We start from the raw sequence: 54,111 nt of genomic DNA, 5'->3' as shown, positions 1-54,111 counted from the left end.
GGCGCCGGAGCGGGGCATCGACGTCGAGGGCGACTACGTGCTGCCCGGCCTGATCGAACTGCACACCGACCACATCGAAAGCCATTTCATTCCACGGCCGCATGTGCGCTGGCACGCGACGAGCGCCGTCATGGCCTACGATGCGCAGATCGCCGCCGCCGGCATCACCACGGTCTACGATTCGCTGCGTGTCGGTTCGGATTTCGACCTCGCGGCATTGAACAACGACGATCTCTGGCAATTGTCGGAAGCGCTCGCGAACGCGAAGGCGTCGGGCTACCTGCGCGCCGAGCACCGCACGCACCTGCGCTGCGAGATTTCCTCCTCGGACGTGCTGGAGCAGGCGGAAGGCTTCGCCGCGCGCTATCCGGTGCATCTCATGTCGCTGATGGACCATACGCCGGGCCAGCGCCAGTTCCGCGATATCGCCATCTGGAAAACCTATTACATGGGCAAGTCGGACGCTTCCGACGAGGAAGCCAACAAGCTCATCTCCTGGCGTCTCGATCTCCATGAGCGCTATGCGGCGCCGCACCGCGCCGCGCTGGTCGACTTCGCGCGCAAACACGGCGCGGTGCTCGCGAGCCACGACGACGGCACGGCGGAGCATGTGGCGCAGGCCGTCGCGGACGGCGTGGCCGTCGCCGAGTTCCCCACCACGCTGGAAGCCGCGCAGGCGTCCCACGCGGCGGGCATCCAGGTGATGATGGGCGGCCCCAACGTGGTGCGCGGCGGCTCGCACTCCGGCAACATCGCGGCGGAGGCGCTGGCGCGCGAGGGCATTCTCGATCTTCTGTCGTCAGACTACGTGCCGGCAAGCCTGCTGATGGCCGCTTTCGACCTGCCCCGGCGCGTGCCGGACATCGGCCTGCCGCAGGCGGTGGCGACTGTGACGGCCAATCCCGCCCGCGCCGCCGGGCTGGACGACCGGGGCGCGCTGGCGGCGGGGCTGCGCGCGGACATGGTGCGGGTGCGCCTTTCCGGCGACGTGCCGGTGGTGCGGGAAGTCTGGCGTGAGGGGCGCAGAGTGGCATGACGCATCCTCCCGGCGCATTCGTCTGTATCGTCGGGCCAAGCGGCGCCGGCAAGGACAGCCTGCTCGCGAAAGCGCGCGAGGGGCTTGTCGGCGACGACAGCATCGTGTTTCCGCGCCGGCTGGTGACACGGCCGCGAAACGACTCGGAAGATCACGAGACGATTTCGCAGGAGGCCTTCGACGAAGGCGTGCGCAACGGGGATTTCTCGCTGCACTGGCAGGCCAACGGCCTGAGCTATGCGCTGCCGAAAGAAGTCAGCGAGGCGATCGCCGGAGGCAAGGTTGCCGTCTGCAACGTCTCGCGCGCCATCGTTTCCACCGTTTTCGAGCGTTTTCCGCATGTCTATGTGGTGCTGATCACCGCGCCGCCCACCGTCATCACCGAGCGGCTGCGCAAACGCGGTCGCGAATCGAGCGCCAGCATCGCCGCCCGTCTGGAGCGAAACCGCAACCTGAGCGCCGTGCTCACGCCGGATCTCACCATCATGAACACGGGGCCGGTGGAAATCGGCGGCGAGCGGCTCGTCAGTTTCCTGCGGCGGGTCGTCGAGAAAACCGGAAACGCGAACGCGCCCGCCTGAGCCTCAATCCGCCGGTTCGGGGCCTTGTCGGCTGATCCGGACCGGAGCGGTTTGCGTTCATGCTGATAAATCGACTTGAGCGCACGCCGCCCTAAGAAGCGGAATCGAGACCGTCGATGTAGCGGTTCAGTTCGCCGATGGCGCAGATGATGTGATAAAGGGAGCTTGCCGGCGCGTCGCCGGAGGCGAACCCGCCGTCTTCCAGCATCACGTCGCGCCACAGCCCGCCGGCCGGCTTTTCCATGTAGCTCATCAGCGTGCGGGCGGCATCGAGGGCATGCACTTCGGCGTGCGCCCTGTCGGTTCCCTGCGCGCGCCGCGCCACGGCGATCCACGCCTTGAGGCGCTCGGTCTGCGGCCACAGCCGCGCCCTGGGATCGCAGGCGGAACCGTCGGACCACACTTCGTTGACCGCGACGCGGCGAACGGGATCATATCCCTTCGTCTCCGCAAAGGCGATCATGCGCAGCGGAAAGCCCGCCGCGTCGCCGCCCGTCAGCGTCTGCCAGCGCAGCAGCAGCCAGGCCCATTCGTAATTGTGCCCCGGCTCGACGCGGCAAAGGCCCGCCTCGCGGATGGGCGTCCAGTCGGGCTCGAAGGTCTCCCGCAGCACTCCCTGTTCGCGGTCCACGAAATGCGCCAGGAAGAGCCCCGCCACCATATCGGCAAATTCGCGCCAGCGCGCGTCGGCGGGATCGGCCTCGATCCACGCCAGCGCGGCTTCGAGAAGATGCATGTGCGGGTTGGATCGCAGCGGGAACGGCCTGTCGACGCGGTTGACGAAGCCGCCCTGCGCGTGAGCGAAATGCGCGCGGATCGCCGCGTGCAGCGCCTTCGCGCGCGCGGCGATGTCCGCGTCGCCCAGCAGGCGCCATGCATGCGCGTAGGAGAAGAGCAAGAACGCCTGATCGTAGAGGTCGAAACCGATGTCCGATACCGTATCGTCGGCGGCCAAGGTGTGAAAAAGGAAACCGTCGGCATTCGCGTGGGTGAGGAGAAAACGATAGCCGTGGCGGACGCAGGCAGCCGCGGCGAGCTTGTTCCAGCCGAGTTCCGCCGCCTCGCAAACCGAATATACCTGCCGGGCGGTGACGCGCACGCGCCGCGGCCCCGGCGCGCCCCGGCCGGCGGCGGACAGCGTTTCGGCATATCCGCCGCGCGCCTGCTCCATCCCGACCGTCGACCACAGCGGGAGCACCTGCTCGAACAGAACGCCGCGATAACGCCGCAGGATCTCGCGCAGCCCGTCATTCGCTGCGCGAAGAGCGCTCTCGTCGCGTGCTTCCGCAAGTGGCGTGTGGCCCAATATCGTGCCCATGGTTCTCCGGGTGCCCGTGCGGGCGGCTGCTCGCGGTTGCCAAAACTTGCGGCCGCACTAGACGCGAAATCCAGAACAAGCCGTTAACGCAATTCGACACCCGCGCGCCCGGTCTTCGACCGGTCCGTGAGGGCGCAGATCACCATTCAATGCTTCGATCTCGTCAAACGGCGACCTGATAACACAACCGGGACATGCTGTCACTCGCGCCGTCGCAACGGATCATCTATTTTCTTGTCAAGACATACTGTTGCGCGCCTGTCCTTCAATCGCAACGATGTTTGACGATCGGACTGCTCATCCGATCGTCGGGGACAGGCCGCGCGCCGGGACAGGCTTCACGCCGACGTTTCGGGCCTGCCGCGTTCGACAAGCGCTTTCAGCGCGCCGTAGTCGGGCTTGCCGGAGCCGAGCAGCGGAATGGCGCCGGTCATCACCTCCGCCGGCACGGCGAGTTCGTTCACGCCCTTGCGGCGGGCGAAAGCGAGCAGATCGCCGCGGCTCGCGCCCGCGCTCTCCACGACCAGCACCAGCCTTTCGCCCTTGCGCGCATCGCTCAACGCCGTCACCGCCAGCGGCACGCCCGGCCACAGTTCCGCCGCCAGCGCTTCCACGGCCGCGAGCGAGACCATCTCGCCGCCGATCTTGGCGAAGCGCTTCGCCCGGCCGAGGATGGTGACGAAGCCGTCCTCGTCGATGCTGACGATATCGCCCGTATCGTGCCAGCCGTCCGCCGGAGGCTCCAGAACGCCGGGGTTTTCGGCCCGCAGATAACCGGCCATGATGTTCGGGCCGCGGATGAACAGCCGTCCGCCCTCGGCCACGCCCTCCACCGGCTCGAGCCGCGCCTCGATGCCCGGCATCAGCTTGCCCACGCTGCCGGGCTTGCTGTACATGGGCGTGTTCAGCGCGATCACCGGCGCGGCTTCGGTCACGCCATAGCCTTCCAGAATGCGCAGGCCGAACTTGTCCATGTAGGTCGTGCGCGTCGATGCCTTCACCGGCTCCGCACCGGCGAAGCAATACCGCACCGAGCGGAAGTCGTAAGGGTGCGCCGTGCGCGCGTAACCAGCGAGGAAGGTATCCGTGCCGAAGATGATGGTGGCGTTCGATCCGTAGATCACTTCCGGGATGATCCGGTAATGCAGCGGCGAAGGATAGAAATACACCGGCACCCCATAGACGAGCGGCAGCACCGTGCCCGCCGTCAACCCGAAGGAGTGGAATGCCGGCAGGACGTTGAACACCTTGTCGCCCTTATGAAAATCGACCCGCGCCGCCGCCTGCGCCGCGTTCGCCAGTATGTTGGCGTGAGTCAGCACGACGCCTTTGGGCGTGCCTTCCGAGCCCGAGGTGAAGAGGATCGTGGCCCGGTCGCCGGCGCGCCTGCGGATGAGCGGACGGCTCCGGTTCAGCCGGGCAAGGACTTTTCGCCACGGGCCGATTTGCGGACGAATATCCTCCAGCCAGAGGAACCCGACGCCCTCCGCCTCCAGCGCCTCGACCGCCGCGCCGAGCCGCGCGCGCTCCACGAAAGCGCGGGAGGTGACGATGCCGCGTACTTCGGCCGCAGCGCAGGCGGCGCGGATGTTCAGAACCCCGGCGGAAAAATTCAGCATCGCCGGCACCTTGCCCGCCGACAGCAGCGCCAGCCACGTCACCGCCACGGCGTTGGAATTGGGCAGCAGCACGCCGACCGCCTCGTGACCGGGCAAACGGGACAGCAATTCCCGCCCCAACGCCCGCGCGCCGGTGAGCAGGCCGCCATAGGTCAGCGGGCCGGACAGCGGATCCTCGACCGCGACGCGCCCTGTGCCGAAATCGGCGGCCGCGCGCACGATCTCCTCGAAGACGGTGCCCGTCTTGCCGGAGGTCGAGAACACGAGATTCGACATGATGCCGTAGAGCTGCGCGCCGGCGGCCATGCGGCGCTTGCGCCCGACGATCGCAGGCGGCACCGCGAGGCGTTCCGGCGGGTTGATCGTCACCCTGACCTTGGGAAACAGTTGGCGGCGCGTCTGCATGGACGACAGATGCGACACCGGCGTGCGTTCCAGGCCGTCGATCTTGATCGGCACCACCATCGCGCCGGTTTTGTCCGCCACCATGGCCGCTCCGTCATAGACCTTCATCAGACTGCCCGTCACCGTGATGCGGCCCTCGGGAAAGATGACGAGAGGGTTGCCGGCCTCGACGAGGCGGATGAGCGTGCGCGTGCCCATCGGCTTCGTCGGATCGAGCGGCACGGCATTCACCAGCGGCAGGAAGGGCCTCACCCACCATTTTTTCGCCACGCCGGCGTGGATGGCGAACACCGGCTTGCGCAAGGTTCCGTTTTCGGTCAGCGCCAGCGCCAGAACGGCATCCAGATAGGAAACGTGGTTCAGCGCGAGGATCGGCGCGGGGCCTGCTTTTTCAAGGTTTTCAAGGCCCTTCACTTCGAGCCGGAAAAACGCCCGGAACAGGATGGAGAGAAAATCGCGCAGCGGCTTCGTCGGAAGGAAGCGGAACATGAGGATGCCGGCGACGAGCGACGACAGCCCGAGCCCCAGCGTCACCGTCGCCAGCGAGGCGCCCGCGCCCTGCACGCCGGCAACGATGAGCCCGCCCGCCGTGGTGAACAGCGCGTTCATGATGTTGTTGGCGGCGACGGCCCGCGCCCGCGCGTCCGGCCTCGCCCACGCCTGAAACGCCGCAAAGGCCGGCACGATCAGGAACGCGCCGGAAATCGCCGCAAGCGCCAGCGTGACGACGAGGTTGATCGCAAAAGGCTGGAGGAAGAACGCGAGGCCCCCCGCCGGCATGTCGGCGGGGGGCAGGGAGGCGATGAGCCGCGAGAGATCGAGACAGGCCAGCCCGAAGCCGACGGTGCCGACGACCGCCTGCAACAGCACGATCCGCCCCGCCGAAAGCCACGCGGCGATGGCCGAACCCGCGCCGATGGACACGGCGAAGACCGAAAAGCACACCGCGATGGCAAGCTCGTCACCGCCGATGGATTTTACGAAAGGCGGTACGATCGACATCACGATGGCGCCGCACAGCCAGAACCACGAAACCATCAGCGACGTGATCAGCAGCCGCCGCTCCGTCACCACATCCCGCAGGATATGCCACGACGAGGCGGCGATGTTCGGATTGATCGCAAGGCCGGGCGCCGCCGATCCCGTGCGCGGCATGAGGCAACTCGCCAGAAACGCGATCGACGCGAACACCCCCAGCAGCGCGCCGAAGACATAGGGGTTGTCGCCGCCGCCGGCGAACGAGATGCCGGCGAGGATCGTGCCCGTGAGAATGGCGATGAACGTGCCGCCCTCGATCCACGCATTCGCCTTCGGCAACTCGCTGCGGTCGAGATAATCGGGCAGGACGCCGTACTTGATCGGCCCGAACAACGCCGCGCCTGTGCCGAACAGGAACAGCGCCGCCATCATGACCGGCACGGAGCCGATGCCGATGCCGAACGCGGCGAGGAAAACCACGCCCACCTCGGCGCCCTTCAGGTAGCGGGCGACGACGGCCTTGTCGAAACGGTCCGCGATCTCGCCGCCGGTCGCCGAAAACAGCAGGAAGGGCAGCATGAACACCGCGCCCGCCAGCGTCACCATCGATGCGGCCGCATCCGCCGCCATGGTCGCCAGAATGACGAAAACCAGCGTGTTCTTCAGGAAATTGTCGGAAAACGCGGCGAAATACTGCGTCCAGAACAACGGCGCAAACCGCCGGGACAACATCAGCGGTCGTGAATCTTTCAGTGCCGGCATCTTGCGCTCCAGAGCCATCCGCGGGCAGATGCTCCGCAGAAACAGATTGAACATCGTTCGGAAATCAGGATATCTATTTCCGAACGATGTTCAAGCACATTTATGAACATTGTTCACTTTTTTGGACAGGAGTGCGATTCATGGGTGTCCGGGAAGAGGCGAACGAGCGCAGGCGAAACGACATTCTCGACGCCGCCGAACGTATCGTCGCCGAGAAGGGCATAGGGCACCTGAACATCCGTGACGTCGCCAGGGCATCAGGATGTTCGGTCGGCACGATCTACACCCATTTCGCCGATCTGGATGGCCTCGCGCTGCATGTCAACGCCCGCACCCTGGCAAGGCTCGCCGCCGCTCTGGACGATGTCGAGCGGCACGATCAGGGCGGAGACATCGCGGGCCAACTCTGCGCCATGGCCGGTGCCTACATGGATTTCGCGGCCGGCAACTATCATGTCTGGTCCGCGCTGTTCGAGCACCGGATGCCGCAGCCGCTGCCGGAATGGCATCGGGAAGATCATTTCCGGCTGTTTCGCCGTATCGCGGGCAAGTTGCGAACGCTGCACCCGAATCTGCCGGATGACGAGGCATTCCTGCGCGCGCGCACGCTTTACGCGGCAATACACGGTATCGTCTCGCTGGGGATGGCGGACCGTCTCGGCCGCCTTCCGGCGGAAACGCTGAAAGCCGAAATCCGCCGGATCATGCCGAATCTTCTGTCATGACAAGCCACGACACGCCCGCAGCAGGACCAAGGGCCCGGCTCCCTGTAAGGGGCGGGCATCTATCACGCGAAAAATCCGGGAGGAAGATCAGATGGTGCCCAGAGCCGGAATCGAACCAGCGACACTGCGATTTTCAGTCGCATGCTCTACCAACTGAGCTATCTGGGCTCACGGCGTTTGCAGGTCGTGTCTGCCGCCGCGATCTGGTTCTTATAGAGACATAGGATTGCGATGTCCAGCGCGATGGAAGCGGAATTTGCCGCTTTGTCCACAGGCAGAAAATCCGTCCGGTCCGTCGGCCGGGAATTTGCCGGCCTCCGGCGTTTCGTCGATCGGGACCCGACGCTTGTTCCAGAGCGCCACACCGTCCGCGCAAGACAGGTTCTTCTCGAAGCGGAACGCCGTCAGGCGAATGCGCGGCACATCGTTCAGAAGCCGCTTCTCAGATAAGCGCTCCATGCCGCGTCCGAAGGAAACTGCCACGGAGGCGAAACATCGTCGCGCAACCTGCGCATCGCGCGCAGATCCTGCGCAGGCACGGTGCCGTCCACCAGCCCCAGTTGCTGGAACAGGCTCAGCGAATAGCCGGGCACCCATCGCCTGATGTCATACCACGGAACCGGCATGAAGTTCCCCGGAGCGAGGTTCATCAGCGTGGTCATGCAGCTTTCGCGCAGGGTCGAGTAAAAACGCGGACGCTCGTGCACCTCGTTGACGAAGGCGAGAATCCGCTCGAAATACGCCCGCACGGCGTCACGCCCCCGGAGGATGGGATAAATTTGCAGCTCATCCGGCGGAGTTCTGGCAAGCCGTTGCCAGAAAAGATCCCGCTCGGCGCCGATTTCCGGGTAGATCTGGTCGTGACGGAAAAGGCCGGCGAGCGCATCGAAGCGACCGCCCTTGACCCGCCGCGCCTCGATCGACACCGCCACGTGGCGGCCATCCGAGAAACCGAACGACAGCATGACGTGGGCAAGGGCCTTCACGCCGCCGAAGGGCTGGATGATCAGGTCCGCGCCTTCGAGTTGCGAGAGATCGAAGCTTTCCGTTGTCCAGCGCACCTCGGAAGGCTCTCCCGGACGATGAATCGCATCCCTGAAATTGACGATCGTCACCTGATCGCCGTCGATAATGACGGAAGCCTGTTTGCTTTGCAGATCGATCCAGTCCCGCTCGATCGGCTCCTTGGCGACGTAGGCGGCAAAAAGAGCGCCAACGAGCGCCAGCGCGACGCCGCGTCGCGGCCACAGCCATTTTCCGGGAACGAACCACAAGCACAGAACGACGACCGGAAACGCCCATGCGCCTGTCTCGCGCACGCGGTCGGGCCACGAGATCCAGTAATGAATCGCCAGTGCGCCGTAGAGACTGAGCACAACCACCATTACACCGGCGAGAGCAGCGGATATCCGCGCCAGAAAGACAATCGTGCGTGCCGTCATGGTTGCTACATCCGCCCTCTGGCTTGCATGCGCCCGGATTGCGCGCCACCGATTTCCCGGACAGCGGTTTTCTGTCCGGTTTTGGGTCGTTCAGACGCGAAGGATTGTCAACAGATTCCACGCGGCGGAGCGCGGGTCATCGTGCGCAAGGCGATCAAGGGGAGAGCAGGCGACAACATCCGCAGAGGACATCATGCTTCCTGCAATATTGCTACTGATTTGCGGTTGTGTTGGTCGGAGCGAGAGGATTCGAACCTCCGACCCCCTCGTCCCGAACGAGGTGCGCTACCAGACTGCGCTACGCTCCGACACTTCTTCCGCCGCCCAAGGGCAAGCAGGACAGGAACGCCTTATAGCGCCGTGTTTTCCTGTCCGCAAGCACCATCGCCGATAAATCGCGGAATGCAGGCGAAACGCTGCTGATCAAGCGTCTCGCCTGTGGATATCCTATGCCGCGAGGCTGTCCGCGATCCTGAACGGCGCCGCGGTGCCGGCCTTCACTTCATCGAGCGTCACGCCGTCGGCGAGTTCGATGAGCGTCAGCCCCTCGGGGCCGACATCGAAAACGGCGAGATCGGTGATGATGAGGTCCACCACCCCCTTGCCGGTGAGTGGCAGATCGCATTCCTCGAGAATCTTCGGCTCGCCCTTGGCGGTGTGCTCCATGACGACGACGACCCGCTTGACGCCCGCGACGAGGTCCATCGCCCCGCCCATGCCCTTCACCATCTTGCCGGGAATCATCCAGTTGGCGAGATCGCCCTTGTGCGACACCTGCATCGCGCCCAGAATCGACAGATCGATATGCCCGCCGCGGATCATCGCGAAGCTCGCGGCGGAGCTGAAGAAGCTGGACTGGGGCAGGGCGGTGATCGTCTGCTTGCCGGCATTGATGAGATCGGGATCCTCCTCGCCTTCATAGGGGAAAGGCCCCATGCCCAGCATGCCGTTCTCACTTTGCAGCGTCACGGTGATGCCTTCGGGGATGTAGTTGGCGACGAGCGTCGGAATGCCGATGCCGAGATTGACGTAGAAGCCGTCACCCAGTTCCCTGGCGGCTCGTTCCGCCATCTGTTCGCGTGTCCAGGCCATGTCTGCCTCCCTCAGGCCGCGCGCGGGCGGGTCGTCACCCGTTCGATGCGCTTTTCATAATTGATGCCATGAATGATCCGCGACACGAAAATGCCGGGCGTATGCACGGCGTCGGGATCGATGCCGCCGACCTCCACGAGTTCCTCCACCTCGACGACGGTAACGGCGGCCGCCGTCGCCATCTCCGGGTTGAAGTTGCGGGCGGTCTTGTTGAAGACGAGGTTGCCCTCGGTATCGCCCTTCTGGGCCTTGACGATAGCGAGATCGGCCTTGAGCGCGCGTTCCATGACATAGGTCTCGCCATCGAATTCGCGCAGTTCCTTGCCTTCCGCCACCAGCGTGCCGACACCGGTCTTGGTGAAGAAGGCCGGGATACCCGCGCCGCCGGCGCGGATGCGCTCGGCCAGCGTGCCTTGCGGATTGAACTCAAGTTCCAGCGCGCCGGACAGGTATTGCTCCGCAAAAAGCTTGTTTTCACCGACATAGGATGAAATCATCTTGCGTATCTGCCCACGCTCCAGCAACTTGCCCAGACCGGCGCCATCGATGCCGCAATTGTTGGAAATGATGGTGAGATCCTTGACGCCGCTGTCCACAAGCGCGTCGATCAGCTTTTCCGGGATGCCGCACAGGCCGAAGCCCCCGGCCATGATGGTGATGCCGTCGCGCACCACGCCTTCCAGCGCCGCGCCCGCATCAGGATAAACCTTGTTGACTGCCATGAGCATTTCTCCCTCGAACGGACGCACTGTCCGCCCGCGCGGCCATAATTGCAAGGAGGGAGCAGGACCGCAAGGCTTCACGGATCAGGCCGGTTTCACCCGAACGACAATACTTTTACACGAAAAACATCGCTGTGAGGGCTGGACTTATGCCGCCCCCATATGGCAAACGTCATGCTCTCGCGTATGTTGGATTCGGGGATCGTGCCGCTGTCCTGAAACGCGTGGAATTTGTGCGGGTGTGGTGGAACTGGTAGACGCGCCGGACTCAAAATCCGGTTCCGAAAGGAGTGTCGGTTCGATTCCGACCACCCGCACCACTTTTCTTGATAGCTACCTTGAAATTACTGGTGAAACCGGATTGGCGATCGACAGGTCCATCTTCTGGCCCGCCTGACGCCATGCGCCCGGATGCGGCGGAATGCCATGGCCTGAGCCAATGCCGAACGAGCGATCGCCTCGACCGCCTTGCGGTGGACCGGCGCCGGTTCCGCATCACCATCTGCGAGGCCCGTAGCCCCTGTAGTAGCCGGGCGGCACGCCGTACACCGGCCTGGAACGATAGACGCGGCGCTCCCAATATACAGGTGCGGGTCGGACATATGGGTCGAAGTAGGGCTGCCGTTCCCAATGACCATGCCGCGACGAGTACATGGATTGCCCATCTGCGCCGGGATAGTCATCATCGTACCGAGGCCCGTATCCCGAAACGCAACCTGAAAGAAGCACTCCGGCGGCGATGGCAACGGACGCGGCGAGAACGCGATGCGTCTTCATTGTTCCCTCCTTGGCAAGCCCTGCGGGCGTGCTGCGTCAGGAAGAAACGCGCTGTCTGATGACATGTTCCCATCGATCAGGAGCCGCTTTGGCGGATGTCGGTCGCTGGAGTGCGCATCTCTCCGGCGAACTGTGGTAGACAGGCCGTCACGAGGGAGACGACATCCAGGCGCAGGCGGGAACATCAAATGTCAGATATTATTGATGCGGCAAGATACATTCTGTTGGTGGTCGTCGGCCTTTTACCAATTATGAATCCATTGGTCACAATACCCATATACCTTTCACTGACCGGGGGCATGCCGGAAGCTCACAAAAGAAGACAGGCCAGGAAAGCATGTATTTATGCATTCTCCATACTGGCAACATTCCTGCTGCTCGGTAACGGCATCATTGCCGTCTTCGGCATCTCGATGCCCGGCATCCGCATTGCCGGTGGCATAATCATAATGATACTGGCGTTGAGAATGATCTTTTCAGGTGAAGACACAGCTTCCAGCGTTGACGCGGCCCCTGCCGACATCAAGCGGGCCAATATCGATTATTCGTTTTCCCCCTTGGCCATGCCCAGCCTCTCAGGGCCGGGATCGATCGCCGTCGTCATGGGCTTCGGGTCGCAAATCCCGGAGAACCAACAGGTTGCCGGATATGCAATTGTGCTGGCCGGTATCGCGATCACGACATGCATCGCTTATCTCGCCCTGGCGTCCGCCCGCCTTATCGGGAAGGCCCTTGGCGAGCATGGCATTCAGGCCGTAACGAAGATTATGGGATTTCTTCTCACCTGCGTGGCGGTCCAGTTCCTCGCATCCGGCATAAAGGAATTCCATACGGAGTTCGCCACGCTGTAGCACCTTGTATCGCCTCGCGCGACGACCAGATCGTTCGGGAAGTCGACGCAGCGTTCCCCGTGCTCATGTTCGCCGACAAGGCAGGCGCGTCGAATCAATGAAACGCCGAAATGCTCTAATCGGCAACTATAGCCTTGCCGGATTTATGATGAGTGGGATGTTGAGGCAATGGGAATATTGCATCGAAAACCAAAGTGAATACGAAAGTATAAAAAAGAAAGAAAACCAGTATTGATACTTCCATCATGAAGGCTTCCGCAAATCCGACATGATACCATACCATGTAAAGCGGGATCGTAAAAATAAAAAGCCCAAGCTCAAACCCGACAGCATGAACGGAACGAATCTTCAAGGTTCTTTTAACAATCCGAAGCCGGCGTTCATATGCCTCAAACATCGTATTGAATATATAGTTCCAAATGATTGCGATCACCGATACGACTACGGCAGCAGGCAACGAATTGCCCGCGTTGCTCCCGCTAAGCACCATCAACAGAATGGTCGAAAGCGCAATAGCCATAATCTCGAAGACAATTACATAGATGGCGCGCCGCAGGCGCGGTTCAAGGATGAACATCCGTGGCTCCCGGAGCCTTCGATGGCTCCCAATTCGCTGCGCCGGTCCGCCCCGGACATGTCTTAAGCGGCGAAGGAATTTCGATAGGCCACAGTTTCCGCCTATTCTCGCAAATTAGTCGAGATTGGCTCGAAGTTCAATCGAGCCTACCCGAGCCGACCGCGTTTTCGAGCTGCGACTCACTCCTGATTTGATACGAACAGTCCGCAGACCGATCGGTTTCCGAAGCAAATTTATCAGCGATTTTAAGTGGAAATGGCGGAGGGGATGGGCCTGATATCCAACCTTCTCCACCTTAACTGATTGATTTAAAACGATCACGAGAGTTCGCTTCGCCCGTTTGGGCACGATGGTTGCTCTGCAGCGAACACCATTGTGTGCACCACATTTATCGTCTATCGACGATTGGCGACCATGGGGATTGCTCATGCAGGATTCTGACACCGAGATCGCTGACCGGGCCAAGGCGCTTGCGCATCCGGCACGGCTGCGCATCCTCCGGCTGCTGCTGGCCACGCCCGGCTGCATCGGCGGCGACATCGTGGAGGCTGTCGGCCTCGCACAATCCACGGTGTCCGAGCATCTGCGCATCCTGAAGGCCGCCGGGGTCATCACCGGCGAGATATCTGGCCCGCGTACTTGCTACGCGTTGAACCCCGCCGCGCTCGAGCCGCTGGCAGAATTCATCGGCACGCTGACCGCGCCGTCCGCCGCGGTCTGCTGCATGCCCGACGAGAAGGAACTTTCATGAGCCTGTTTGAACGCTGGCTGACCCTCTGGGTCACCCTCTGCATCCTGGCCGGGCTCGTCCTCGGCAGCCTCGTGCCGGGTCTCTTCGGCGCGCTGGCCGCGCTGGAGGTCGCCTCGGTCAACCTCGTCGTCGCCGTCCTGATCTGGGCGATGGTCTATCCGATGATGATCGCGGTGGATCTCGGATCGCTCAAGGCGGTGGGGCAACGCCCGAAGGGTCTCGTCATCACGCTGGCGATCAACTGGTTGATCAAGCCCTTCACGATGGCGGCGCTTGCGGTCCTGTTCTTCAACCATGTCTTTGCCGGGCTGATCGATCCTGAGCGCGCACCGGAATACATCGCGGGCCTGATCCTGCTCGGCGCCGCGCCCTGCACCGCGATGGTTTTCGTCTGGTCGCAGCTGACGAAGGGCGATCCCAACTACACGCTGGTCCAGGTCTCCGTGAACGACCTGATCATGGTGGTCGCCTTCGCCCCCATCGTGGCCTTCCTTCTGGGCGTGACCGACATCAGCGTCCCGTGGGAGACGCTGATCCTGTCGGTCGTACTCTACATCGTCATTCCCCTGATTGCGGGTCTCCTGACGCGCCGGGCGCTGATCGCGAAAGGCGGCGAGGCCGCGGTGACGGCGTTCACGGCACGGATCAAACCGGCCTCGGTCGTGGGTCTCCTGATCACCGTCGTGCTGCTTTTCGGGTTTCAGGGGCCGGTGATCCTCGCGCAACCGCTGCTGATCGCGCTGATCGCGGTCCCGATCATCATCCAGTCCTACGGCATCTTCGCGCTCGGGTATGGATGGGCATATCTTTGGGCCGTGCCACACCGGGTCGCCGCGCCCTGCGCGCTGATCGGCACGTCGAACTTCTTCGAACTCGCGGTCGCCGTGGCGATCGGGCTGTTCGGGCTGAACTCCGGGGCGGCTCTGGCCACAGTGGTGGGCGTGCTGGTCGAGGTGCCGGTTATGCTCAGCCTCGTCGCCTTCGCCAACCGGACACGCGAGAGGTTCCCCGCGTGAGCACATTCCCGGTCGTCATCCACCACAATCCCGACTGCGGCACCTCCCGCAACGTGCTCGGGTTCATCCAGGCGGCCGGGTACGAGCCGACCGTCATCGAGTACCTGAAGGAGGGCTGGACGCGCCCGCAGCTTCTGGCGCTGTTCGCAGCCGCCGGGATCACCGCGCGCGAGGCGCTGCGCATTGCCCGCTCACCTGCCGAGGAGATGGGGCTCACCGCGCCGGACGTCTCGGACGAGGCATTGCTGGACGCCATGACGCGCCACCCGATCCTCGTGAACCGCCCGATCGTCTGCACGCCGAAGGGCGTCAGGCTTTGCCGCCCGTCCGAGACTGTCTTCGACCTGCTCGACAAGCTCCCTCCGGGTCCTTTCGCCAAGGAGGACGGCCAATTGATCATAGACGCCGAGGGAAACCGGATTGTCTGACACCCTGACCGATCTGACCACACCACAGCTCGACGAGACGAATTTCGCCGCAATCGACCACGACCGGCTGCTGTCCCCTGCCATCAGCACGCATCCGCCCCGCATCCTGATCCTCTACGGCTCGCTCCGGGCGCGCTCGTTCAGCCGACTGTCGGCCGAGGAGGCCGGGCGCATTCTCACTGCATTCGGGGCGGAGGTCCGGTTCTTCAACCCCTCAGGCCTGCCGCTGGTCGATGACGGCGTGGATGCCAGCCACCCGAAGGTGCGCGAGCTGCGCGATCTGGTAGCCTGGTGCGAAGGCATGGTCTGGTCCTCGCCGGAGCGGCACGGCGCCATGACCGGCCTGATGAAGACGCAGATCGACTGGATTCCCCTGTCCGAGGGCGCCGTGCGACCGACGCAGGGCAAGACGCTGGCGGTGATGCAGGTGTCGGGCGGCTCGCAGAGCTTCAACGCGGTCAACCAGATGCGGGTTCTCGGGCGCTGGATGCGGATGCTGACCATCCCCAACCAGTCCTCCATCCCCAAGGCGTTCCAGGAGTTCGACGAGACGGGACGGATGCGCCCGTCGCCGCTCTACGACCGGATCGTGGATGTTATGGAGGAACTGGTGAAGTTCACGCTGCTCACGCGCGAACGGAAGGCGTATCTCGTGGACCGCTACTCGGAGCGCAAGGAAACAGCGGCCGCGCTCATAAAGCGGGTGAACCTCTCCGCCGCAACCTGAGCGCGCGGCGGGTTCGCGAGGCCCGTCCGCGCCGCCTCATGTCCGCCTGAGTGCTAGCAGAGCGATGAACGAGGCGATGCCGATCGCTGCTGTCAGCCAGATCGCCGAGAGGCCCCAAGCCGTCAGCGCGGCGCCGAAGATGAGGGGCGCCGCAGCCTGAAGGATTCGGGCAGGAGCATTGAGCCAGCCGATCCGCCGCCCGTATCCCGCCGGTCCGAAGAGCGCGAGGGGCAGTGTGCCCTTCGCGATTGTCAGGATGCCGTTCCCCGCCCCGTGCAGAAGGGCGAAGGCATAGGCGGCGGGCCCCCCGAAACTCACCAACGCCACGGCGGCCACGGGATGCGCCGCAGCAGCAAAGCGTGTCGAGACAAGCGGATGGAACCGGCGCAGCAGGCCGAACTCCAGCACCCGTGCCGCGACCTGCGCCGGGCCGATGAGCGCGCCCGCCGCGATGGCAACCGCAGTGCTTGCCCCGGCGGCTTGCAAAAGGCCGGGCAGGTGCGCGGCCATGGCGGTCGAGTTGAACCAGGTCGCGGCGAAGACGAAGGCCAGCAGCCAGAGCGCAAGGCGGGACGGCGGCGGCCCCTCTTCGATCGGCGTCGCCTCTGCGGCTACCGTCCTGGTTCCCTTCGGCAGCCACGCGTTCAGCGGCAATGCCACGACCAGGTGGATCAGTGCCCATCCAAGGCAGGCTTCCCGCCAGCCCCACGTCGCGAGCATCACCCCAGAAAGTGGCCAGCCGACGGTGCTCGCAAACCCGGCGATGAGGGTGATCCCGGTGATCGGCCCGCGCGCGTCCTTGCCGTAGATCCCTGCCAGCGTCGCGAACCCCGCCTCGTAAAGCCCGATCCCCATACCGAGCCCGATGACAGCCCAGCCCGCGAAGAGGACGAGGGGCGAGGGAGCCACGGCGAGCAGCCCGAGGCCCGCCGCGAAGACCAGGTTCGACAGCATCAGGACGCCGCGCCCGCCAAAGCCGTCGATCCGCGCCCCGGCCCAGGGTCCGACCATGGCCGAAACCACCATGGCCATGGAGAACGCGCCGAACACCCAGACCGGCGAAAGGCCGAGGTCTTCGGCCATGGGTACGGCCAGAACGGCCGGGATGTAGTAGCTGGAGGCCCAGCTGACGGTGAGGGAAGAGCCGAGCGCGGCGACGACAGGTGCGCGCCGCGCCGGTGACAGTCTTGGGATCATGATGGGGCTTCGATCAGGAAGGGAGCGGCGAGGCAATGCGCCCCGCCGCTGGCGTTCATGCCACCTGCGTCCAGAGCTGGAACAGCAGCCCCGATGCGAAGGCGCCAATCAGGGACAGGCCGATATACACCGCAAAGACCTGTGGCCGCGCCAGCGCCCAGACCGCCATGGCCGCCGGGATCGAGGTGACGCCACCCGCGACGAGAAAGGCCATTCCCGCCCCCGGCGCCATGCCCTGCTCGATCAGCCCGCTGACGAGCGGCAGTGCAGCGTATCCGTTCAGATAGGCCGGCACGCCCACCAGCGTCGCGGTCACGATCGGCAACAACCCCTCGCCTCCGAGCGCGGCGGTGACGGTTTCCGCCGGGATCCACGCAAGCATCAGGCTCTCGAGGATGAATGCCAGCGTCAGCCACTTGGCGAGGAACAGCGTCGTGGTCAGCGCCGTCTTGCCGAACTTCGCCCGGCGGTCCGCATCGGTCCAGAAGCGCCACACCACGGGCTTGGGCGCGCGGATCTTCGCGCCGCCGCAGCCGCCGTTCCCGATCCCGTCGCGCAGCGGGTCGGCGAAGGCGCCGCCCTTCATCATCAGGTGTACCACCGTCCCGCCGAACACGCCCAGCCCGATGGCGGCGAGCGTCTTGGCCACCGCGAACTCGAGGTCGAGCACGCCCGCCGTCAACGCGAACATCGACGGGTCCATGATCGGCGAGGCCAGCCAGAAGGCCATCACCGCCGAGAGCGGCACGCCCATCGCCAGCAGCGCCGCGATCAGCGGGATCACCCCACAGGAGCAGAAGGGCGAGACGCCCCCCGCCAGCGCGCCCAGCCCGATCATCAGGATCGGCGCGCCGGTGAAGGCCTTGGCGATCAGGTTGTCGGCCCCCGTCGCATTGGCCCACGCGGCGATGGCGATCGATAGGATCAGGAACGGCGCCGTGTTCAAGAGCGCGGTGCCCGCGAAGAGCGCAGAATCGGCGGCCTGGGGCGTGTCGAACACCGCCAGCGCGCCAAGGATCAGCGCCGAGGCGAGCCAGACCCGCTGGTCCTGCCACAGGTGGCGCAGAGCGGACCGGAGGCCGGGTGTCGGGAGGGTCGTGTCAGTCATCACCAAATCTCCGGAATTGCAGTTGTTTCAGGGCAAGAAAAAGAGCACGCGCATCTCACGCCGCATCCTCTGAAGAGCGGACCGCAACACCGGCGCAGCATTCTGAGGTCAGGAAGCCTACAACACGGTGCATGGCGGGAAAATCGACCCGGTTGAACACCTCGCGGCCCTTTTTGTCCTGCAGCACCAGCCCCGCATCGACCAGCGTCGAGAGGTGATGCGCCAAGGTCGACGGGGCGAGTCCGAGGTGCTCGCCGATATCGCTGACCCGCAGCCCGTCGTCCCCGGCCTTCACCAGCAAGCGAAAGATCGAAAGGCGGGCATCATGGCCAAGGGCGGCAAGGGCGCGGGCGTTGGGACTGGTCGTGGTCATCACGCCAAAATAACTACACTCCTAGTTTTGTAAATGATTCTTCTGGACGGCCTGGAGCCGCGCCCGGAAGGGATGCCCTGCGTTACGCGTGGGCCCGCAGGCAGCTGGCGCCGCAGGGCTCGCGCTCGACCTGAATCGTGCTGTGCGCGATCCCGAACCCGCGCTCCAACCCCTCGGCAAGGTCGTGCAGCACCGCATCGGTGTCCTGCGCTCCGCTGACCACATGCACCGCGAGCGCCGTGCGGGTGGTCGATAGCGGCCAGATAATGCGCCTTGATCCATATCAACCTCCGTCACCCCCCACGCGCGCATGAGCAGTAAACACTGCTGGCCATCGCCAGGGCGTTGGCTGCGGCCTGCCAAACAGCCTTGCTTATTGCCATTTTCCGCTGCAACCCTTATGCGGCAGTGTAGCGAACCTGGACCTGGAAGCGATTCCGGGTGGCTCTTCCGGCCGCCGATCCGCCGGACAACCACAAGAAAACGGTGCACTTGCACGCCGATCTCGCGCAAGCCGCAGGACCGGTATCGGACAACATTTACATGATCTCACTCGACGTCTACCGCGCCCAGTGGCTGGGCAACATACGCGGCGACCTGCTCGCCGGGCTCGTCGTGGCACTGGCCCTCATTCCCGAGGCAATCGCCTTTTCCATCATCGCGGGGGTCGATCCCAAGGTCGGGCTCTACGCCTCCTTCTCGATCGCTGTCATCACCGCCATCACCGGCGGGCGGCCCGGCATGATTTCCGCTGCGACCGCCGCCACGGCGGTCCTGATGGTCACGCTGGTGCGCGACCACGGACTGCAATACCTGCTGGCCGCGACGGTGCTGGCCGGACTGATCCAGATCGGCGCCGGCGTCCTGAAACTCGGCTTCGTCATGCGCTGGGTGTCGAAATCGGTGATGACCGGCTTCGTCAACGCGCTCGCGATCCTGATCTTCATGGCCCAGCTGCCGGAACTCGACCCGCGGGACGTGACGTGGATCACCTACGCGCTCGTGGCCGCGGGGCTCGCCATCATCTACCTCTTTCCGCTTCTGACCACGGCCATTCCCTCGCCGCTCGTGACCATCGTCGTGCTCACGGGGCTGTCCGTCGCGCTCGGGCTCGACGTGCGGACGGTGGGCGACATGGGCGCGCTGCCCGACACGCTGCCGGTCTTCCTGATCCCGCAGATCCCGCTCAACCTCGAGACGCTGACGATCATTCTGCCCTATTCGGTGGCAGTGGCCGTCGTGGGCCTGCTCGAAAGCCTGATGACACAGAACATCGTCGATGACCTGACCGACACGAAGTCAAACCGGAACCAGGAATGCATCGGTCAGGGGCTGGCGAACACCGCCACCGGCTTCATAGGCGGGATGGCGGGCTGCGCGATGATCGGGCAGTCTATCATCAACGTGAAATCAGGCGGGCGCGGGCGCCTGTCTGCCGCCGCTGCCGGCGTCTTCCTGCTGATCATGGTCGTCGGGCTCGGCGACCTGGTCAGCATCATCCCGATGCCCGCGCTGGTCGCGATCATGATCATGGTGTCGATCGGGACATTCTCCTGGTCGTCGATCAAGGCGCTTCGGGTGCATCCGAAATCGTCGTCCATCGTCATGATCGCGACCGTTGTCACCGTGGTCTACACCCACAACCTCGCCATCGGGGTGCTGGTGGGCGTACTGCTGTCGGGCGTCTTCTTCGCCGGAAAGATCGCGCAGCTGTTCCGCGTGACCTCGGACATAAGCGCGGATGGGCGCGTGCGAACCTACCGCGTCGAGGGCCAGCTGTTCTACGGCTCCGTCGAGGATTTCATGGATGCCTTCGACTTCAAGGAGGCCCCCGAACGCGTCGTGATCGACGTGAGCCGTGCGCATATCTGGGATATCTCCTCGGTTCAGGCGCTCGACATGGCGATCCTGAAATTCCGTCGCGACGGCGCCGAGGTCGAGGTCGTGGGCATGAACGCGGCGACCGAGACCCTGGTCGACCGGCTTGCCATCCATGACAAGCCCGGCGCCATGGACAAGCTGATGAACCATTGAGGGAGGAAAGACCCATGACAGACAAGATCATCGCCCTCGTGGACGGCTCCATCTATTCCGAGAGCGTCTGCCACCACGTCGCCTGGATTGCGCAGCGGACGGCCGCACCGGTCGAGCTGATCCATGTGCTGGGGCGACGCGAGGCCCCGGAAAAGTCGGACCTGTCCGGTGCGATCCGGCTGGGCGCGCGGACGAAGCTGATGGAGGAACTGGCCGAGATCGACGCGCAACGCGCAAAGCTCGTCGGCCATCGGGGTCGCGCGATCCTCGAGGATGCTCGCGCCATCGTGGACCGGGATGGCGTGACCGAGATCACCACCCGACTGCGCCACGGTGACATCGTCGAAGCCATCGGCGAGATCGAGGGCGAAGCGCGAGTAATCGTCATCGGCAAGCGCGGCGAGGCGGCGGATTTCGCGAAGGGACACCTTGGCTCGAACCTGGAACGCATCGTGCGCGCGGCGCATCGACCCGTCTTCGTCGCCGCGCGTGCCTTCAAGCCGATCGAGTCCGTGCTCGTCGCCTATGACGGAGGGCGCTCGGCGATGAAGGCGGTCGATCACATCTCGCGCAGTTCCTTCTTCGCGGACCTGCCTGTCACCGTCGTGACCGTCGGAAACGAGACGCCGGAGGTCACAAAGGGCCTTGCAGACGCCAAGGCCTTGCTTGCCGCTGCCGGGATCGAGGCGCAGACGCGCATCGTGGCCGGGCAACCGGACGAGGAACTGGGCAAGATGGTCGAGAAGGATGGTTTCGGCATGCTTGTGATGGGTGCCTACGGCCACAGCCGCATCCGAAGCCTCGTGATCGGCTCCACCACGACCGAGATGATGCGGTCCTGCAAGGTTCCTGTCCTGCTCTTGCGGTGAGCGCAATGACGGACCCCACTCCGGAGGAGCTGAAGACAGCGTTTCTGCCGCGGCTCCGCGACGAACTGGATGCCTTGCGGTCCGCGTCCGCTCAGACGGCGGCGGACCGCAGACCTGTCGAGCTAGATCAGCAAAGCGTTGGTCGGCTCAGCCGCATGGACGCGATGCAGCAACAGGCCATGGCGGCAGCTCAGGAAACACGGCGACTTGGACGCGTCTGGGCTCTCGAGGCAGCCATCCGTCGAATTGATGCGGGGGAGTTCGGTTGGTGCCACGACTGCGGCGAGTTTATCGGCATGCGTCGGCTCGAACTTGAGCCTACCGTGATGCGGTGTCGAGACTGCGCAGGCTGACGAGGTAAGCGACGCGGCTGCCGCGAATGCACGCCGTGCTCTGTCGAGAGCCAGACAGACCTGGCTTCGGCTGTTCCGACCGGTCGCGCCAGGCCTTACGGCAGGTCACACGCCCGCACCTGGTCGCGCAGTACGACATAGTCGCTCATCATCTCCGCCAGCACCGAGCGTTCAGGCAGCAGCAAGAGCTCGTCGGCCGCACGCGCCTGGAGACCGCGACTGTACTCCACGGCCGGCGGACATGCAGACAAGCCGCCAGGTTCAGAACCGACCGTCGCGCAGCCGCTCAGCAAGCTCGTCGCGGTCGCGAGGGCGGCGAGCTGCCGCTTCCAGCATCTGGCGTTGGACATCATTGGCCTTCTCCGTGGTCTTAAGGCGTTCGGCGAGGCGTCCCGCTCGCTCTCCGGAGCGGCGCAGCGCCAACAGGAACAGGAGCACGGCGAGCGCGATGGCGCCGTAGCGCAGCGCCGCCCACGTCCACGGGCTAGCGGCTAACCCGGTCAGAAGCGCGGCGATCACCGCCGCCCCCGGCGCCAGTCGTCGAGGCGGGCATAGATGGTGACCGCGATGCCACCGAGTGCCACCGCGATGAACACCCAGCGGAGCGTATCGAGATACGGGACCAGCGGCAGGACGGCGCTTTGCGTCTCCGCCAGCACCTGCTGGGCGACTTCCACCCCGGCCGTGCCGAGCGTCGCGACACCCGCCGCCCCGCCGCCCTTCATCGTACGGCTGTCGGCCAGCACCTCCCGCACGGGCGGAGTCTCTGCTGCAAATGCGGTCGCCCGTACCGGGAACCGCTCGCCCCACTGTCGTGCCGGTCCAAGATCGACATGCATGAAACCTGAGCGCGGATAGAAGCCGAAGCCGAGGAACCCGACCTCTCGCGCCGCCGCCTCGAAGGCCACGGGGTCGTGGTTCGCCATGGCGATGTCGAAGGCGGCGCCGTCGAGGTGCTTCGACCGGGTGGCGCCGCCCACGGCGCGGTTGTGCTCGGGGCTGCGATAGGCGGAACGCACGATCAGCGGTTTGCCCAACCGGTCGCGCAGCGCCTGCAGCCTGTCGAGCGCGGGCTCATTGACGAGCAGCTTGCCGGTCCCGCGGCAGGCGATCTCGGCCGGGCTGAAGTTGGGCCAGCGCCACGCGCTTTCCGGAACGTCGCGCCAATGTAGGTGGAAGGTCGTGCTCATGGTGGTCCTCCAAAACGAAAAACCCGCCTCGAGGGCGGGTGTGGGTGAGCTGCTGGTTTGGGGTGTTGAGCGGCTAAAGGCCGCCGCCGAAGATCTTCAGCTTGATGGCTATGCCCGCTAGCAGCGCCAGCATGACGCCGGTGGTGATCATGCGGACGGCCGTCTGCATCGCGGTGCGCCGCACCAGCCGGATGCAGTCCACGAGGGAGCGCAGATCGCGGATGTCGAGCGCGGCCTCGTCGCCGTCGAGGCCGACATCGGCCAGTGCGCGCTTCGCGCCTTCCTCGGCCGCCCGGGTCAGGATCGCCTCGAACTCGGCGTCGGGCATGCGCACGAAGCCCTCGGATCGGGGTGGTGTCATCGGATCTTCCTTCCGCCGCTCAGCCGACCTTGCAGCCCCAGAAGGCCGTGTGGTCTGCCGCGAAGTAGCCATCCGCGACCCGGAAATACCCCTGCAGCTCGACGGTATCTCCCGCAGTGAGCGGCACCATGGTCTGCAGCCAGATCGCGGTGGCGAGCGAGACATGGGTGGCGGAGATCTCGCCGAAGGAGCCGCGGACTTCCGTCGTGCCGTTCAGCACGAGCCGCCCGCGCATGCGCGCCGTCGTGCTGGAGTTCACCTTGTAGAGGAGCGTCGCGCCGAAGAGGTAGGTGCCGTCCAAGGGGGCCACGAAGTGGTTGTTCGCGGCGTCAAAGGCTCCCTGATCGTTATAGTCGGTGTTGTTGAGGCCGATCTTCGTCCAGGTCCCGACGCCCACGTAGTTGTCGTAGTTCGTGTATGCCTTGAAACGCGGCAGCCGGGGCTGGTCGACGATGCCGGTGGCGTTGTCGACGCTGAGCCCGTCGAAGAAGGTACTGCCGTCGGCCGAAACCGCGAGACGGAAGCGGTCGGAGCCGAAGAGACCCACCAGCGCCTTGGTGACGAAGCCGGTCTGCAGCGTCAGGCCGAGATCGTCGCCAGCGGCCTCCTTGTTCATGGTGTAGAACAGATCGCCGGTGCCACCCTCGGCGACGGTCTTCGCGGTCCAGAGTGCCGCGTTCAGCTTGGCCGAGAACGGGTTCGACGCATCTGCCGTCGTGCCCAACCCTAGCAGCGCCATGTTCTGCAGCGCCGTGGGCGTGGTGCCGACCCAGTCCGCGCCGTCATAGACCAGCAGCAGGCCCTCGTCCTCGACCCATGCCCGCCACCCGCTCCGCGGCGGCAGACGCAGCCACGCGCCGTCGGTCCAGAGCGCCACGTTCAGGTCCCAGCCCGCCCAGTCGCCGGTCGCGCCGGAGGCGACGATGTAGCGGTCGCCATCGGCGGGCGAACCGGGCGGCGCGGTCAGGTCTCGGTCGAGAACCGAGAGCTGGACGAGCCCGTCGAGGATCCGCAGCGCCTCGTTGTGGGTGACATGCTTCTGGGCCTGCGCCGCCAGGATGTAGGGCAGCAGGAGATGGGTCGTGGCGTCGGACATGGGATGGCCTTCAGAGTATCAGCGTGACGGTTTTCTGCGCGCCCCGTCCCACGAGGGCGGAGAGCTGGTAGATGCGGATGTCTAGCGTGTCGCCGGGCCCGAGCGGCCCGCCCCAGTCGGGGGTCTGCTGGTCGGCGGTGTAGACCGCGCTGGTGGTGGCCGTGCTCAGCACCCGCTTCACGGTCACGCCATCAAGAATCTCGACCTCGTAGGCTTCCAGTTCCTCGGCCAGCGGCACCTCAAGCCCGCCCCAGCTGTCCGAAGCCAGTGCGCGGGACCGGCGTGTCCAGCGGATCGTCAGATCGCCGGGGGTGCGGGGGCGATGCCAAGGCTGCTCAACATGCGCGACCGAGAACGGCCGCAGCCCCACGCCCGCGGACGTGAAGGTCTGCCCCACATAGGTCTCGTCGCTGACCGGGCGGCTCGCCGGGCCGATGCGCCAGTTCCACGGGATTCCAAGATCGGCCTCAGCGATCGGCAGGGACGCCAGCGCAGTGTCCAGCACCACGACCCGCGCGCCTGCGGGCGCCGGATTGCCCATGGCGCCCTCGGTGCCGCGCTGACCGCGCAGCAAGCGGGTCAGCCGGTAGCGGCCGGGCGCGAGCAGCTCGGCCGCGCCCGCCTGCACGATTTCCCAGGTGCCGTGCGCGCTCTCGATGGCCAGCGCGTTCGCCCCGCCGAACAGGGTGAGGTCCGTGATGCTTTCCAGCGTGCCGGTCAGCAAGTCGACCACCAGCGCATTGCCGAGATCGAAGCGCGACGTCGGCCCCGGGTAGAAGTCCGAGACCAGCGTCCCCATCCGCGCCCGGCCGCCGAACGTGGTCAGCAGTTCGAAGCCATCGGTCGCGGGGCTGCGGAACACCGCCAGCTCGCCGGGCCAGGGAACCGCATGCGCAGCCACCAGCGGCCGGTGTGCGGGCTGGTCCTCGGTCAGCTGCGGCAGGTCCATCAGCACCGCATCCGGCGCGCCGAACACGACGGCCCGCGTCAATGACGCGGCGCGGGGATCGCCGGGCGGCAGATCGTAAGTCGCGCGGTCCTGGCGCACCGCCTCGATACCGCGCGCCTCGGCATCGGCGATGGAGACGAGCCGCAGATCGACCAGCCGCCCGTCATGCGCGAGCCGGATCGCGTCGGCCGGATCGAGCGCGAGGCGCGAGGGCGGCAGACGGAACGCCGCCGTCTCGCGACCCACCCACGCCTCCATCAGCGCGCGGCGGCAGCGGCGTTCGGCCTCCTCGGGCGGCACCGCCATCGGGAAGGACTCGGAGGCGATCCGGGTCGTGTCGACCGTGATGCGCCGCGCCTCGACGAGGGCGGCGTCGTAATCCTCGTCGGCCCGCGCGACCTGCCACTTCAGCGCTTGCGGCAGTTCGGTCTCCTGGCCGCGGGTCAGTTCCAGCAGGTCGCCCTCGCGGGCAGCCACCAGATCGTCGGGCGCGAGGGTGGCGACGGAGGCACGGCCACGCATGATGAAGCGGATCACGCCCTCGGTCTCAACAGCGTCGAAGCCGAAGTGGCGCGACAGCGTGGTGATCGAGGCGCGCGGGCTTTCCAGCGCCGTGATGGCGTAGCCTTCGACCGCGCCCCAGAGCCCGGTGACGTCGATACGTGCCTCGGGTAGCCCGGCGCGCAGACAGAGATGCCGGACCAGAGCCGCCAGCGACACCGCGCCCAGCCGCCCTGTCAGCCAGTGGCCGAGGCGCCAGTTCGCCCCGTCGGTCCAGACGTCGGTCAGCGCCGGGAAGAAGGGATATGGTCGCGCGTCCCAGGTCCAGGCGGCGCATTCGGGGACGTGCACCATACGGCCGCCGTAGACCGAGGACAGCGGGTTGTTCGCGGCCTCGCCCCACCAGAGGTACGTCGCCTCGAGATAGGCGCGCTGGATGGCGTCATCGCGCCAGCCCCGCGAGAAATGCGGCGTGAAGCTCTCCGACGACTTCGGGTCGAAGAAGACGTTGGGCTGGTTGGTGCCCCGGTCGATGGCGGGACAGCCGAGCTCGGTGAACCAGATCGGCTTCGACTGCGGCGTCCATGCCGTCGGCGTCCCGCTTTCCACTCCGCCCGGACGGTCGTAATGGGCGTTCGACCACCAGGCGCGCAGATCCTTGTAGCGGAAGACCCAGGGTTTGCTGGCGGCACCGTCGGTGATCGGGGTCCGGACCTGCGCCGACCGATCGGCGGCGCTGGCATAGAACCAGTCGAAACCTTCTCCGCCGGCGATGTTCGCCTGCAGATAGGCCCGGTCGTAGATCGCGGGCCAGCCCTCGGCCGCGTCGGCATGCTCGAAGCCGCCCCGCCAGTCCGACAGCGGCATGTAGTTGTCGATCCCGACGAAATCGATCTCCGGATCGGCCCAGAGCGGATCGAGATGGAAGAACACGTCCCCCGAACCATCGCCCGGCTGGTGCCCGAAATACTCGCTCCAGTCCGCCGCATAGCCAATCTTCGTCTCCGACCCGAGGATCGAGCGGACATCCGCGAGCAGGTCCCGATAGGCCTGCACCGCCGGATAGCTGCTGGCGCCCGAGCGGATCGTCGTCAGCCCCGGCATCTCGGTGCCGATGAGGAACGCATCGACCCCGCCCGCCGCGGTACAGAGATGGGCGTAGTGCAGCACCATGCGCCGCAGGCCCCAGTCGCCGGGCGTGCCGGTCCACGAAACCGACTGACCCAAGACGCTGAAGCTGGCGGGCGTGGCCGCGCCGAACAGCGCCGCGACCTGGCTTGCGGCCGTGGCGGTCTTGTCCACGGTCCCGGCGTAGCCCGCCGCCGGAGAACAGGTGATCCGGCCCCTCCAGGGGAACGCAGGCTGGCCGGTCTCCGCGGCGTTGTCGGAATACGGGTTCGGCAGCGTGTTGCCGGGCGGCACGTCCATCAGGATGAATGGATAGAAGGTCACCCGCAGCCCGCGCGCCTTCATCTCCTGGATCGCCTGCACCACCGCGAAGTCGGACGGCGTGCCGCCATAGACGGGGCGATCCTGATCGTCGCGGCTGACGAGAAATGCACCTGCGCGGCTGACGCCATTCACCGACCAGCTGGCGGGCGTGGTCGACTTGGCCGAGACCTCGACGCCCGGCCGCACCTTGCAGGAGCCCGCGCGCAGGTCGTCGCCGAACCACGCCACGACGAGGCTGACGCTCTCGACCGCCGGGGCCATCGCCTGCAGCCGGTCCAGCGACTCCACCATGTCGGTGGAGTCGGCCAGCGCGTTCAGGTTCTCGGGCACCGTCGCGCCGCCATCGGTCTTGCGGATGGCCTGCGTCGCGTAGGTGAACTCGCCGGAGGCCGGGATCATGGTGACGGCGCGGGTCAGCCCCTCGGCGGTGTCAGGATCGGCGAGCGGCCGGAACACCTCAAAGGACAGTTGCGGCAGGCGGTTGCCGTAGGTCGAGAGCGCCAGTTCCTCGAAGACGACATAGGCGGTGCCGCGGTAGGCGGGCGTGCTGGCGGCACCCATCCTGGCTACGATGAACGGATCGGCGGTCTGCGCCTCGTCGCCAGGATACCAGCGCCAGGTAACGCCGGAGAGGTCCATCGGCTTTCCGTCGGCCCAGATGCGGCCGATCCCGGTGATCGGCCCTTCGCAGAGCGCCACGGCGAAAGAGGCGTAGTAGAGATACTCAGTCGTCTTGACCTTGCCGCCCCCGCCGCCTTTGCCACCGCCCTGCGTTGTGGTCTTCGTCTCCTCGCGGAAATCCGTCGCCCAGATGATGTTGCCGCCCATGCGCATGCGCCCATAGAGCCGCGGGATCACCGCGCCCTCGGTGGCCGAGGTGATGCGCAGCGTGTCGAGCCGCGCGCCCTCGATGCGCTGGGTCGGCGCCAGCGACGAGATGATCCAGCTGTCGACGACCGAGCCGATGCTCGAGCCGATGAAGCCGCCGATGGTCGCGGCGCTCACGCCGAGGATCGCCCCGCCGATCGAACCGCCGATGGCGGCGCCGGCTGCACCGAGAATGAGGGTGGCCATGTCGAGGTCTCAGCGTTGCGGAAACAAGAAGGCGAAGGCGACGCGCCGCCGCCAGGATGGGTTGAGCGGTTCCTCGATCACGCCGAGCCGCTCATAGGCGTGGAGGAAGGAGCCGGGACCGGTTAGGATCCCGACATGCTTGGCGATGGCGCGGGGCTTCATGCGGTAGAGCACCAGCGCGCCCGGACCGGCTGCCGCGGGTTCCACCTCGACCATCATGGCGCGCGCGCCCTCGGCCAGCACCTCTCGCGGGCCGGTCTCGCCCCAATCGCGGCTGTATGCCGGGATCGGAAACGGTTCGGGCCCGACGACCTCGCGCCAGACGCCCCGGGCCAGTCCGAGGCAGTCACAGCCGACGCCCCGGAGGCTCGCCTGGTCGTGGTACGGCGTGCCGAGCCAGGAGCGTGCGGCGGCGATGACGCGCGCGGGATCGGCGGTGGCTCTCGTGCATCGCGATGCGATGCACTGCCGCCCGTCGTTTCCGCTGGAAACGACGTTGGTCACAGCACGCCGCCCTCGTGCCCGCCATCCTTGGTGGCATAGCGCAGCACCGCGTCTTGGCCGGGAATGTGCGGAAAGCCGCGGAAGTTGGCGGTGTTGGCGAACTTCGCCCCGCAGCTCTCGATCCGTTTGTCGCAGCCCGCACGGATCGTGAAGCCGTCACCCTCGGCGATGGCGCGCACTGGCGCCTCGAGCAGGGTCAGCACCGCGATGCCGTCGGTCACGTCGTGGCCCAGCACTTCGGTGCGCCGCCCCGCGTTCGCGCCGCTCGTCCAGTCCAGCGTGCCGAAAGTGAACCAGCTGGCCTCGAACCCGCCGAGCCCCGATGCGGTGAAGGCGCGGTCGCGTAGAAGGTCGATCACCGTACCGGTGGCTTTGTAGGTCGGATCCTCCAGATCGACCCCACAGCGCGCGTCGCCGAGCGCGGCGTCGCAGGTCGCCTGGAAGGTCCGCCCGACCGTCTGGCCGAGTACATGCTCGAGCGAGCGGACCTCAGCTACAAAGGCGAGCCGCCCGCGTCGGATCTGGCCGATGGCGCCGCGCCGCATCAGCACGCGCTGGCCGGTGTCCGCCCAGTTCACCCGCCAGACCTCGACCTCGGCGTTGTCCCAGCGGCCGTCAAGAATGTCGGTCTCGGTGATGCGGTCCGAGGTCAGCACGCCTTCCGCGTCCTGCGCATCGACCGACAGGTCCGAGCCCGAGCGAACCTCGGACGCCGTCAGCCCGCTTTCCGGCTCGAAATCCGTCCCATCGAAGGTCAGCGTGCGGTCATGGTCGGTGAAACCGAAGGTGACGCCATCGGCGCGACTGATCCGCCAGCACCAGGCGAGCGTGGTCGTGCCCTCGTCGAGATGGGCCTGCAGGGCGGGAACGAGAGTCTTCATCGTCGCAGTTCCAGCAGCGGAATGGAGGTGATCGAACCGAGCCGCTCGAGGTCGAGCGTTACGTCGAGCGCGTCGGTGTCGAAGCGGACCGGCACGTCGAACTCGAACCCCGCGGTGATCGCGACGCCAGCGCCCGGTGCTGCGCTGAAGGTCACGACGCCGGTGGCGGTGTCGACTGACCAGCCGGACAGCTGCTCGACCCCGCCGAGAGCGGTGCGCACGGTGCCCGCCACTGGCTTGGCGATGGCGCGCGACCAGGATTGCTCCCCGGAGGCATATCGCTTGACCAGCTGAAAGGCGGTCGTCGTGCCGTCGCCGGTGCCTATGGCCTGGTCGGCGGGCGATGACGTGCCCGAGGGAAGACAGGACTTGTGGTCGGCCCAGTCCTTGAAGCGGAAGCCGTGGAGCCGACCGTTCCGCGCCTCGAAGAAGGCCACGACCGCCGCCAGATCGTCGGCGCGGCGGATGCCATAGGCCACATCATAGCGGCGGCGCGAATTCGCCCAGCTGGCGTTGCGCTCCTCGTCGCCCGAGGCGAGCTCGACGATCTGCGTGCGCCGCTCGGGCCCGCCCCGCGCGCCGCGGCTGATGTTGTCGGGGAACCGGACCTCGTGAAACGCCATCAAGTCTCTCCATGGTTCGCGCTCTGGCCCCCGCAACCGGTTCCCACTTGCGGGGTCGCACTCACATACCCCTCCGCCCGAGCGACACGGCGCGGGCGATGTCTGCCGCGACCTGTGTGCGGGACTGCCGAAAGCTCTCGGCGTCGCGGGCCATGATCGTGACGTTGACGCCACCACCCGCGCCGTAGCTCTGCGCCTCCCGCCGCGACAGCACCCGCTCACCGCGCTGCAGGATCGCGGGCACTTCGTCGTGACGAAGCCCCGCCATGCCGCCGCCATGCATTCGGGGTGCCGCGGCGAAGGCCATGGCCGGGACCATGCGCGAGGGCCCGGCCGATCCGACCATCCCGCCCGCATGCAGGACGTTGGCGAATATGCCGCCCGCGCCGGAGAACACGCCGGAGAGCGCGTTCGCGATCGGCCCGAGGATGAACCGGCGCGCCGCGAGCTGGGCGAGATCGGCCAGCAGCGAGGTGACGAGGTCGCGGAAGTTCAGCTTGCCTGTCTTCACGAACTCGCCGACGGCGTTCTCGGCCGACTGGAAGGCGCCGACGAGGCTCTGGCCGATATCGCCACCGATGTCGCGGGCCTTGCTGGCGTAGTCCGACAGCGCCGCCGTGACCGCCTGCCAACCGGTGACGGCAGCCTCGGTCGCGGGCTCTGCCGCAGCGGCGGCAGCTCCGGCCGCCGCACCGGCGCCCGTCGCGGCGCGTCCGGCATCGCCGAGCGCCGTCTCCAGCCGCTCGGCCGCGCCGGTGGCCTCGGTCAGCGCATCGGCACTGGCCTCGTCGGTGCCGCGCACGGCATCGCGCAGGGCTTGCCAGCTTTCGAGGGGCGCGCGGGCCCCTTCGGCCAGATCGCGCGCGGCGCCGCGATAGAGGTTCGCGGATTCGAGCGCGCGGTTCGCAGCCTCGGCCAAACCGAGATCGGGCGCGGTGAGCGGATTGTCCTCGAACGCACGGTCGAACGCCGCCTGCGCCGCCGTCGTGGCAGCACTGGCCGCGCCCTCGAAGCGGTTCTCGATCTCGCCGAGGTCGAGGTCGGGCACCAGCGAGATTCGGCGCTCCGACCCCAGCGCTTCGAGCCCCTGGTTGATGCCGCCGATGAAGCCGTTGATGCGCGAGACCACGCCGTTCAGCATCCCCTCGACGCCATCGACCAGGCTGTTCGCGGCCTGGAACGCCAGATCGCCGATGGCGGCGGGCAGCAGACCCCAGATCGCCTTGATGGCTTCATACGCGCCTTCAAACGTGTTCGCGGCCGTGTTGCCGAAAGCCACGACGCTCTCGATGGCGCTCTGCATGCCCGACGCGGCGTCGGCCTTGAGGTCGAAAAACATCGCCGTCGCGGCCGCGCCCGCCGCCGCCGCGCCCATCCTGATGCGTTCCCAGACCTCGACCGCGAGGTCCTTCAGGAGCGACATCGCTTCTCCGAAACCGCCGGCGCCGGAGACGAGCCGGGTGAACTGGTAAACGAGTTCGCCGGCGCCGACGATCAGCGCCCCGATGCCGGTGCGGATGAGCGCGCCCCGCAGCACGACCAGCGCGGTGGCGAGACCGCGGACGGAGATCGCCGCAGCCGCCACGCCGGCCACCCAGCGGCCCGCGAGGAACGCCGCGAAGGTGGCGGCATAGGTGGTCAGGCGGCCGATATTGTCGAAGAGACCGCGGATCGCGATCCCGAGCGGACCGGTGCGGCTGGCGACCGCCGCCATGGCGTCGGCGACGGCTTCGAGCGCAGGCGCCGCGGCGACGGCCAGCTGGTTCGACAGCCCGCGCCAGATCAGCCCGAGCCGGGAGATGGCGTCGTTTGTCCGCTCGATCTGATCGGCGTCCTGCTCCGAGATCACGACACCGAAGGCAAGCACGTCCTCCGTCGCCTGGCGCAGCGTCGCGGTGTCGATCCGGCTCATCGCGATGGAGCCTTCCTCGCCGAATAGCTGCCCTGCGACCGCCGCGCGCTCGGCGGCGGGCACGAAGCTCTCGATGGCGGCGTTGATCGCGCCGACGCGCTGGTCCAGCGGCAGCGCGATCAGCTCGTTGGCCGACAGCCCGAGCCGGTCCAGCGCATCGGCGGCGGGGCCGGTCCCGGCGGCCGCCTGGCTTAGACGGCGCGTCAGATCCTTCGTCGCCTGCTCGATGCCGGACATGGACACGCCCGCCAGCTCGCCCGCCCGCTCCAGCGTCTGGATCGAGGCGACAGTGGTGCCGAGGGACTGCGCGAGCTTGGCCTGTGCATCGACGGTCTGCAGCCCGGACCGGATCATCGCCACGCCAGCGGCGGCGGCGGCCGCTACGGCAGCAGCGGCAGCGACCCGGACCCGGCGGGAAAACGCAGCGAGCCGGGCGTTCGCCGCTTCCATCTCCCGGCTCAGCCGTCCGAAGCCGCGCGACCCCGCTTCGCCTACGCCCTCCAGTTCGGCGCGCACCTGCCGTCCGCCCACGGCCGCGAGGCGGACGCTGACCCTCTTCTCAGCCATGGGAGTGATCCATCTGTTCGTTGAGTTTTGCGACCATCACCGCCTCGATGACGGGCAGCAGTTCGGCCATGGCGAGCGGCGGCACGCCGAGCGCGTCACCGAGCGCCAGCGCCGCCGACATGTCCCAGCCGATCACGGCGCCCGGCAGGACACGCAGCTGACCACCGAGACGGCCGACCAGGTCCCAGACCTGCCAACCCTCCGGCGTTTCCGGACGGTTCAGCCGCGCCGGGCAGTCCGGGCATTCTTGCGCGCAGGCGTCGCAGTAGCGCTCGCCCCCGCCGAAGGACCATTCGGCGAGAGCGCGGAGGCGTTTTTTTCCTGTTCCAGCAGCAGGCCCTTCGAGACGTAGGTCAGCTGGAAGGCTTCGAAGATCGGCCAGACATCGAGCAGCGCGTCGATGGCCTCGAGGCTCGGATCGATGGGATTGCCGTCCGCGTCCCCGATGCCCTCCCAGGCGCGCACCGCCCGCCGCGCCAGCGCCTTGGCGAAGGCGACCGCGCGCTCCTCGTCGGAAGCCTCCTCGGGAACCGCCTCGACGGCCGCATCGCTGCGTGTCGCCACCATCAGCGCGGTGGTCAGCGGGCGGAGCTGCACCCGGACGCCGGGGGCGAGGTCATGCCAGCGCGGAGCGTTGTTCAGGTCGAGCGTCAGCATCCTTAGTACACCTCGATGTCGTTGATCAGGGTTGCCGTGCACATCCGGCCGACCACGCTGTCGCGGGCGGCCTGCCAGGCGAACGTCGCCTGGACGCCCTGCGGTCCGGAGATCTCGATGCGCGGGCGCGGCAGGTAGACGGCGTGCACGGTGAAGGTGAAGCTCTCGCCGGACGGCAGCACATAGGCGAACTCCATCTCGCAGGCCTCGCCATTGATCGCCTGCGTCACCAACGTCTGGTCGGCGAAGCGGACCTCGATCCGGCCAGTCAGCGCTGCGATGGACGGATCCGCACCGTCGATGCGGCCGTCCGAGCGGATGGTCTCGATCCGGTCGAGATTGTTGGCATAGGTGATCTCGGCCGAGACCACGTTGCCGAGGGCGGTCCCGTTTCGCGTGATCGCGCCGTTGAAATGCCCGAAACGCTTCAGTTCCAGCGCCGCAGGCGTTCCGGCGCTGGTCGTCGTGCCCACCGTCTCGCCCTGCGCCACCAGCCGCGCCGTGGCGGTCAGCAGGCCCGAGCGCTGCATCTGCCAGGTGATCTGGTCGAGCACGCAGCCGGAATACATCGCGTAGCGCGGCACCTCCGGCATGCCGGTCTCGATCGACATGCTGGGCAGCGTCCAGGACCCCGACTGGAACTCGTGGCTGTATGGCGCTTCCACGCCCGTGGTCGTCGGCGCACCGAACGCCGCCTTCAGCCAGAACCCGAAGGCCTCGGCGTCGAGCGGCACGACGACATCGCCGTCCGCCGTGACCGCGTCCTTGATCGGCGCCAGCGGATCGCGGCCGTAGCCGAGCAGCTCCGAGTTCAGCAGCGGCTGCTCGGCGCCGAGCGACGTGCTGGCGAAGGGCATGCGGGTGAAGCCGCTGGCGGGCGGCGTTCCATAGGTCGTCTCGAACGCAAGCGCCATCAGCGCCCGCGCCCCCTGGGCTCGTGCCATGGTGTTCTCCTCGGGTTGTCGGGATCAGCCGAGCGGATCGGCCGTGGAATAGTGCAGGATCACCGGGATCACGGCGGCCTTCAGGCTGGCGGCGCCCTCGACCGGCAGGTCCACAGGGCGCGGGGCTTCGGCCTCCACCCAGTCGCAGAGCCCGCCGAGCGTGCGGTCGGCGGCGAGTGTCGCGCCGATGCTGGCGGTCAGCGTGTCGAATGCCGCGTCACGATCGGCGCCCTGAACGACCGCCTCGATCTCGGCGCGGTGCTGGTAGTGATAGGCCAGCGGCGACAGCGTCACATCGGGCTCCCCCGGCTCTCCGTCGCGCAGGATCAGCAGGCCCTCGGCTGGAACGCGCTCGGTCAGCACCTCGCCACGGAGCGCGGTGGCGGGCAGCGCCGAGAGCCGCGCGTGCAGCGCGGCGAGGATGGTTTCACGAGGGGTGGGCATGGAGGGTCTCTTCGATGTCCGAAGCGCCCGAACATGGGCAGCTTGACCTTTGCAATTCTTGACAGTTTCAGAGCACTTCCGGTAACTGGACCCATGGGGATTGCGAGCTCCCCACGAGGCGCCAGCTGAAGATCGCGTTCCTGTTCAACCCCGGCGACGGAGGAACGCACATGCCTGCGCCCAATGCCATTTCGTTCGACAAGCTCACCCGCATCATCGGAACCCCCCGCGCACCGCTTTTGCTCGACGTGCGGTCCGAGGAAGATTTCGCCGCCGATCCACGATTGCTCCCAGGTTCTGTCCGGATCGACGACCAGGCGCTCGCCGCCCTCGCGCCGCAACTCGGCGGCCAGCCGTCGATCGCCGTCTGTCAGGCCGGTCACCGGCGCAGTCAGGGCACCGCCGCCTGGCTTCGCGCCGAGGGCTGCGCCTCGGAGTATCTCGAGGGTGGGTTCGAGGCCTGGCGCTCCGCCGGACTGCCGCTGATCGATCCCGCGAAGTTGCCCGCGCGCGACGCGCAGGGCCGCACCATCTGGGTCACGCGCGCGCGCCCCAAGATCGACCGCATCGCGTGTCCCTGGCTGATCCGGCGCTTTCTCGATCCCCGCGCGATCATCCTGTTCGTGGCGCCCGCCGAGGTGGTGGGCGTGGCAGAACGTTACAACGCGTCGCCCTTCGACATCGAAGGCGTGTTCTGGAGCCACCGGGACGACCTCTGCACTTTCGACGTGATGCTGGCCGAGTTCGGCCTGAGCATTCCCGCGCTCGACCGGCTCGCGACAATCGTGCGCGGCGCCGATACAGCCCGCCTCGACCTCGCGCCCGAAGCGGCCGGTCTGCTAGCCGCGTCGCTCGGCCTGTCGCGGATGTATTCCGACGATCTGGAGCAGCTGGAGGCCGGGATGTTGCTTTACGACGCCTTCTACCGATGGGCGCGGGACGCCACCGACGAGACCCACAACTGGCCCACGAACAAGCCGAAGGCGGACTGATGCAGGATCGCGCATACCCCACGCTGGCCGCCGCCACCCGCATCTGGGCCCGCATCGGTCTCCTGAGCTTCGGCGGTCCGGCCGGGCAGATCGCGCTCATGCACCGGATCCTGGTCGAGGAGCAGCGCTGGCTGGGCGAGAAACGGTTCCTGCATGCGCTCAACTACTGCATGCTCCTGCCCGGCCCCGAGGCGATGCAACTCGCCGTCTATATCGGCTGGCTGATGCACCGGACGCTCGGCGGCATCATCGCGGGGGTCCTCTTCGTGCTGCCCGGCGTCGTGGCGATCATGGCGCTGAGCTGGATCTACGCGCTCTACGGCAATGTAGGGCCGGTGGAGGCGCTGTTCTTCGGGCTCAAGGCCGCGGTGCTCGCCATCGTGGTGCAGGCGGTCATCCGCATCGGCTCGCGTGCGCTCAAGAACCGCGCGATGGTCGCCATCGCCGCGGCCTCGTTCGTGGCGATCTTCGGCTTCGCCATCCCATTCCCGCTGATCATCCTGATCGCTGGCCTGATCGGGTTCTTCGGCGCGCGGGCGGGCCTGCCAGCATTCCATGGCGGCGGCGGACACGGAAAGGTCGGCAAGGTCCAGGTCGACGACGCCGATACGCTGCTGGGCGAGGAATCGCCGGATCACACCCGGGTCAACCGGGCTTGGGCGTTTCGCATCTCCGGCGTCTTCCTCGTCCTCTGGCTGGCGCCGGTTGGACTGTTGTTCGCGGCACTTGGGCCGGAGAACGTGTTTTCGCAGATCGCGAGCTTCTTCAGCGTCATGGCCGTGGTAACCTTCGGCGGCGCCTATGCGGTACTGGCTTATGTCGCGCAGGAGGCGGTCCACAACTACGGCTGGCTCGCTCCCGGCGAGATGCTGGATGGGCTCGGCATGGCGGAGACCACGCCCGGCCCGCTGATCATGGTGACGCAATTCGTGGGCTTCATGGGTGCCTTCCGCGAGGCGAGCGGCCTGTCGCCCCTGATGGCGGCAACGCTTGGTGGGCTGCTGACGACGTGGGTGACCTTCGTTCCCTGCTTCCTGTGGATCTTCCTCGGCGCGCCCTTCATCGAGCGTCTGCGCGACAACGCGGTGCTGACCGCCGCACTCACCGCCATCACCGCGGCCGTGGTGGGCGTCATCCTGAACCTCGCCGTCTGGTTCGGTCTGCATGTGGTCTTCGACGAGGTGCGCACCCTCACGTCCTTCGGCCTCGATCTCGATGTGCCCGTCTGGTCCACGGTGAACCTGGCGGCTGCGGCGCTGGTGCTTGCCGCGCTCGTGGCGGTGTTCCGCTTCCGGCTGGGCGCCGTGACGGTACTTGCGGGCTGTGCGCTGGCCGGTGTCGCGCTGGCGTCAATGGGCTTGACCTGAGGCCGCTCTTGTTGCGGCGCAGTCAAATCTTCGCCTCCACCCAGTTCGCGACAATCAGCCCCGGCACGCTGTCCAATGCCCGGTCCGCGTCCCGAGCGAGATCCAGCCGCTTCGGCAGCTTGACCTGCGGCACCAGCAGGAAGATCGGCGCGGTGACCTTTCCGCGCCCGGTCTTCGAGCGCGACACCACCGCCTGGCCCTTCGTGTTCAGCCGCCCCTCCGCCACCAGCAGGCTCGGGCCGGTGCGGCGATAGACGAAGCGCAGGCGCAACCCGCGTCGCCGTTCCCACTCGCCGGGCGTGATCCGGCCGCCGCGCAGGGACTTGCCCGCCGCAGGCAGCGGGATCGCCAGCCAGAACCCGTTCTTCGAGCGGATCAGCGGCCCAGTGTCATGCGCGCCCACGATGACCGGGGCCTTCGACCAGACCAGTGCTGCCGCGTTCAGGCTTTCGCCGGACTTCGGAAAGCTGGCGGAGCGGATCGAGTTGGCGAGGCGCGTGCCCAGCCCCGCACCGGTGATCTGTGTGCGCCAGGCGGATTTCAGGCCGGTGCCAGCCTCGCGCATGGCGGCGGTGACAGCGCGTTCGCCGGCCGCGACCTCGGCTGCCATCAGGGCGACGATGTCGGGATCGATGGCGAGCTTCAGTTTCACACTGGCCTCAGATCGATAGTCCAGACCAGCCGTTCGCGATCACGGATGGGCTCGCCCTGAATGAGGAAAGCATCTCCGTCGATCTCGATCCGGTCGCCGGGGCGCGGGTTCGCCACCTCGGCGACGCGCAGGTCGATCCGGATGGTTTCGGACCAGAGCCGCGCATCGCCAAAGTCGGTGATGGCGTCGGCGCGCCGGGCAACGACCCGCACCAGCACAGGCACGCCGCCGTCGGCGATGTAGACCGCGTCCCGGCCGATGTTCGGATCGGCGAAGAGCCCACTGAGCGCGGCGGCGAAGGCGCTCATCAGAACGTCGCGTTCAGGCGGACCCGGCCGATGGTGTCGCCCGCGCCGCTGGCCACCGCTTCGACGGCCACGCCGATCAGGGTGTTGTCGGTGGCGACCGTGGTGCAGCGCTTGTTGGTGTCGTCCCAATAGACCTTGGCGCCGACGGTCCAGGCCTGGGAGCCGACCTTGGTGATGTCGAAGATTCCGACGAGCGCGGTCTCGACGGGATCGCCGATGGCGGCGGCGCCCGCGGCGATGCCGAAGATGGAGCCGACGAGCAGGCCATCGCCGGAGGCGACGGCATGGGGCGCGGTCAGGGTGATGGTGTTGCCGGGCTGGACGTAGTTTTTCATGGGGAGAATCCTCGTGGAAAGACGAAGGGCGGCCCGTCAGGACCGCCCGTGTGTCAGGGTTCAGGATGGGGTGCGGGTTACGCGCCCGGGTTCTTGTAGAGGCCGCGCCAGTCGATGGCCTTGGCGCCGAAGTCGAGGCGGCACTTGATCTCGACCCCGTCGACGTCGAAGCCATTGCGGGTCTCGATGTAGGCGCCCTGCTGGCCCTCGAGATAGGCGTACTCGATGGTGTCGATCTGGTTCGGCGAGGCCGCCAGATACCAGGCGGTCTCGCTGGCAGCGTCGAGCCGGGGCTCGCTGATCGGCGCGAGCGTCCGGATCGACTGCGGCACCACGCTGGACGTCGCGGCGGGCACCAGGTTCTGGGCCACCAGCTGCTCGGCCTTCAGCTCCAGCGAGGCGGGCACGATCAGGAAGGCCGGGCGGACGTTCAGAACCGTCTTCTTGTCGAGGCCGGTCTGCTTGGCCATGGCGGCGCGGGCCGCGCCGACACTGCCGACGTCGAGCGCCGCGCCAGTGCCTGCGAGGTTCTTGTGCGTGGTGTGGAAGAGCGCGTTGCCGTCGGCCATGGCCGGGTTGGCGGTGATGATGCCCCAGACCACGTCCGACTCCAGCTGCGCGATGGAGTTGCCGTACATGGCCGGGATCCGGGTGAAGGCGTCGAGGTCGTCGTTGATCAGCGTCTGGCGGGTGATCGCGACCACCCGGCCATAGGTCTTGACCTTGTAGCTCTCCTTGCTCTCGCCCAGCGTCCCGCGCTTGAACTCGCCGCTCTCGCCGACCTCCAGCAGTTGCGGCGCTTCGCCGAGCTGCACCCGGTGCATCGCCTTGAAGTCGGTGGCGAGCACCTGGCGGCAGAACAGCATGAACGTGCGGGGATAGGCCTCGTAGGCCTGCCGCAGCGTCTTGTTGGTGACCGCCGAGAGGATCTCGGGGAAGTCCGAGGTCGAGTGCAGGGCCCGTGTCGCCACCTCGTCGCGCGACAGGCCCCGGGTGTTCACCCCGGCATTGCCGAGGCTTTCGCGGGCCAGTTCCAGCAGCGTCATCCCGCGGTACTGGCGCGCGGCGTCCTCCAGCTGGAACAGCGTCGGGCTGTAGCGGTGCAGCAGCGCGTTCGCCACGGCGTCGCGGCGGGTGATGCGTTCGTCGCGGCCGCCGAGCGGGACCGGGACATGGGGGAAGGTCCGGGTCTCGTCCGACTTCGCGGCGACCTGGTCGAGGATCAGGCGGCGGGACTCGTCCACGCTGACGCCGCGTTTCACCAGATCCTCGGCGAAGCCCCGCTCGAGGTTCAGCCGCCCGGCCAGATCGTAGATGGTGGAGACGCGGTCGCGCTCGGCCTCGCGGGCGCGGGTGGCGACAGCCTCGGTGTCGGGCGCGGGAGTTGCCTGCGTCTTCGGCTGGCTGCGCGTCTCGCTGGCCGAGACCTTCGGGTCAGGCGCAGCCGCTTTCGGCTCGGTCATGGTTGTGTCCTCGGTTGCGACCGGCTCGGTCGGCTGTGTGGTGGCGGGAGTTGTGGCGTCGCTCGCCGGGGTCTGGGTCTTGTCCGTCATCGGGGATGCTCCTTGCGCTGTGGGGGCGTCCCGGCGGTGGAGGACGCAGTCGTGAAGGGGATGCTGGGCGCGGAAGCCCGCGGCGGGATCGGCGCCGACCGCGACGGCGGAGACCTCGAACGGCGTCCAGTCCACCGCCCGCCAGAGTTCGCGGCCGGCCTCGGGCTTCGAGACCTCGAAGCGGTGGACCTGGTAGCCGATCGAGACCGCGCGGATGTGCCCGGCCTGGATGTCGCGCCAGATCGGCTCTACGTCGGCGCGCTCGCTGATCCGCACCAGCGCGATGCCGCGGCCGTTCTCGATCCGGGCCGAGCCCGGCACGACCGAACCGATCACCGCGTCGAGCGTGTCGAGCTCGTGCACCTTCAGGAACGGTGCGCCCGCGTTCAGCCGGTCGAGCCGGACATGGGCCGGGTCGAGGCTGAGTTCCTCGTCATAAGGCTCGCCGAAGAAGGTGGCACGGCGGACGCGCGCCCCGGCCGACCAGACCACCTCGACGGTGCGGCTGTCGGCATCGGCGGTATTCGGCGCAAGCTCCGCCGACCGGCGCATGGCCGGCAGTTCGATCATCGTGTCCATGAAGGTCAGTCCTGTTGGTCGGCCTGCGCCGGATCGGTTTCATCCGCGTCGGCGGAGGGGTCGTCGGCCGGTTCGTCTGCATCCGGATCGGCCGCCGGATCGCCGGTCTGCGCGCTGCCGGTTTTCGTGACACGGCGCGGGTCGCTGTCGAGCACCAGCCCCAGCGCGTCGAGCTTGGCATTGGTCGCCGCGATCTCGGCCAGTACGGCGTCGGGATTGCGGCCCTGCCGGGCGATCACCTCGGCCAGCGTCATGGTGCCCGAGCGGATCGACAGCAGGTTCGCCATTGCGTCCTTCTGCGGATCGACCGCCTCGAACTTCGGCGGCGACCATTCGACCGGGACGGTCGGCGACGGGATCTGCCCCGAGGCCCACGCGGCTTCCGTGAACCAGCGCCAGACCGGCGCGCAAAACATCGGAATGAACAGCTGCCATTGGACGGCGTCGATCTGGCGGCGGAACTCCACAAGCCCCGCCCGGATCGAGGAATAGTTGACCTGGCTGAGATCGCCGGTCAGCAGCTCGTAGGGCACCCGGAACCCGGACGAGATCGTGTGCAGGCTGGCGCGCTTGTATTCGCCATAGCCGCCGGTGGCCAAGGGCTGGTTGAAGCGGATGTCCTTGCCACCCCGCGCATAGGCAATCAGCCCCGGCTCGAACTGCTCGACCCGGTTGCCATCGGCATCGACCACGGCGGGCGCGATGCCCTGCTGCGCCTCGTCGTCGCCGAAGACGATGGCGGTGACGCAGGCCTCGGTCTTCTTGCGGACGATTTCGGCGACCTCGTAGTCGTCGAGATCACGCAGCGCCCGGATCACCGGGGCGCCCCATGGAACGCCGCGCGCCTGCGTGCGCTGCTTCTCGTAGACATGGGCGATGTCGCTGGCCGGGACCGGGTGGCTATCGAACCCGCCGCGCAGGGCACCATGGGCATCGCCGGGGTGTTCGCTGTGCAGCCAGTAGGCCCGGCGTTTGCCGACCGGGTCGAACTCGATTCCCTGGACGAGACGACCAGCGCCGATGGCGCCGGATTTCGTGGCGTCGAGGAAGTCGGCCTCCAGCACCTGAAGCTGCAACGGCACCGGCAGACCGTCCGAGGATCGCCGCAGGCGACGACGCACCAGCACCTCGCCCGCCTCGATCATCTCCCGGCAGATCAGGGTCTGCAGCCCGTAGAAATCGAGCTGGCCGTCCGCATCGCAGGCCTCGGCCCATCGCTCGAAGAGATCGTCGACGCGCCGGTCCAGCGCCTCGTCGCCACTGGCGGCGCGTGGCATGATTCCCGCGCCAACGATATTGTTCACCAGCACCGCCACCGCCTTGGCCGCATGCGGGTTGTTGCGCACGAGATCGCGCATCCGGTCGCGCAGGAGCGCCCCGGCCATGCCGATCTCGGTATCGGCCGAGGATCCGGGCGCGCGCCAGCCGTCCGTGCGGCGGCCCTTCGCGGCGCCGTCATAGCCCCGCGCGAGCATCTCGAAGGCCTGCCGCGCCAGCACCCGACGAGCAGCGGTTCGTGGGGCGACCGAGGCAATGGCGCGGTCGAACCAGTTCACCGCCATCACCTGTCCCCGCGCGAGAAGCCCGCGAGACCGGCCACCGGCAACGGTCGACCGACACCCGCGATGGCGCGCTCGATGGTACGGATGCGGGCGAGCAGATCCTCTGCCGAACCATAGTCCACCGACTTGCCGTCATAGCTGACGCGGGTCGTGCCGCTGGCATAGGCCCGGCGCAGCGCCGAAAGCTCGGTTTCCGTCCAGTCGGTCATGTTCAAAACCATCCCTCCCGCCGCCCCAGCCAGTCGGAGCGGCGCTTGCCCTGCGGGGCCTGTCCCTGCCGGTTGATCTGCCCGGCGGGATCGCTGTCGGTCGGCGCCGCCCCGAGCTGATCCTCGAGGTCGCGCCATTTCTCGTCCGGCCAGCGATCCGCGCCCGCGATCCAGGCGGCGGCGCGGGCATAGACCCGGCAATCCAGCGCCTCGTTCCGCTCGCGCAGTTTCTGCCATTCGAGCCGGGCGAAGCCGCGCTTCGTGCGAACCGTCACCAGCTGCTCGGCCACGACCTGCTTCAGCCACTCGCTTTCGACCCATGTCGGCAGGTGAATCGTGCCGGGCGGAAAGGCCGCCCCCTCGGCGCGTTCCTCTGCCGTCGGCCGATCAAGCCGCAGGAAGCGATAGGTCTCGGCCTTGAAGGTCGACACCGCTACCGTCCAGAGCCGGGCGCCGCGGCGCAGGCGGCGGCCGCCCTCTGTTGCGTCGACGAAGGTCGGACCCGAGACCGGGCTCGATCGGTTGAACCCTTCGACGCCCTTCACCGGCGCGACCTGTGCGAAGCCGACCTTGCGCGACCAGGCATAGACCGCCGGGGCCTCGTAGCCCGTGTCGATGGCGAGCCGCGCGATGCGCAGATGCGCGCCGCACTCATGCGGCCAGCTTCGGTCAAGAAGCGCCGTCAGTTCCGACCATGCGTCGTGCCGGTCCGGCCCGCCGTCGATCACGACGTGATCGACGAGCCAACTTTCCAGCCCGCGACCCCAGGCCCACACATCGATCTCGATCCGATCCTTCTGGACGTCGGCCCCGGCGGTCAGGAACAACCCGCCCGCGGGCACCGTTCCGGGCCGCCATGCCTCACGGCGGTCATAGAGCCGCTGCCAGTCGGGGGCTTCTCCGGTCTCGACCCAGGTCTCGCCGAGGATCGTGTTGCGGAACGCCTTGATCGCCTCGTCCGACCCCTGTGCCGCGTCCCAGGCCCGCACGATCCGCTCCCAGCTCAGCCAGCCGATCGGCGAATAGAGCGCCGAGAGGTGATACCCGACCGTGGTCGGATCGGCGGCCGTGGCGGTCGCCCGCCATTCGCCGCCCTCCAGCATGGCCGTCTTGTGGTGTTCCGCGATGGGCGTCTCGCAGCCCTCGCAGTGATACTCCGCCGTCTCCGGGCGGCCCTTCTGCCAGCGCAGCCGGTCGAACTTCAGCCACTGCATCGCGCCGCAATGCGGGCACGGCACGAAGAACCGGCGCTGATCGCTCGCCTCGTATTCCCGCTCGATGCGCGACAGCCCCCGGATCGTCGGCGTCGAGACCAGCAGCACCTTGCGCCGATGCGCGAAGGTCAGCGACCGCGCCTCGGCCAGCGTGACCGGATCGCCTTCCTCGTCGGCCGAGGCCGGATAGGCGTCGACCTCGTCGAGGAAGATGTACCGCGCCGGGGTCGAGCGCAGCCCGACCGCCGAGTTCGCCCCGGTCATGATCAGGATGCCGCCCGCGAATTCCTTGGACAGCATCGTGTTGCCCGCGTCCCGCGAGCGCGCGGGCTTCACCCGCTCGCGCAGTTCCGGGCTTTCATCGATCAGCGGGTCGATCCGCTGCCGCGAGTTGCGCTTGGCCAGCTCGACCGTGGGCTGGACCGCCAGCATCGGCCCCGGCGCCTGGTGGATCGCGAACCCGATCCAGTTGTTGCCCGCCTCGGTCGCCCCGACCTGCGCGGCCTTCATGAACACGATCCGCTGCGTGGGATCGCCGGGCGACAGCCGATCCATGATCTCGCGCATATAGGGCGTGCGGACGGTGCGGTATCGCCCGGGTTCGGCCGAGGCGCGGCCCGAAAGCATCCGGTGCCGGTCCGCCCATTCCGAGACGGTCAGGTCCGGGTCGGGCCGCAGCCCGTTGCCCCAGGCGCGAAGGATCTCGCCCACGCCGTCGAAATCGATCAGGCCATCATCATCACCGGAAGTCGGGCCGGACCTCGGCAAGCTCGTCGAGGTGGGCGCGTACATGTCTCTCCAGCACTTTCTGCATCGCGGCTGGCTCCATGGCGATCTGCTGACCCGTCGCGTCGCTGGATGCCGCCGACAGCTCAGCCGCCATCAGCGCCGCCGCGCGCGCGGGCCAGTTCACCCACGCGTCCCGTTCCTCCCGCGCCAGCCGGAACACCAGCGCCAGCGCGCGGGCCCGCTCGATCAACTCCCCCTTCAGCTTCTGGAGCCGGATGCGCCGCTCCTGCGCCTTCAGCACCTCGTTCGCCGTCTTCGCCTGCAGGAAGGTCGTGCCGCCGCCGACGGCCGGGACCGCCAGACCCTGTTCGCGGAGCGTTTCGCCGACGGCGGCCACCGCCGCCTCGGGGACGGGCTTCAGCTTCGGCGCGGGCGGCTTTCTCGTTTTCGACGGGTCCGTCGTCTCGGCACGTCTGGCGTCGCTGGCCGCCGCGTTGATGCTGCCGTCGGGATAGAGCACCAGCCGCTCGGCCGTCTTCGCCTTCTGGATCGCGCCCCGCGACAGCCCGACATGGGCGGCGTACTGGCGCTCGCTCATGCCCTGCATCGATGGCTCCGATTATCATTCAAGATCATGCGCTTATCGAGTTGATAAGCGTCGCAACCGGAGCGAACGTCACTCCAACGAAGCGATGCAACTCACCACGGAGCCACCACGATGACCCGCCGCGCACAGGACAACACGAAAGCCCTCGACGCCTTCATCGCCGCGAAGACCGAGATCGACGCGATGCTGGAACGGCTCGCCGCCCTCAGCGCGGACCATTTCGAGATCCACCCGGACGAGATCAACTGGGGCCATGTCGGCACCCTGAACCACTACCGCGCCAAGCTGCGCGAGATCACCGACATGGCCTTCCACGAAGGCGAACACGCCGAGTGAGACGACCCGCTTCTGGTCCCGCCCGCCGCTTGGCGGGCTCGGCCTCCTAGAAGGGCCCGCATCCCGCGCGCCCCGACACGGGAGACGACGATGACCAAGCTTTCCGACACCCAAGCCCTGATCCTGAGCGCTGCCGCACAGCGGCCCGACCATATCGCCCTGCCGCTGCCCGAGAGCCTGCGCGGCGGAGCCGCCGCCAAGGTGGTCGGCGCGATGCTTGCCAAGGGCTTCCTGCAGGAGGTCGACGCCGACATGCGCAAGGGCGAGCCCGTCTGGCGCGAGACCGGCGACGGCCACGGCGTCACGCTTGTCGCCACCGACGCGGGCCTCGCCGCCATCGGCATCGAGCACGACGACGCAGACGCCGCGCCTGTGGGCGCGACGGACGCGCCGACCGAGGAGCCCGCGCCGGACACCCCCACCGAACCGAAGGCTGCGCCCAAGACGCGCACACCGCGCGAGGGAACGAAGCAGGCCACCCTGATCGCCATGCTGCGCGCGCCGGACGGCGCGACCATCGAGGAGATCATGGCCGCGACGGGCTGGCAGTCGCATACAGTGCGCGGTGCGATGGCCGGGGCGCTGAAGAAGAAGCTCGGGCTCGAGGTGATCTCGGAGAAGGTCGATGGGCGCGGGCGGGTCTATCGGCTTCCGGCAGCCTGATCGCCCGCGCAAGAACTCAGGCCGCCGCCCCGACTGGGCGGCGGCATGCATGTTCATTTAAGAAGCGAAATGACCCCAAGTACGATCCCAATTGCGCCAAGGCCTACCGACCAAACAGCGAGCCACGCCGGGATATAGATCCGGGGATCCGGCGTCCGAAGGTACCAGCGCATCTTGCCAAACCATCCGAGCGCTTGGAGATCGAAATTCAGGCGTTCGCCCTTTTCCACTCCGAGCGCCTGCCTCGCATCAAAGGCCATGTAGATCGCGCTGTCATCATCGTGGCCAAGAATAACCGTATCGTATGACCTCGATCGATCAGCCGTGTTTGTTACTCGAGCGACACCGTATCGACCAATTCCGCTTCGATGTGAGTGATGCACTCGAACAATCGAATTTCCCCATTCGCTTCGATCAAGCCCTTTGACTTCAAGTTGCGGCATGCTGCTGTCCCTACTGAACTTGGCACACCATACACCTCATGCGCGGCCGGCAAAAAGATCGTAACTGCCCGAAGCTATGTGTTCCGCTGCAGCCGTTCGAACAGCCGCCGCAGGACGTAGGACCGCGCTATGCTCACCACGGTGAACACCGCGCCCATCTTCAGGTTCTGGGCCAGCGTCGTGTGCAGCCCGAAGATCGGAAAGATCAGGATCTGCGTGACCACGGCGACGCCGTAGCCGACGATCACATTGGCGACGGACTCGACCAGCGACATGAGGCGGGATTGCTTCATGTCGCCGCCTCATCCATCGGCCAGCAATTCAGCCGCGAGAGTTCGCAGCGCATGCGCTGCAACCAGCGGGACCACGCCGTTGCCACAGAGGCGAAGCCGGTCCACCCGGTAGGCCAGCCCATCAGCGCCTCGACGAACAGCGGGTTCAATGTCCGGCGCACATCGCAGGTATCGCTCCCAGCCATCGGCGTCACCAGGACCTGGCGGCCAAGCAGGCCGTTCACCGGGGTGTTCGCCAGCGTCGTCGCGCCATCCTTGTGATCCCGCGCCGTCGGCGTCATCCACATCCCCGCCGAGTGGGTCAGGTCGGCCGTCCGCCTGTTGCCCGCGCTCGGCTTGCACCCATCGTTCGCCATCGGCGTCGGCCACATCGCGGCCGTGGTCGCCAGGTTCATCCCATGCTGGCCTGCTTCCTGCGATGGCGTCGGCTTTGTCTGCCGGTTCTCGTTCGCACTGTCCCTCGGCGTCGGCCAGAGCCGCAGCAGTTCCGTCCGGTTCCCGCCACTCGACCGGGTGCCAGAGCAGGCGCGCGGGGTCGGCCAACTCGTCCCCCTCGCGGATGGCAAGGATGAAGAGCCGCTCGCGCCTGTGGGGCGCGCCGACTTCCGCCGCCGTGAAGAGGCCTGCCGCAAGCTTGTAGCCCATGCCGACCAGTCCTGCAGCGACTTCGGGGAAGCCGAGGCGGAGATGATGGGCGACATTTTCGAGGAACACGAAGGGCGGCTCGACCTCGCCGATGATGCGGGCGACATGCGGCCAAAGGTGGCGCGGGTCGTCAGCGCCCCGACGTTTGCCCGCAACGGAGAACGGCTGGCACGGATAGCCCGCAGTGATGATATCCACCGCGCCGCGCCACGGGCGGCCGTCGAAGGTTCCAACGTCGTCCCAGATTGGAGCATCGTCGAGGATTCCATCGAGCATACGGACGACAAGGACGGCTGCTGCAAAGGCATCCCGTTCGACAAGGCCGATGGTTCGGCAAGATGGCAGGGCAATCTGGAGCCCGAGGTCGAGACCGCCCGCACCGCTACACAGACTGAGCACGTGCATGCGGGCAACTCCCGAACCAACCGATCGCCTGGTTGCAGTTGTGGCAAAGCAGCCGGTAGGTGTCCGGAAAGCCCTGGCGGATCACGAGGCGCCGGAGCGCGGTCGGCGATGACACCGTTTTCCGGTGCTGCGTTCCCCCACCTTGCCGATGGTCGATGGCCAGAAACTCCGGCGTCGCCTCGCCGCAGCACTCGCATTTGCCGCCATAGGCCCGGATCACTTCGTCCTTCAGCTTCTCCCGGCATCGCCGGTCCGTCGTCCGCCGTTGCTCCGGATGAAGGCGCTGATACTCGAGGCTTCGTGCGTTGCGGCACGGGCGGCACCACGACTGCAGACCGTGCCGAGGTGGTGAACGCCACACAGCGTTTTCCGCCGTCAGAGGTGTGCCGCAGGTCGCACAAGGGTCGCCGAGGGACTTCGACGTGCCCTTCACCCCTTTCATCCGGCCAGACCCCAGAGAGGAGCCGGACCCATGGGCGCGATTTCCACCCGCGCCACGACAGCGGCTGCGGTGCCGGTTTTCCATTGGACATTGCCCACAGGAAGACGTCCGGCGCGGTCGAGCCCGCCAGCGCCTGAGCAGAGGGAGAGGCCGAAGAGGCATGCGTCTCCGGCTCCGGAAGCGCATCCGGAGGAAGGTAAAGCCAGGTCATGCATGTCACGCGGCGGTCTGGCGCTTTCGCGCGGGTTCGGGGACGGCGTCCGTGACCGGAGCGGCGGTCATGTCCGAAACATCAACGGGGGCCTCGGCATCGTCGCCCAGCCGCTCGGTCCTCACCTGCGCGAAGGTCCGTCCGTCGCCGTCGAGGATCGCGTCGCGGCCGGTCTCGGACTGCCAGCGTTCCACGGCGACATCGACATAGGCCGGGCTGATCTCCATCGCGAAGACGCGGCGGCCATTGGCTTCGCCCGCCATGATCTGCGAGCCGGAGCCAGAGAATGGCTCGTAGCAAAGTCCGCCCCGCGCCACATGCTGGCGCATCGGGATCCCGAAGGCGTCGAGCGGTTTCGGCGTCGGGTGGTCAGGCCGCTCGTCCTTGGCGAAGGACGGCATTTCCCAGGTCGAGGGCAGCGTCTGCTCGGCGACCTTCGGCGGACGGTGCGGGCGGCGCCAGCCCATGAAGCAGGGCTCGTGCTTCCAGAGGTAATGTGACCGGGTCAGAACACCGCGATCCTTCACCCAAATGATCTGCTGATGGACGAAGGCGCCGGCCTTTTCCCAGCAGGCTTCCAGCATCGCCTGACGGCGCGAGGCGTGCCAGCAATACCAGGCCGCGTCCTCGGTGATCGCCTCGGCGACGGCCGCCGCGATGAAGCCGTCGTAAAGTTCCGCGCCCTGCGAGCTGTCGTCCCAGGTGACGCCGTAGGACTGCGACCAGTCCTTGTTCCGGGTTGGGTGGTTGGAGCCGTCGTAGTCGACGAGATACGGCGGATCGGTGGCGAACAGGATTGCCCGCTCGCCGTTCATCAGGCGCCGGACATCGGCATGGTTGGTGCTGTCGCCACAGAGCAGGCGGTGGTTGCCGAGGATCCACAGATCGCCGGTCCGCGATGCCGGGTTGCGCGGCGGCTCGGGGATGGTCACCGGCGGCACCGAGCCCCCGGCGTCCCCTTCCTCGCCGTCCCCCTCCGGCACGAAGGCCAGCAGCTTGTCCAGCTCGCCATCGGAAAACCCGACCAGCGACAGGTCGAAATCCTCGGCCAGCAGCTCGTTCAGCTCCGCCGACAGCAGCGCCTCGTCCCATGACCCGAGTTCGGTCAATTTATTGTCCGCGATGCGATAGGCCCGCCGCTGCGCCTCGGTCAGATGCCCAAGCACGATCACCGGCGCCTCGGTCAGCCCCAGCTGCGTCGCGGCCAGCACCCGGCCGTGACCCGCGATCAACTCGCCGTCCTCGCCGACGAGACAGGGCACGGTCCAGCCGAACTCGGCCATGCTGGCGGCGATCTTCGCGACTTGGTCCGGCCCGTGCGCCTTCGCATTGCGGGCGTAGGGTTGGAGCTTGGCCAGCGGCCACATTTCGATCCGATCCGGGGCAAAGCTCAGCGTCATCGTGCGGTCATTCCTCGGATCAGGATGGACACCCCTGGCTTCCGGACTCCGGGGGCCAGACTGGACTCCACGCGGGGTCCAGCGGCCACCGGGGGTGTCCAGCTTCAAGGATTTGATTTTGCAGTGTTTCAGGCGGGTTCAGACGGCGCTGGCTTCCGGGTGGCTTCCCAAAAATCCGGCCCTGTCGCTGGCGATGTCCCGCGCTTCGCCCGCCAGCATACGAATGTCGCCAGGAAGGAACCGGAAACTGCCTCGGGCTGGACCCCGACCGGACCCTCGCTGGATACCGGGGTCCAGAAGGCCCCCGTCAACGCAAAAGGGAAAGCGAGCCTTCCAGCGCACTCTCCCCATCATGCCCTTCGAATAGCACGGACATGTTGCATGTGTCGAACACAAAAGTGTTGCAACACATTGGAGTCACTGCGCATTCAGCCGCGCCGCGATCTTGGTCAGCGCCAGCTGCCAGCGCCGCCAGGCGGTGGTACGGTCGCAACCCAGCTCGCCGCTGATCTGCTTCCACGGCACGCGGGCGGCGCGCGACCAGACCAGCTTGCGCTCCGCCTCGTCGATCCAGAGCACCCAGTCGAAGGTCTGCTCGAGCCGGGTGATCGCGGCGGCCGAGGGCCAGACACGCATCGGCTGAGGCTCCATCGCGGCGATCTCGCGGCTGGTGCGCACGATCTCGGGCCAGGTATTGAAGTAGCCCTGCGCCTTCACGGGTGGCAGCTTGCGCAGGGTGCGGAACGCTTCCTCGAAATGATCGGCGACGCAGTCTGCGGTCCATTCGCGATCAGCCATGGCGCGCCTCCCTGTCGGATGGGCGCGGGCCGTAGAGCTTCTCGCCGAGTTGGCGGACCAGTTCACGCTCGGGCCAGGTGAGGCGGTCGTCATCGGCGGAGACCGCGAGAACGCCCTGTTCCTGCCAACCCTCGCGCTTGACCTGTTCGGGATCCCGGCGTCGGCCGCCGTAGCCGTGGGGATGCCATCTCATGCGACACCCCCGTTCGTTTCGATCGCCCAGAGCAGGATGGCGATGGCGTCGGCCTCGTTATCGTCGGCCGGGCTGAAGCCGCGGGCGCGGACGGCGGCGACCATGGCGGCCTTGTCGGCATTGCCCTTGCCAGCGGCGTGACGCTTGATCGTGCCGACCGGGACGCCCTCGTAGGGCACGCCGCGCAGTTCCGCCCATGCGGTCAGCGTGGCCATGAGCCCGCCGTAGATGTGGCTGGCGTCGGTGCCGGCGTGGCGGCGGACTTCCTCGAACCAGATCGCAGCGACAGGACCGGACAGCCGGTCGATTTCGGTCAGCCAGTTGGTGAAGCGCAGGTAGCGCATGCCACCGCCGTCGAAACGGCCGGGCCGGAAGCTGACCGTGCCGCTGGTGATCAGACCGTCGTGGCCGCGCAGCGCCCAGCCGGTGGTGGTGCCGAGGTCGAGCGCGAGGATGCAGCGGTCCGTTCCATCAACGCCATGAAGACCGGGGGGAGCGGTGACGGGTGTGACGGATGTGACGGATGGTTCCCTATCCGCTCCACAGGCGCGCGCATGCGCGCGCGTAACGGTCATATAAGTATGATCCGTCACATCCGTCACACCATCTGGATTCATTGGCATTTTCCTATTCTCCCGAGAAAAGGTCAGAGTTGCTGTCATTGGGGGCGATGCCGCGAAACCCCTTGGCCGCACGGGTGTTGTGGCGCTCGAACCCACGCACGATCAGCGCCTCCGAGAACCGCTTGACCGAACCGGCGAATTCGCCGTTCGTCTCGGCCCAGGCCTTCCAGTCCGCGAACATCGTGGTGGTGGCCGCGCTCAGGTGCGATCCGAGCGAGCAGCGTTCATCGATCCAGCGACCGATGGCGTCCTCTGCCTCGAAGTAATCCTCGGTCGCGGCCATCACGGCGGGCGGTGGGCGCAGCCCCGTCCGCTGCCATTCGATGCAGCCTTCGAGCGCCCATGCGAGGATCCCGTCGCGTTCGGCGAGCAGCCTATCGGCCAGGTGCTTGTCGCGCCGCGCGGGCGGGATGGTGACGGTGAACGGCACCATGTGCAGGCGCCGCTTCATCGCCTCGTCGACGTTGCGGATGGAGGGCTTGTGGTTGCCGACGATCAGCAGCTTGAACTGCGGGATGAACTCGAAGAAATCCTGCCGCATGAAGCGGGCGGTGATCTTGTCGCCCCCGGTCAGCGCCTTCAGCTTGCTTTCGGCCCAGCGGCTGCCCTGTTCGGTCTCGATGGAGGTCACGATCCGCGCACCACGCAAACCCGCCATGTCGGTCGGGTGGCGATCGCCCTGCGTGGCCATGAACATGTCCATCGGCGCGACGGTGGCGTAGTCGCCGAGGATGGCGGTCAGGGTGTTGGCGAAGACGGATTTGCCGTTGGCACCGGTGCCGTAGAGAAAGAACAGCGCATGCTCGGTCGTGACGCCGGTCAGGCAATAGCCCGCCATCCGCTGCAGGTAGGATTGCAGCTCGCCGTCCCCGCCGGTGACGGTCTCCAGAAAGCCCAGCCAGACGGGACAAGTGTCGGCGACGGACGCACCGGCGATCCTGGTCATGAAGAGGCCGGGATCATGTGGCCGGGATGCGCCGCTCTGGAGGTCGACCACACCGCCCGGCGTGTTCAACAGCCAGGGATCACGGTCCCACGGTTCGGTCGTGGTCGCGTGGCGGCGGTCGGAGCGGGCGAGCCGCTCCACGGCCGAAACCGTCGCCGCAGTGGAGAGCTTGGCCTTGAGCTTTGCGGATCCGGCGCGCGCGGCCGCCTCGCGGCAGATCATCCGCGCCAGATCGAAGGCCTGCAGCGTCTCCTCGCGCCGCCAGAGCTTGCCTGACCAGGTCAGCCACTGTCCCCAGCCCGCGACGTAGCGCCAGGTCTCGGCATGCCGGACGGCGAAGGTGGCGGCGAGCGCGTCCTCGGTGAAACGCACCGGCACGGGGCCGTCGTCGTCGCCACCGGCCGGGCCGCCGCCATCGCACCCGCCATCCTCGTCGTCGAGATCGCCGTTGCGGGCGGTGTCGCGTTTCCAGAGCCGTTCTGCTTCCTCGCGCAACCGGGCCTCCGGCCAGGGAGGCGAGACGCGGGCCGCGTTGTAGGAGACGATTTCTTCCCAGGCCTGTTCGCGCGGCACATGGCCTTCGCGGGCGCGGCGGATCCAGTAGCCCATCACCCGCGACAGCGCGTCGAAGCGCGTGGTGCCGTCCACGCCGCCTTCGCGGACCTGACGGCCGAAAAGCTCGGTGACGCTGCCGCGCTCGGGGGCGGCCATGTTGAAGTCGAGCCCGGCCTCGCCTTCGAGCGGCGGCATGGCAATGATCGCCTCCAGCAGTTCACCCAGATCGTAGTCGCGGGGATCGTGGTGCAGGATCTCCACCAGCCGACGTCGGCCCTGTTTGGCATGGATCGATCCGGCCACACGGATCGGCTGGTGGGCGGACCGGAAGGACGGATCGCCGCCGACTTTGGCGGCGATCATGTGCCGCGCCCGACAGACCGTGCCGATGTCCTCGCCTTCGGCGGGTTCGGACAGGCGCCAGTAGAGGTGCAGCTTGCGCTGGCCCTCGGCGGTGACTCCGCCGGACGCCACTTCAAGCGTCGGGCATCCGAGATGCTGCACGAGGTGGTCGCGTTTCGCGCCGATGTCGCCATGGTCGAGATCGACCAGCACGACCTGCGTCTGCACGATGCTTTCCGCCTTGGCGTCGCCGGGGGCGACCACCGTGCCGGGCGCCACGAACAGTGCCATGCCGACGCTGCTGGCCCATGTGGCCTGCAGCGCCAGTTTCGCGGCAAGCGTGGCGTCCGCTTCGATGAAGGGGACATGCGGCGGGCCATCGCCCGCGCCTTTCTCTGCGAGCGCACGGACCGGCACCCAGCCGTCGCAGTAGCCGAACACCACGTCGGCATAGATCGCGATCATTTCAGCGTCGGGCGCGACGTCGTGGGGCGCGATGGTGTCGGACGGGACCGTCATGCCCAGCACCGTTCCCGCCACGCACAGAAGCGGCATTCGAAGTGGTCGGGGTCGGCTGTGTGGCGGGGAAGAATTTCACCCGCATCACAGGCACGCAGGATCGTCACCGCCTTGTCGCTGGCGGACTGGGCGAGTGCGGCATCGAACGGCACGAGTTCGTGCCAGATCTCGCAGGTGTCCTTGTTGATCGCGGTGAACAGCGCGGGCGTCTCGGTCAGGCCGAGATAGGCCTGGTAGAGCGCGATCTGCGCGGCGTAGACCGGCTTGGCTTTCGCGACACCATGCTTCGCGATC

At 67.0% G+C, this 54,111-nt stretch carries 57 protein-coding genes, 3 tRNA genes and 1 other annotated feature (2 of these 61 cut by a window edge); of the genes, 16 read left to right on the top strand and 44 right to left on the bottom strand.

The window, feature by feature from the left end; genetic code table 11:
* Window positions 1-1,036, top strand: partial view of an alpha-D-ribose 1-methylphosphonate 5-triphosphate diphosphatase gene (locus ACOYJQ_RS13110; RefSeq protein WP_433458998.1) — the 3' portion only. 119 nt of this gene lie to the left of the window's left edge; only the last 1,036 of its 1,155 coding nucleotides appear in the window; the start codon falls outside the window, past its left edge; it ends in the stop codon at window positions 1,034-1,036.
* Window positions 1,033-1,617, top strand: a complete 585-nt coding sequence (gene phnN / locus ACOYJQ_RS13105) for a phosphonate metabolism protein/1,5-bisphosphokinase (PRPP-forming) PhnN (RefSeq protein WP_433458996.1) — start codon at window positions 1,033-1,035, stop codon at window positions 1,615-1,617. Before ACOYJQ_RS13110 ends, phnN begins: the two co-directional genes overlap by 4 nt.
* Window positions 1,618-1,708: 91 nt before the next feature.
* Here the strand turns inward: phnN and ACOYJQ_RS13100 are convergent, their stop codons facing one another.
* Complete coding sequence (locus ACOYJQ_RS13100) at window positions 1,709-2,935, bottom strand: AGE family epimerase/isomerase (RefSeq protein ID WP_433458994.1); 1,227 nt, start codon at window positions 2,933-2,935, stop codon at window positions 1,709-1,711.
* Between the two features lie 338 nt (window positions 2,936-3,273).
* Entirely contained in the window at window positions 3,274-6,699 is a 3,426-nt protein-coding gene (locus ACOYJQ_RS13095) for an acyl-[ACP]--phospholipid O-acyltransferase (RefSeq protein ID WP_433458992.1), read from the bottom strand.
* 140 nt (window positions 6,700-6,839) lie between these two features.
* On the opposite strand from ACOYJQ_RS13095, the gene ACOYJQ_RS13090 reads away from it, so the two are divergent.
* On the top strand, window positions 6,840-7,424 hold the full coding sequence (locus tag ACOYJQ_RS13090) for a TetR/AcrR family transcriptional regulator (RefSeq protein ID WP_433458991.1): 585 nt from the start codon (window positions 6,840-6,842) through the stop codon (window positions 7,422-7,424).
* Between the two features lie 92 nt (window positions 7,425-7,516).
* Here ACOYJQ_RS13090 and ACOYJQ_RS13085 read toward each other — a convergent pair.
* The 6 genes from ACOYJQ_RS13085 to ACOYJQ_RS13060 all read right to left on the bottom strand — a co-directional run bounded on the left by ACOYJQ_RS13085 (window position 7,517) and on the right by ACOYJQ_RS13060 (window position 10,680).
* Window positions 7,517-7,592 (bottom strand) — tRNA-Phe (locus tag ACOYJQ_RS13085).
* A gap of 42 nt (window positions 7,593-7,634) precedes the next feature.
* Window positions 7,635-7,883, bottom strand: coding sequence for a hypothetical protein (locus tag ACOYJQ_RS13080; RefSeq protein ID WP_433458989.1), 249 nt, complete (start codon window positions 7,881-7,883; stop codon window positions 7,635-7,637).
* Window positions 7,853-8,866 (bottom strand): DUF4105 domain-containing protein, encoded by a 1,014-nt coding sequence (locus tag ACOYJQ_RS13075; RefSeq protein ID WP_433458987.1) that lies wholly within the window; start codon window positions 8,864-8,866, stop codon window positions 7,853-7,855. The genes ACOYJQ_RS13080 and ACOYJQ_RS13075 overlap by 31 nt, the downstream gene beginning before the upstream one ends.
* Before the next feature lie 231 nt (window positions 8,867-9,097).
* Window positions 9,098-9,174, bottom strand: a tRNA-Pro gene (locus tag ACOYJQ_RS13070).
* A gap of 139 nt (window positions 9,175-9,313) precedes the next feature.
* Window positions 9,314-9,958, bottom strand: a complete 645-nt coding sequence (locus ACOYJQ_RS13065; RefSeq protein ID WP_433458986.1) for a 3-oxoacid CoA-transferase subunit B — start codon at window positions 9,956-9,958, stop codon at window positions 9,314-9,316.
* Between the two features lie 11 nt (window positions 9,959-9,969).
* Entirely contained in the window at window positions 9,970-10,680 is a 711-nt protein-coding gene (locus ACOYJQ_RS13060) for a CoA transferase subunit A (RefSeq protein ID WP_433458985.1), read from the bottom strand.
* 235 nt (window positions 10,681-10,915) lie between these two features.
* On the opposite strand from ACOYJQ_RS13060, the gene ACOYJQ_RS13055 reads away from it, so the two are divergent.
* Both ACOYJQ_RS13055 and ACOYJQ_RS13050 read left to right on the top strand, forming a co-directional pair.
* Window positions 10,916-11,000: transfer RNA gene (locus ACOYJQ_RS13055), tRNA-Leu, on the top strand.
* A 645-nt stretch (window positions 11,001-11,645) separates the two neighbouring features.
* On the top strand, window positions 11,646-12,308 hold the full coding sequence (locus ACOYJQ_RS13050) for a MarC family NAAT transporter (protein WP_433458983.1): 663 nt from the start codon (window positions 11,646-11,648) through the stop codon (window positions 12,306-12,308).
* Between the two features lie 115 nt (window positions 12,309-12,423).
* On the opposite strand, the gene ACOYJQ_RS13045 is transcribed toward ACOYJQ_RS13050, so the two are convergent.
* Window positions 12,424-12,885 (bottom strand): PACE efflux transporter, encoded by a 462-nt coding sequence (locus tag ACOYJQ_RS13045; protein WP_433458981.1) that lies wholly within the window; start codon window positions 12,883-12,885, stop codon window positions 12,424-12,426.
* Between the two features lie 427 nt (window positions 12,886-13,312).
* On the opposite strand from ACOYJQ_RS13045, the gene ACOYJQ_RS13040 reads away from it, so the two are divergent.
* Genes ACOYJQ_RS13040 through arsH form a run of 4 tightly spaced genes read left to right on the top strand, consistent with a single transcriptional unit; the run spans window position 13,313 to window position 15,807 of the window.
* A complete protein-coding gene (locus ACOYJQ_RS13040; RefSeq protein ID WP_010399388.1) occupies window positions 13,313-13,636 on the top strand; it encodes an ArsR/SmtB family transcription factor in 324 nt (107 codons plus the stop codon).
* Window positions 13,633-14,652, top strand: a complete 1,020-nt coding sequence (gene arsB, locus ACOYJQ_RS13035) for an ACR3 family arsenite efflux transporter (protein WP_433458979.1) — start codon at window positions 13,633-13,635, stop codon at window positions 14,650-14,652. Before ACOYJQ_RS13040 ends, arsB begins: the two co-directional genes overlap by 4 nt.
* Window positions 14,649-15,080: an arsenate reductase (glutaredoxin) gene (gene arsC / locus ACOYJQ_RS13030; RefSeq protein ID WP_010399390.1), complete on the top strand. Its 432-nt coding sequence runs from the start codon at window positions 14,649-14,651 to the stop codon at window positions 15,078-15,080. Before arsB ends, arsC begins: the two co-directional genes overlap by 4 nt.
* On the top strand, window positions 15,073-15,807 hold the full coding sequence (gene arsH, locus ACOYJQ_RS13025; protein ID WP_010399391.1) for an arsenical resistance protein ArsH: 735 nt from the start codon (window positions 15,073-15,075) through the stop codon (window positions 15,805-15,807). The genes arsC and arsH overlap by 8 nt, the downstream gene beginning before the upstream one ends.
* A 36-nt stretch (window positions 15,808-15,843) precedes the next feature.
* Here the strand turns inward: arsH and ACOYJQ_RS13020 are convergent, their stop codons facing one another.
* The 4 genes from ACOYJQ_RS13020 to ACOYJQ_RS13005 form a co-directional block, all read right to left on the bottom strand.
* Entirely contained in the window at window positions 15,844-17,004 is a 1,161-nt protein-coding gene (locus tag ACOYJQ_RS13020) for an MFS transporter (protein WP_010399392.1), read from the bottom strand.
* Between the two features lie 55 nt (window positions 17,005-17,059).
* Window positions 17,060-18,112, bottom strand: a complete 1,053-nt coding sequence (locus ACOYJQ_RS13015) for a permease (protein ID WP_433458978.1) — start codon at window positions 18,110-18,112, stop codon at window positions 17,060-17,062.
* Window positions 18,113-18,167: 55 nt separating this feature from the next.
* Window positions 18,168-18,485: an ArsR/SmtB family transcription factor gene (locus tag ACOYJQ_RS13010; protein ID WP_433458977.1), complete on the bottom strand. Its 318-nt coding sequence runs from the start codon at window positions 18,483-18,485 to the stop codon at window positions 18,168-18,170.
* Between the two features lie 82 nt (window positions 18,486-18,567).
* Window positions 18,568-18,714 carry a hypothetical protein gene (locus ACOYJQ_RS13005; RefSeq protein WP_433458976.1) on the bottom strand — a complete coding sequence of 49 codons (147 nt, stop codon included), beginning with the start codon at window positions 18,712-18,714 and terminating at the stop codon, window positions 18,568-18,570.
* 189 nt (window positions 18,715-18,903) lie between these two features.
* Window positions 18,904-18,960, top strand: a sequence feature (sul1 is cis-regulatory element that is thought to sense ions involved in sulfur or methionine metabolism; They are found in Alphaproteobacteria).
* Between the two features lie 68 nt (window positions 18,961-19,028).
* Between ACOYJQ_RS13005 and ACOYJQ_RS13000 the strand changes: the two genes are divergently transcribed.
* Genes ACOYJQ_RS13000 through ACOYJQ_RS12990 form a run of 3 tightly spaced genes read left to right on the top strand, consistent with a single transcriptional unit; the run spans window position 19,029 to window position 21,741 of the window.
* Window positions 19,029-20,519 (top strand): SulP family inorganic anion transporter, encoded by a 1,491-nt coding sequence (locus tag ACOYJQ_RS13000; protein ID WP_010399398.1) that lies wholly within the window; start codon window positions 19,029-19,031, stop codon window positions 20,517-20,519.
* Window positions 20,520-20,533: 14 nt separating this feature from the next.
* Window positions 20,534-21,388 (top strand): universal stress protein, encoded by an 855-nt coding sequence (locus ACOYJQ_RS12995; protein WP_152367106.1) that lies wholly within the window; start codon window positions 20,534-20,536, stop codon window positions 21,386-21,388.
* A 5-nt stretch (window positions 21,389-21,393) separates the two neighbouring features.
* Window positions 21,394-21,741: a TraR/DksA family transcriptional regulator gene (locus ACOYJQ_RS12990; protein ID WP_010399400.1), complete on the top strand. Its 348-nt coding sequence runs from the start codon at window positions 21,394-21,396 to the stop codon at window positions 21,739-21,741.
* A 261-nt stretch (window positions 21,742-22,002) separates the two neighbouring features.
* On the opposite strand, the gene ACOYJQ_RS12985 is transcribed toward ACOYJQ_RS12990, so the two are convergent.
* The 13 genes from ACOYJQ_RS12985 to ACOYJQ_RS12925 all read right to left on the bottom strand — a co-directional run bounded on the left by ACOYJQ_RS12985 (window position 22,003) and on the right by ACOYJQ_RS12925 (window position 34,896).
* Window positions 22,003-22,260: a hypothetical protein gene (locus tag ACOYJQ_RS12985; protein WP_433458974.1), complete on the bottom strand. Its 258-nt coding sequence runs from the start codon at window positions 22,258-22,260 to the stop codon at window positions 22,003-22,005.
* Complete coding sequence (locus ACOYJQ_RS12980) at window positions 22,257-22,931, bottom strand: YcbK family protein (RefSeq protein WP_433458973.1); 675 nt, start codon at window positions 22,929-22,931, stop codon at window positions 22,257-22,259. The genes ACOYJQ_RS12985 and ACOYJQ_RS12980 overlap by 4 nt, the downstream gene beginning before the upstream one ends.
* Window positions 22,932-23,004: 73 nt before the next feature.
* Window positions 23,005-23,292, bottom strand: coding sequence for a DUF6127 family protein (locus ACOYJQ_RS12975; protein ID WP_433458972.1), 288 nt, complete (start codon window positions 23,290-23,292; stop codon window positions 23,005-23,007).
* 19 nt (window positions 23,293-23,311) lie between these two features.
* Window positions 23,312-24,388, bottom strand: coding sequence for a DUF2793 domain-containing protein (locus tag ACOYJQ_RS12970; RefSeq protein WP_433458971.1), 1,077 nt, complete (start codon window positions 24,386-24,388; stop codon window positions 23,312-23,314).
* 10 nt (window positions 24,389-24,398) lie between these two features.
* Window positions 24,399-28,364 carry a baseplate multidomain protein megatron gene (locus ACOYJQ_RS12965; RefSeq protein WP_433458970.1) on the bottom strand — a complete coding sequence of 1,322 codons (3,966 nt, stop codon included), beginning with the start codon at window positions 28,362-28,364 and terminating at the stop codon, window positions 24,399-24,401.
* 9 nt (window positions 28,365-28,373) lie between these two features.
* Window positions 28,374-28,868, bottom strand: coding sequence for an NlpC/P60 family protein (locus ACOYJQ_RS12960; protein ID WP_433458969.1), 495 nt, complete (start codon window positions 28,866-28,868; stop codon window positions 28,374-28,376).
* Window positions 28,865-29,749 (bottom strand): DUF2163 domain-containing protein, encoded by an 885-nt coding sequence (locus ACOYJQ_RS12955; RefSeq protein ID WP_433458967.1) that lies wholly within the window; start codon window positions 29,747-29,749, stop codon window positions 28,865-28,867. The genes ACOYJQ_RS12960 and ACOYJQ_RS12955 overlap by 4 nt, the downstream gene beginning before the upstream one ends.
* The gene (locus ACOYJQ_RS12950; RefSeq protein ID WP_433458966.1) at window positions 29,746-30,372 is read right to left on the bottom strand and encodes a phage distal tail protein, Rcc01695 family; all 627 of its coding nucleotides are present in this window, start codon (window positions 30,370-30,372) and stop codon (window positions 29,746-29,748) included. Before ACOYJQ_RS12950 ends, ACOYJQ_RS12955 begins: the two co-directional genes overlap by 4 nt.
* A 61-nt stretch (window positions 30,373-30,433) precedes the next feature.
* Window positions 30,434-32,851: a phage tail tape measure C-terminal domain-containing protein gene (locus tag ACOYJQ_RS12945; RefSeq protein ID WP_433458964.1), complete on the bottom strand. Its 2,418-nt coding sequence runs from the start codon at window positions 32,849-32,851 to the stop codon at window positions 30,434-30,436.
* On the bottom strand, window positions 32,844-32,987 hold the full coding sequence (locus ACOYJQ_RS12940) for a DUF7697 family protein (protein ID WP_165093516.1): 144 nt from the start codon (window positions 32,985-32,987) through the stop codon (window positions 32,844-32,846). The genes ACOYJQ_RS12945 and ACOYJQ_RS12940 overlap by 8 nt, the downstream gene beginning before the upstream one ends.
* 83 nt (window positions 32,988-33,070) lie before the next feature.
* Window positions 33,071-33,508: a hypothetical protein gene (locus ACOYJQ_RS12935; RefSeq protein ID WP_433458962.1), complete on the bottom strand. Its 438-nt coding sequence runs from the start codon at window positions 33,506-33,508 to the stop codon at window positions 33,071-33,073.
* A 2-nt stretch (window positions 33,509-33,510) separates the two neighbouring features.
* Window positions 33,511-34,452 (bottom strand): phage tail tube protein, encoded by a 942-nt coding sequence (locus ACOYJQ_RS12930; protein WP_433458961.1) that lies wholly within the window; start codon window positions 34,450-34,452, stop codon window positions 33,511-33,513.
* 24 nt (window positions 34,453-34,476) lie between these two features.
* The gene (locus tag ACOYJQ_RS12925) at window positions 34,477-34,896 is read right to left on the bottom strand and encodes an acyl-CoA transferase (protein WP_314189704.1); all 420 of its coding nucleotides are present in this window, start codon (window positions 34,894-34,896) and stop codon (window positions 34,477-34,479) included.
* Between the two features lie 170 nt (window positions 34,897-35,066).
* Between ACOYJQ_RS12925 and ACOYJQ_RS12920 the strand changes: the two genes are divergently transcribed.
* On the top strand, window positions 35,067-35,888 hold the full coding sequence (locus ACOYJQ_RS12920) for a sulfurtransferase/chromate resistance protein (protein ID WP_314189706.1): 822 nt from the start codon (window positions 35,067-35,069) through the stop codon (window positions 35,886-35,888).
* Window positions 35,888-37,255 carry a chromate efflux transporter gene (chrA, locus tag ACOYJQ_RS12915; RefSeq protein WP_433458960.1) on the top strand — a complete coding sequence of 456 codons (1,368 nt, stop codon included), beginning with the start codon at window positions 35,888-35,890 and terminating at the stop codon, window positions 37,253-37,255. Before ACOYJQ_RS12920 ends, chrA begins: the two co-directional genes overlap by 1 nt.
* Window positions 37,256-37,277: 22 nt before the next feature.
* On the opposite strand, the gene ACOYJQ_RS12910 is transcribed toward chrA, so the two are convergent.
* The 8 genes from ACOYJQ_RS12910 to ACOYJQ_RS12875 all read right to left on the bottom strand — a co-directional run bounded on the left by ACOYJQ_RS12910 (window position 37,278) and on the right by ACOYJQ_RS12875 (window position 45,003).
* Window positions 37,278-37,907, bottom strand: coding sequence for a DUF6441 family protein (locus tag ACOYJQ_RS12910; protein WP_400176153.1), 630 nt, complete (start codon window positions 37,905-37,907; stop codon window positions 37,278-37,280).
* On the bottom strand, window positions 37,904-38,215 hold the full coding sequence (locus tag ACOYJQ_RS12905; RefSeq protein WP_433458958.1) for a head-tail joining protein: 312 nt from the start codon (window positions 38,213-38,215) through the stop codon (window positions 37,904-37,906). Before ACOYJQ_RS12905 ends, ACOYJQ_RS12910 begins: the two co-directional genes overlap by 4 nt.
* Window positions 38,215-38,550, bottom strand: coding sequence for a DUF2190 family protein (locus tag ACOYJQ_RS12900; RefSeq protein ID WP_433458957.1), 336 nt, complete (start codon window positions 38,548-38,550; stop codon window positions 38,215-38,217). Before ACOYJQ_RS12900 ends, ACOYJQ_RS12905 begins: the two co-directional genes overlap by 1 nt.
* 77 nt (window positions 38,551-38,627) lie before the next feature.
* Complete coding sequence (locus ACOYJQ_RS12895) at window positions 38,628-40,682, bottom strand: prohead protease/major capsid protein fusion protein (RefSeq protein ID WP_433458956.1); 2,055 nt, start codon at window positions 40,680-40,682, stop codon at window positions 38,628-38,630.
* A 5-nt stretch (window positions 40,683-40,687) separates the two neighbouring features.
* Window positions 40,688-42,244 (bottom strand): phage portal protein, encoded by a 1,557-nt coding sequence (locus ACOYJQ_RS12890; protein WP_433458955.1) that lies wholly within the window; start codon window positions 42,242-42,244, stop codon window positions 40,688-40,690.
* A complete protein-coding gene (locus tag ACOYJQ_RS12885) occupies window positions 42,244-42,453 on the bottom strand; it encodes a phage head-tail joining protein (RefSeq protein ID WP_036706675.1) in 210 nt (69 codons plus the stop codon). Before ACOYJQ_RS12885 ends, ACOYJQ_RS12890 begins: the two co-directional genes overlap by 1 nt.
* Before the next feature lie 2 nt (window positions 42,454-42,455).
* Entirely contained in the window at window positions 42,456-44,459 is a 2,004-nt protein-coding gene (locus ACOYJQ_RS12880) for a phage terminase large subunit family protein (protein ID WP_433458954.1), read from the bottom strand.
* A complete protein-coding gene (locus ACOYJQ_RS12875; protein ID WP_433458952.1) occupies window positions 44,407-45,003 on the bottom strand; it encodes a hypothetical protein in 597 nt (198 codons plus the stop codon). Before ACOYJQ_RS12875 ends, ACOYJQ_RS12880 begins: the two co-directional genes overlap by 53 nt.
* Before the next feature lie 111 nt (window positions 45,004-45,114).
* Here ACOYJQ_RS12875 and ACOYJQ_RS12870 point away from each other — a divergent pair, with 111 nt between their 5' ends.
* Both ACOYJQ_RS12870 and ACOYJQ_RS12865 read left to right on the top strand, forming a co-directional pair.
* Window positions 45,115-45,339, top strand: a complete 225-nt coding sequence (locus ACOYJQ_RS12870) for a hypothetical protein (RefSeq protein WP_433458950.1) — start codon at window positions 45,115-45,117, stop codon at window positions 45,337-45,339.
* Window positions 45,340-45,429: 90 nt separating this feature from the next.
* On the top strand, window positions 45,430-46,002 hold the full coding sequence (locus ACOYJQ_RS12865) for a DUF3489 domain-containing protein (RefSeq protein WP_433458949.1): 573 nt from the start codon (window positions 45,430-45,432) through the stop codon (window positions 46,000-46,002).
* A gap of 53 nt (window positions 46,003-46,055) precedes the next feature.
* Here the strand turns inward: ACOYJQ_RS12865 and ACOYJQ_RS12860 are convergent, their stop codons facing one another.
* From ACOYJQ_RS12860 to ACOYJQ_RS12815, 10 genes are all read right to left on the bottom strand, one after another.
* Window positions 46,056-46,445, bottom strand: a complete 390-nt coding sequence (locus ACOYJQ_RS12860; RefSeq protein ID WP_143103453.1) for a hypothetical protein — start codon at window positions 46,443-46,445, stop codon at window positions 46,056-46,058.
* Window positions 46,446-46,519: 74 nt separating this feature from the next.
* Window positions 46,520-46,738 carry a DUF7220 family protein gene (locus ACOYJQ_RS12855; protein WP_092865846.1) on the bottom strand — a complete coding sequence of 73 codons (219 nt, stop codon included), beginning with the start codon at window positions 46,736-46,738 and terminating at the stop codon, window positions 46,520-46,522.
* Between the two features lie 9 nt (window positions 46,739-46,747).
* Window positions 46,748-47,788, bottom strand: coding sequence for a DNA cytosine methyltransferase (locus ACOYJQ_RS12850; RefSeq protein WP_433458947.1), 1,041 nt, complete (start codon window positions 47,786-47,788; stop codon window positions 46,748-46,750).
* The gene (locus tag ACOYJQ_RS12845; RefSeq protein WP_433458945.1) at window positions 47,766-48,221 is read right to left on the bottom strand and encodes a hypothetical protein; all 456 of its coding nucleotides are present in this window, start codon (window positions 48,219-48,221) and stop codon (window positions 47,766-47,768) included. The genes ACOYJQ_RS12850 and ACOYJQ_RS12845 overlap by 23 nt, the downstream gene beginning before the upstream one ends.
* A gap of 225 nt (window positions 48,222-48,446) precedes the next feature.
* Window positions 48,447-49,841: a site-specific DNA-methyltransferase gene (locus tag ACOYJQ_RS12840; protein WP_433458944.1), complete on the bottom strand. Its 1,395-nt coding sequence runs from the start codon at window positions 49,839-49,841 to the stop codon at window positions 48,447-48,449.
* A 417-nt stretch (window positions 49,842-50,258) separates the two neighbouring features.
* Window positions 50,259-50,639 (bottom strand): DUF6362 family protein, encoded by a 381-nt coding sequence (locus ACOYJQ_RS12835; protein ID WP_433458943.1) that lies wholly within the window; start codon window positions 50,637-50,639, stop codon window positions 50,259-50,261.
* The gene (locus tag ACOYJQ_RS12830; RefSeq protein ID WP_028720215.1) at window positions 50,632-50,832 is read right to left on the bottom strand and encodes a hypothetical protein; all 201 of its coding nucleotides are present in this window, start codon (window positions 50,830-50,832) and stop codon (window positions 50,632-50,634) included. The genes ACOYJQ_RS12835 and ACOYJQ_RS12830 overlap by 8 nt, the downstream gene beginning before the upstream one ends.
* Complete coding sequence (locus tag ACOYJQ_RS12825) at window positions 50,829-51,407, bottom strand: hypothetical protein (protein WP_433458942.1); 579 nt, start codon at window positions 51,405-51,407, stop codon at window positions 50,829-50,831. Before ACOYJQ_RS12825 ends, ACOYJQ_RS12830 begins: the two co-directional genes overlap by 4 nt.
* 52 nt (window positions 51,408-51,459) lie before the next feature.
* Window positions 51,460-53,817, bottom strand: coding sequence for a phage/plasmid primase, P4 family (locus tag ACOYJQ_RS12820; protein WP_433458941.1), 2,358 nt, complete (start codon window positions 53,815-53,817; stop codon window positions 51,460-51,462).
* Window positions 53,814-54,111, bottom strand: the 3' end of a protein-coding gene (locus ACOYJQ_RS12815; RefSeq protein ID WP_433458940.1) for a hypothetical protein. Its footprint extends 449 nt past the window's final position; the window shows 298 of its 747 coding nt (coding positions 450-747); its start codon lies off the right edge, out of view; it ends in the stop codon at window positions 53,814-53,816. The genes ACOYJQ_RS12820 and ACOYJQ_RS12815 overlap by 4 nt, the downstream gene beginning before the upstream one ends.

It is taken from the genome of Pseudochelatococcus sp. (assembly GCF_050946405.1).
Taxonomy (GTDB): domain Bacteria; phylum Pseudomonadota; class Alphaproteobacteria; order Rhizobiales; family Beijerinckiaceae; genus Pseudochelatococcus.
The sequence above is the reverse complement of the archived record's forward strand: the minus strand, read 5'-3'. Positions and strand labels throughout refer to the sequence as shown.

Excerpts from the sequence above, each read along its gene's own strand:
- phnN (WP_433458996.1), top strand. The coding sequence starts at position 1,033 with ATGACGCATCCTCCCGGCGCATTCGTCTGTATCGTCGGGCCAAGCGGC.
- ACOYJQ_RS13100 (WP_433458994.1), bottom strand. The coding sequence starts at position 2,935 with ATGGGCACGATATTGGGCCACACGCCACTTGCGGAAGCACGCGACGAG.
- ACOYJQ_RS13095 (WP_433458992.1), bottom strand. The coding sequence starts at position 6,699 with ATGCCGGCACTGAAAGATTCACGACCGCTGATGTTGTCCCGGCGGTTT.
- ACOYJQ_RS13090 (WP_433458991.1), top strand. The coding sequence starts at position 6,840 with ATGGGTGTCCGGGAAGAGGCGAACGAGCGCAGGCGAAACGACATTCTC.
- ACOYJQ_RS13080 (WP_433458989.1), bottom strand. The coding sequence starts at position 7,883 with ATGGAGCGCTTATCTGAGAAGCGGCTTCTGAACGATGTGCCGCGCATT.
- ACOYJQ_RS13075 (WP_433458987.1), bottom strand. The coding sequence starts at position 8,866 with ATGACGGCACGCACGATTGTCTTTCTGGCGCGGATATCCGCTGCTCTC.
- ACOYJQ_RS13065 (WP_433458986.1), bottom strand. The coding sequence starts at position 9,958 with ATGGCCTGGACACGCGAACAGATGGCGGAACGAGCCGCCAGGGAACTG.
- ACOYJQ_RS13060 (WP_433458985.1), bottom strand. The coding sequence starts at position 10,680 with ATGGCAGTCAACAAGGTTTATCCTGATGCGGGCGCGGCGCTGGAAGGC.
- ACOYJQ_RS13050 (WP_433458983.1), top strand. The coding sequence starts at position 11,646 with ATGTCAGATATTATTGATGCGGCAAGATACATTCTGTTGGTGGTCGTC.
- ACOYJQ_RS13045 (WP_433458981.1), bottom strand. The coding sequence starts at position 12,885 with ATGTTCATCCTTGAACCGCGCCTGCGGCGCGCCATCTATGTAATTGTC.
- ACOYJQ_RS13040 (WP_010399388.1), top strand. The coding sequence starts at position 13,313 with ATGCAGGATTCTGACACCGAGATCGCTGACCGGGCCAAGGCGCTTGCG.
- arsB (WP_433458979.1), top strand. The coding sequence starts at position 13,633 with ATGAGCCTGTTTGAACGCTGGCTGACCCTCTGGGTCACCCTCTGCATC.
- ACOYJQ_RS13020 (WP_010399392.1), bottom strand. The coding sequence starts at position 17,004 with ATGATCCCAAGACTGTCACCGGCGCGGCGCGCACCTGTCGTCGCCGCG.
- ACOYJQ_RS13015 (WP_433458978.1), bottom strand. The coding sequence starts at position 18,112 with ATGACTGACACGACCCTCCCGACACCCGGCCTCCGGTCCGCTCTGCGC.
- ACOYJQ_RS13010 (WP_433458977.1), bottom strand. The coding sequence starts at position 18,485 with ATGACCACGACCAGTCCCAACGCCCGCGCCCTTGCCGCCCTTGGCCAT.
- ACOYJQ_RS13000 (WP_010399398.1), top strand. The coding sequence starts at position 19,029 with ATGATCTCACTCGACGTCTACCGCGCCCAGTGGCTGGGCAACATACGC.
- ACOYJQ_RS12995 (WP_152367106.1), top strand. The coding sequence starts at position 20,534 with ATGACAGACAAGATCATCGCCCTCGTGGACGGCTCCATCTATTCCGAG.
- ACOYJQ_RS12990 (WP_010399400.1), top strand. The coding sequence starts at position 21,394 with ATGACGGACCCCACTCCGGAGGAGCTGAAGACAGCGTTTCTGCCGCGG.
- ACOYJQ_RS12980 (WP_433458973.1), bottom strand. The coding sequence starts at position 22,931 with ATGAGCACGACCTTCCACCTACATTGGCGCGACGTTCCGGAAAGCGCG.
- ACOYJQ_RS12975 (WP_433458972.1), bottom strand. The coding sequence starts at position 23,292 with ATGACACCACCCCGATCCGAGGGCTTCGTGCGCATGCCCGACGCCGAG.
- ACOYJQ_RS12970 (WP_433458971.1), bottom strand. The coding sequence starts at position 24,388 with ATGTCCGACGCCACGACCCATCTCCTGCTGCCCTACATCCTGGCGGCG.
- ACOYJQ_RS12965 (WP_433458970.1), bottom strand. The coding sequence starts at position 28,364 with ATGGCCACCCTCATTCTCGGTGCAGCCGGCGCCGCCATCGGCGGTTCG.
- ACOYJQ_RS12955 (WP_433458967.1), bottom strand. The coding sequence starts at position 29,749 with ATGAAGACTCTCGTTCCCGCCCTGCAGGCCCATCTCGACGAGGGCACG.
- ACOYJQ_RS12950 (WP_433458966.1), bottom strand. The coding sequence starts at position 30,372 with ATGGCGTTTCACGAGGTCCGGTTCCCCGACAACATCAGCCGCGGCGCG.
- ACOYJQ_RS12945 (WP_433458964.1), bottom strand. The coding sequence starts at position 32,851 with ATGGCTGAGAAGAGGGTCAGCGTCCGCCTCGCGGCCGTGGGCGGACGG.
- ACOYJQ_RS12935 (WP_433458962.1), bottom strand. The coding sequence starts at position 33,508 with ATGCTGACGCTCGACCTGAACAACGCTCCGCGCTGGCATGACCTCGCC.
- ACOYJQ_RS12930 (WP_433458961.1), bottom strand. The coding sequence starts at position 34,452 with ATGGCACGAGCCCAGGGGGCGCGGGCGCTGATGGCGCTTGCGTTCGAG.
- ACOYJQ_RS12925 (WP_314189704.1), bottom strand. The coding sequence starts at position 34,896 with ATGCCCACCCCTCGTGAAACCATCCTCGCCGCGCTGCACGCGCGGCTC.
- ACOYJQ_RS12920 (WP_314189706.1), top strand. The coding sequence starts at position 35,067 with ATGCCTGCGCCCAATGCCATTTCGTTCGACAAGCTCACCCGCATCATC.
- chrA (WP_433458960.1), top strand. The coding sequence starts at position 35,888 with ATGCAGGATCGCGCATACCCCACGCTGGCCGCCGCCACCCGCATCTGG.
- ACOYJQ_RS12905 (WP_433458958.1), bottom strand. The coding sequence starts at position 38,215 with ATGAGCGCCTTCGCCGCCGCGCTCAGTGGGCTCTTCGCCGATCCGAAC.
- ACOYJQ_RS12900 (WP_433458957.1), bottom strand. The coding sequence starts at position 38,550 with ATGAAAAACTACGTCCAGCCCGGCAACACCATCACCCTGACCGCGCCC.
- ACOYJQ_RS12895 (WP_433458956.1), bottom strand. The coding sequence starts at position 40,682 with ATGGACACGATGATCGAACTGCCGGCCATGCGCCGGTCGGCGGAGCTT.
- ACOYJQ_RS12890 (WP_433458955.1), bottom strand. The coding sequence starts at position 42,244 with ATGGCGGTGAACTGGTTCGACCGCGCCATTGCCTCGGTCGCCCCACGA.
- ACOYJQ_RS12885 (WP_036706675.1), bottom strand. The coding sequence starts at position 42,453 with ATGACCGACTGGACGGAAACCGAGCTTTCGGCGCTGCGCCGGGCCTAT.
- ACOYJQ_RS12880 (WP_433458954.1), bottom strand. The coding sequence starts at position 44,459 with ATGTACGCGCCCACCTCGACGAGCTTGCCGAGGTCCGGCCCGACTTCC.
- ACOYJQ_RS12875 (WP_433458952.1), bottom strand. The coding sequence starts at position 45,003 with ATGCAGGGCATGAGCGAGCGCCAGTACGCCGCCCATGTCGGGCTGTCG.
- ACOYJQ_RS12870 (WP_433458950.1), top strand. The coding sequence starts at position 45,115 with ATGACCCGCCGCGCACAGGACAACACGAAAGCCCTCGACGCCTTCATC.
- ACOYJQ_RS12865 (WP_433458949.1), top strand. The coding sequence starts at position 45,430 with ATGACCAAGCTTTCCGACACCCAAGCCCTGATCCTGAGCGCTGCCGCA.
- ACOYJQ_RS12860 (WP_143103453.1), bottom strand. The coding sequence starts at position 46,445 with ATGCCGCAACTTGAAGTCAAAGGGCTTGATCGAAGCGAATGGGGAAAT.
- ACOYJQ_RS12855 (WP_092865846.1), bottom strand. The coding sequence starts at position 46,738 with ATGAAGCAATCCCGCCTCATGTCGCTGGTCGAGTCCGTCGCCAATGTG.
- ACOYJQ_RS12850 (WP_433458947.1), bottom strand. The coding sequence starts at position 47,788 with ATGCACGTGCTCAGTCTGTGTAGCGGTGCGGGCGGTCTCGACCTCGGG.
- ACOYJQ_RS12840 (WP_433458944.1), bottom strand. The coding sequence starts at position 49,841 with ATGACGCTGAGCTTTGCCCCGGATCGGATCGAAATGTGGCCGCTGGCC.
- ACOYJQ_RS12835 (WP_433458943.1), bottom strand. The coding sequence starts at position 50,639 with ATGGCTGATCGCGAATGGACCGCAGACTGCGTCGCCGATCATTTCGAG.
- ACOYJQ_RS12830 (WP_028720215.1), bottom strand. The coding sequence starts at position 50,832 with ATGAGATGGCATCCCCACGGCTACGGCGGCCGACGCCGGGATCCCGAA.
- ACOYJQ_RS12825 (WP_433458942.1), bottom strand. The coding sequence starts at position 51,407 with ATGACCGTTACGCGCGCGCATGCGCGCGCCTGTGGAGCGGATAGGGAA.
- ACOYJQ_RS12820 (WP_433458941.1), bottom strand. The coding sequence starts at position 53,817 with ATGACGGTCCCGTCCGACACCATCGCGCCCCACGACGTCGCGCCCGAC.